Below are 57,671 nucleotides of genomic sequence, written 5' to 3'. Positions count from 1 at the left end.
CTAATTAAAACCAGATCAATATTTAAACTACTTACTCGTTCAGCAATATTATCCGTAGTATTGGTTACGGTTATTACTTCAAGACAATCCGCATCTTTTAGTAATTCGCTAATCGCGAAACAAACGAACTGATTACTATCAACGATCAATGTACGAATAACTTGTTGTTTCATTTATAACATCCTCGATTAAATACTATTCTTCCACTCGAGCATTTCATCATTAGATGATAATGAAATATCCCGATTTATATTGTATATAAGAACAACACCCTATAGTTCGTAAATATCCAGCCAAACTATACCTGACAAAATATATTGGGTATTACGTTAGGTAATGACGTTCTAAAGTACCGAAAATTGAACTCTACCTGTCCTATATTTGACACTTGAAATATCAGCCCAAACATGTTGCAAAAATAATAACTCGATAAAACACTCATTGACTACGATTTCACTGTCCTATTTTGGACATCCCTTGAATACGGCTTCTGAGCGGTGATCTCGGATAGTCGTGCTGATATAAAAGTCAATTGCTCAATATTGGATACTTGACTCATAACCACAGAGGCGTTGCAAAGAATAATAGTGCTTAATGTCCCCTGCCTGATATCAGTTCACTATCCAATATTGGACCTCGCGCTACGAAGAATACTATGCATCTCAGATAATGAAAAAACTGTTGATATAATAGCGATATAGTAACCGACACTAATATAATCAAAAAAACCAGTAGATGATGCTAGCCATACAGTTTTAACTGGTTCATTACCATGAACTTCAAGACACTGATCACATTATTCATCCAATCGATGCACCACATTTGTTAAATCTGTATAGTACACATCATTTTTTTGTACTCGACGCGTTTATTGTGCTGCTATTTTATGTGTCTCATCTTGGAGAAAAATATGATGGATGTTCCATATACGGTAAACCTACTGATTGGCGCGATTGTCGCCATTGCGGTGGGTTACTACATTATCAAGGGGTATTCTGCTACCGGAGTACTACTGATCGGCGGTCTGTTACTGCTATTAATTAGCATTTCGTTGGGTCGTCCGATTCTGGCAGAAAAGGCATCCACCGGATTCCTGCTAACTGACGTTTTTGAATTTATGAAAACGTTGTTAAGTAACCGGGCAGCCGATCTGGGCATGATGATTATGATTCTGTGTGGATTTGCTGCCTATATGACGCATATTGGCGCAAATGATATGGTGGTCAAGCTGGCCTCCCATCCACTCAAGTATATTAACTCCCCATATATATTGATGATCGCCGCCTATTTCGTCGCTTGTTTGATGTCTCTGGCGGTATCATCTGCTACCGGACTGGGCGTATTATTAATGGCCACCCTGTTTCCACTAATGGTGAATGTGGGAATCAGTCGGGGTGCAGCAACCGCAATTTGTGCATCTCCTGCTGCGATTATCTTATCTCCAACTTCCGGTGATGTGATTGTGGCGGCTGAAGCCTCCAAAATGGGTGGTGATAAGCTAATTGAATTTGCTTTCCATACTACGTTGCCTATTTCCATCATTGCTATTATTGCTATCGCCATTACTCATTTCTTTTGGCAGCGCTATCTGGATAAAAAAGAGAATGTCGTCAGCGAAAGGCTGGATGTCTCACAAATTAAAACCCATGCGCCAGTGGCTTACGCTATTTTGCCATTTCTGCCGATTATCGGTGTATTAATCTTCTCAGGCAAAATCAGCCTGCCGTTCACTAATGAACAAGGTGTTGCCCACGTAATTCCTAACCTGAACATCATTACCATCATTATTATCTGCATGGTGTTAACGGCAATTATTGAGTTTTTACGCACCTTCAGTGCCAAGAAGATGTTTGCCGGTTTAGACTCCGCCTATCAGGCGATGGGCGATGCCTTTGTTACTGTGGTTATGCTGTTGGTTGCTGCAGGGATCTTTGCTCAGGGTTTAAGCTCTATCGGGTTTATTGCGGGTCTGATTCAGTTGGCTGAATCTTCTGGCGGCGGCGCTCTGATCATGATGCTGGTTCTGGTGGTTATCACTATGTTGGCCGCTATGGCAACGGGTTCCGGTAATGCGCCGTTTTATGCCTTCGTGGAATTTATTCCTAAGCTGGCAGATCAGATGGGCATCAACCCAGCCTATCTGGTTATTCCTATGCTACAGGCATCAAATATCGGTCGTAGTATGTCTCCGGTGTCGGGCGTGGTAGTTGCTACTTCAGGGATGGCAAAAATATCACCGTTCGAAGTGGTTAAGCGTACATCAGTACCGATGATTGTTGGTATGATCGTGGTTATTATTGCATCGCACTTAAAGGTGCCGCTAAACCTGTAGTTATTCTATTGCTATCGCCGATAATATTCGGCGATAGCTTATTTAATCCCTTCTGTTCACATCTGATGAATACCGCACATTTGGTCAAAGAATAATCTTAATGAAATAGTCAACTCAGGTTATTGATTAACCAATTATTTGATCGCCAATAAACATTAATATTTTTGTTATCACTAAGTTATAGAATTAAAACGCCTTTTTATTTCAATTTAAACGGCGTATTATCCGCGCAGTTCATTATTTGAAACGATTCACTCTATGCGATCACTCCCTGCCTCTTTAAAACAAATGACGGATATCACGTCGCTGGCTTTTCTGTTTATTGCCTTTTTAACCGGCATTGCCGGTGCATTACAGACGCCAACCCTGAGTCTGTTTTTAACCACAGAGGTACAAACTCGCCCCGTTCTGGTCGGCCTGTTTTATACCGGTAGCGCTATTATTGGCATTATTATCAGCCAGATGATCGCCAGTTACTCGGATAAGTCGGGCGACCGAAAAATGCTGATTATTCGCTGCTGTTTGTTTGGCGCATTAGGCTGCATTTTATATGCTTTTAACCGCAACTATTTTCTGCTGCTAACGGTTGGTGTGGTGTTATCCACCTTTGGCTCAACGGCAACGCCGCAGCTATTTGCTCTGGCCAGAGAACATGCGGATAAAACCGGACGTGAAGCGGTAATGTTTAGCTCCATTTTACGCGCCCAGATATCACTGGCCTGGGTGATTGGCCCACCATTAGCTTTTGCATTGGCTCTGGGATTTGGTTTTAAAACCATGTATTTCTCTGCAGCTATCGCATTTGTACTCTGTTCTGTCGTGGTTTGGTATGCCTTACCTTCTATGCCCAAGGCGAAACAGGCAAGTAATACCCCGATTCAAGCCCCACGCCAGAATCGACAATCGGTGCTGTTGCTATTTATTGTTAGTTCTCTGATGTGGACCTGTAACGGCATGTATATCATCAATATGCCACTGTATCTGATTAGTGAATTACAATTGCCTGAAAAGCTGGCCGGAGTAATGATGGGAACGGCCGCCGGTTTAGAAATCCCGGTTATGTTGATCGCAGGTTATTACGCCCAGCGATTGGGTAAACGTAAACTCATGCACTACGCCATTATTGCCGGTTTACTATTCTATATTGGGTTATTCTTCTTTACTTCCCCTGGATATTGCTGGCTCTACAGCTACTGAATGCCATTTTTATCGGTATCTTAGCGGGGATTGGCATGCTCTATTTTCAGGATCTGATGCCTGGTCAGGCTGGTGCCGCCACAACTTTGTTTACCAATACTGTGCGGGTTGGCTGGATTGTTGCCGGTTCGCTGGCTGGTACCGTAGCCGAGCTATGGAGTTTTCACACCGTATTCTATATAGCCGCCGCCATGTGTCTGGCAGCAACCCTGTGTTTGCTAAAAATTAAAGCGGCATAATGCACTAACAGTGAATCAATTGAAATCCAGCAGTATCCTGGTAAAAGATACTGCTGTGCTTATTTAATCACTAAATAATCCCGCCATTTACCCGTAGCGTCTGTCCATTGACCCAAGTCCCATCGGGACCAGCTAAAAACGATACTGCTGAAGCGATATCTTCTGGCTGCCCTAAACGCTCTAACGGCGCCAGATGAGCCAGCTTCTCAACCAACTCCGGGGATTTACCATTCAGGAATAATTCAGTTGCCGTTGGTCCCGGAGCAATGCTATTCACGGTAATGTTACGGCCACGCATCTCTTTAGCCATTACGCTGGTTAATGCCTCTACTCCCGCTTTCGTTGCCGCATACATACCATAACCCGGCTGAAGTAAGGCAACCACCGATGAGGAAAAATTGATGATTCTGCCGCCGTGTTTTAATCGCTTTGCCGCTTCCCTAGAGGTGTAAAATGTTCCTTTCAGATTAATATCCAACAGGCGATCAACATCAGCATCACTCATCTCTTCAACCGGTGACAGAGCCATCACCCCAGCGTTATTAACCAGAATGTCGATGCCACCAAAAGCCGTTTCCGCTTCATCAAATAGCCGTTTAACCGCATTAGCATCACTAATATCAGCCTGAATGGCTATGGCCTGAGCCCCTTCTAATTGCAGTTGATGAACCAGCTCATCCGCCATGACCTGATTACCTGCATAGTTGATAACCACAGAAAAACCATCAGACGCCAAACGTTCTGCGATAGCCGCACCAATTCCCCGGGATGCTCCGGTAATTAAAGCTACCTTTTTTATAGCCTGTTGTTTCATAAATTTATCCTACCTGATTGGTCTGTTTCACATTATGACTATGATTTATTTTAGTCTATCGCCAGCAGGATCTTAATGTGTAGAAAGTTAACTGTTTTTATTTCATACAGCTAGCCGATATAATCACATCATTGCCAGATGATAATAAGAATCATTTAATTTACTCTTTGATATCATTGAGTTATTTATTCTTGGCTATCCTGACAACGAGTGTTAAACTGCCTGCCGTCATTGGGGAGTAGCCGGTTTTTGTTAACACAACAAAAGCGCCTGTATCAACATACTCGCATGAACAATCTAGTTCAGCGTGGTGCAGGCAACCGTCAGGTAGGCGAGACCATAGACATATTGCGCACACTGTAGGTTGGGAGGTGCCCAATATGTATATGAGGAGCCCCGGCCGGAGAAACTAAACAGTGAACCTTTCTGCTACACTTATTCTTGCTTTTGGTATGTCTATGGATGCGTTTGCGGCTTCTGTAGGTAAAGGCGCTATTCTGCATAAACCCCGTTTCAGGGAAGCATTCCGCACAGGACTCATTTTCGGCTGTATTGAAGCAATTACACCATTAATTGGCTGGGGAATTGGGCTGGTCGCTGGCCAATATGTTGCCGAGTGGGATCACTGGGTGGCGTTTACCTTACTGTTTATATTAGGTTGCCGCATGATTGTTGAAGGTTCTAAGCAACCTGAAGCTGATGCGCCAAAATTGCGCCGCCACTCTTTCCTGATTCTTGTCACTACGGCATTTGCTACCAGTCTGGATGCCATGGCCGTTGGCGTTGGCCTTGCCCTGTTGCAGGTTAATATTATTCACACCGCAATGGCAATTGGTCTGGCAACCATGATTATGGCAACGCTGGGAATGATGGTAGGTCGCTTTATTGGCCCCATTCTCGGTAAACGAGCCGAAATTATTGGCGGAATTATCCTGATTGGTATAGGTATTAATATCCTACTTGAACATTTAGAGTGGGCAGCATAAAAGCCTATCCTGACAACTACTATCGCCCATCCACACATGGGCGATATTAACGGCTGTTGGCTTTCCTGCTGGTTAATCTTTATTAATGCTATGCCGTTGTCTATCTTTAGTTACTTTTCCTGCTCTGCATCTGCTCTGGCTTGATTCAGTATCGCTTTGGCTATCCATTGTGTTACGGCCTGAACATCATCATTTTCCAATTGCCAGATATCTTTTAATACCATGAAGACTTCCGAGCCATAGATAATCGACAAAGCGTGGTTTACTTTTTCTACCAATTCCACCGACAATTCATCATTAAGCGGTGCGGTAACCTGTTTAAGAATCTGTTTACGATGGCCTCTGACCAGCTTCTCCCGTTTAGTTGATACATCAACGGTATCATCCGTTTCTGATTTAAACTGTGATGCCCGCTCTTCTGCCCACTGCTGCAAAGACAACAACAATGCCGCTCGCAGTGCACCTTCATGTTTAAACATTTGCGGATAAGCAAAACTCAGTAATTCATTAACCCGCTCTTCAACACTGGTTTGTTCTGGCTGCCATAAAATAATGGGTTTAAGGCTTTCATCCACTACGGCAGAAATCAGATCGCTTTGAGTAGGAAAATAACGATAAGCCGTTGCCCGGGATACCTGAGCTTCTGTAGCTAATTCCGTCACGGTTGGAAAAGCGCCCTTTTCAAATAATTTCATGGCCTGTTTAATCAGAAGATTATATTTTCTTCTTTTTAAATTGGTCAGTTCACGTTCTTCAATACCAGATTCCATTTATTGCCTCTGCTTTGTATTAACAGTCTTGCTTTAAATATAGTATCAAAATATTTCAATAATAAAGATAATTTAATGAAATCAAATAAATTTAATAATTTCAACAAGTAAAATTTCATCAGGCGATAACTACAACCGCAATCTTTTTCCTCATAACGTCTATCCTTAATCACTTAATAATTGATTAAGGATTAGCTGATTAACTACAAACTACTCGCAAATTCTTAATTTTCAGAGATAGTCATTTATGAGAAAAGTTGCCCGGCTAAAGTGTAATGATATTCTATTTGTAATTTATGTCGTAAATTGTGAATATGGACTTCTACCGTATTACTACTAACGTCATCACTCCATGAATATAACTTTTCTTGTATTAACGCTTTGCTTAACACCCTATTCTGGCTGAGTAAAAACAGTTCTAACAGCTTTAATTCTCTGGAGGTGAGTACCACGGGTTCACCCGCTTTAGTCACCACATAGTTGGCAGTATCTAATACGATATCTTTATATTGAATCACTGAGCTTAGCTGCCCATGGCGACGACGGACTAACGCCTGAAGGCGGGCTGCAACCTCTTCCAGAGCAAACGGTTTACACAAATAGTCGTCCGCACCGAACTGTAATCCACTCACCCGCTCTTTTATTGCATCACGGGCAGTTAAAATCAGTACCGGTGTATCTATTTTTTTCTGACGCCAATATTTGAGAATGTCCAACCCATCAATATGGGGCAGGCTCAAATCAAGGATTACTGCATCATAAGGCGCAGCATGAATAGCATTTTGCCCCTGTAAACCATCATTAAACCAGTCAATAGTGAAACCAAACTCAGTCAGACCAACCTGAATTCCATCACCGATTAACTCATCATCTTCAACCAGCAGAATCCTCATGCCGGAGCTCCTGTTTAATTAATTGTTACGCCAATAAAATAATATAAATTAACCGGTTAATGCCAGCTAATTACCACCTTAAATCCACCCTGCTCACGATTACTGAATTTGACGTCTAATCCATGCAAATGTGCAATACGCTGCACTATAGACAACCCTAACCCGCTACCGGTTTTTTCCTGACCAGGCGGTCGAAAGAAGCGTTCACCAATACGTTGCAAATATTCATCACTAACGCCGGGACCTTGATCCTCCACGCTAACGCTATGTTGGTCTAACGTCACCATGATGGTGCTACCTTGCCGACCGTAACGAATGGCATTATCCAACAAATTACGCAACAGAACGGATAACAACAGCAGTTGCCCCTTAATGGGTGCGGGCTCCTGATGAATATCTAAACGGATATCCATATTTTCCGCCTGCGCTTTAGGGTAGATATCAGCAATAGCGCTCTGTAGCAACTTCGGCCACTCAACTTGCTGCACATCATCTAACTGTGAAAATGAATCCAGTCGTGAAAGCATCAGTAACTGATCCACCACTCGTGTAGATCTATCAATGCCATCCGTTAGGTTCGCCAGTGCATGCTGACGCATCCCTTCATCATCACCGGATATTTGCACCACTTCGGTCTGCACTCTGAGAGCGGCTAAAGGACTACGCAGTTCATGGGCAGCATCAGAGGTAAAACGACGCTCCCGCACCAGCATTGTACCGATACGGGTAAATAGTCTATTGAGCGCCTCAACGATTGGCTGAATTTCACCGGGAAGCCGGGTAGTGATGAGCGGCGATTCATCATCGGGCTGACGTCGATTAAGCTGGTTAGCGATATGACGTAACGGTTTTAATTCCCGCGTAATTAGCCAGACCATCAATAATGCCATCAATGGTAGCGCTATTAACCAGGGTTTGAGCTGTGAAATTAGCAGATCTTCCAGCATGTCATCGCGATAATCCAACTCCTGACCGACGGCGACAATATAGCGATTATCCGCCGTTTTTAACCAGACAATCCGCCACAGATCGTCATCCTCATTAATGGCGCTATTTGCAAAGCCATCCTGATGATAGTTGAAGATAAAATTACTGCCATTATCACCATCATGTAGCACCATTTTCCCATCGGGAGTAAATATGGCAAAAGCTAAAGCATCATCATCCTGAGCGCCTCGATTATGGCGTAATAGCTTTTTAGTTTTAGGTAACTGCTGCGAAATATTACCAATGGTTTCGGGTTGCAATACGGAAAGTCGCTTGGCAAAGATCATTTGCTGAGTATCAAATATTTCATCGATATTTTTGCTGGTTTGTCGCCACGTCAGAAAGCTGGCTATCGACCAGGTCACTACCACCAGCAGAATAAACAGAAGGATCAGACGCAGTCGCAAACTCAGTGTTTTCACTTATTGTCCCCCAGTGTATATCCCACCCCATGTACCGTACGGATAAAGTCGTTACCCAGTTTACGTCGCAAATGGTGAATATGGACTTCAACCGCATTGCTGGAGACCTCTTCATCCCAGTTATACAGTTTTTCTTCAATCAGTGAACGTGGCAGAACCCGGCCGATGTTATGTAAAAACAGCTCCAGAATTGCCAACTCTCTGGGTTTCAGGATCACCGGCTCTCCGTGGCTGGTTACGCTCATGGTTGCGGGCTCATACACCACATGTCCGTAAGAGAGCGTTGGCGTAAGCTGTCCATGACGCCGACGAATCAAAGCCTGCAATCGTGCCGCTACTTCCGTCAGGGCAAAAGGCTTGCACAAATAGTCATCAGCTCCCTGTTGCAGCCCATCAATACGCTGCTCTAATGCATCACGGGCCGTTAAAATGAGTACCGGTACATCATGACCGCTTTTACGCCAGTCACGCAAAATATCCATACCGTCAATACCCGGCAAAGAGAGATCGAGAACAACGGCATCATAAGGTGCGGCATCAATTGCACGTTGACCGCTTTTCCCTTCAGAAAACCAGTCCACGCTGAATCCGAGTTTAGTAAGTCCGGATTTGACTCCGTCACCAATCAGCCTATCATCTTCAATTAGCAAGATGCGCATAATGTCCTCCCGTTGATTAACGGCCCATTTTTACAGGATAAACTCCGGCATGGCTATTGCCGAAATCCGGTTCTGCAAAAATATTTTTTATTTTCATTCTATTAAGATCCTGTTAAGAACTTAGTGATTTAATCATCGATGAAAAGAGTAGATCACCTGTCATTGAGGGAATAAAACATGAAAAAATTAACGATGTTAGCTTTGGTTGCCACATTAGCCAGTGCGCCTGTCTTTGCTCAAAATAGCGCTTCAAATGGTGGATTCAGCGGGCCCGGAGCAACGACTACCGCACCCGCTCAGCAAGGTGGCGGATTTTCAGGCCCGAATGCAGGCACCATGACGGTTGAGAAAGCCTTAACCATGAGTGATGATACCTGGGTTACCCTGCAGGGAAATATCGAGCAGCAAATTGGTAAAGAGTTGTATGTTTTCCGTGATAAAACCGGCACCATTAATGTTGATATTGACCATAAACGCTGGAATGGTCTGACTATCTCTCCTGCGGATACTGTAGAACTACAGGGAGAGATTGATAAAGACTGGAACTCCATTGAGCTTGATGTGAAGCAAATTAAAAAGATTAACTAATTAATACATAAGGGGAACAACGACTATTTGTTCCCCTGTATCGTCTTTATTTGTATGCTACAGGGCAAATAAACCGGTTCTCTATATAACTATCTCAAATCAAATATTTTTATTTCAGATCTACGACTTGATAGTTAAGACCTGCACTCTTTTTCTGATCGGGTATTTGATATGTTTCAGGAAAACGAAACAGGCGATTATGCCGTGCATCCAATATAATATTCTCCCCGGATAATTTCTCCATTGACTGCCACTTGATACTGTTATTGCTGGAAAATGTTATATATTCGCGATCCCTCTGATTCCTCTCAAGGATAAATGTCCGCTCGCCAACATAAAGCTTCCCTAAACGCTCCGTCCCCGTTTCCAGAATAGGATCGTATATTAAATTATTATTCAATCGATTTAGTGAATAGAGCGACCGTGTATTTTGTCGGGTATCTTCTATCATCACAAAATAGATTTCACGATCAGGAGACGGCTGTATATCCATGATTGTCATGCCGCCATCCCAGAGAGTCTGATTTTCTTGTCCATTCAGAATATTGATACTGATAAATAATATTCTTTTAAGGCTTGAATCCTCTTTGTCCGTCACTCGTAACCACGTAATTATTTGATCCTGTTGATTCACTAACCACTGACGACGTTCATAATTTGGCGAGACTTCATAATTTTGAGAGGTTCTGTTATTCAGAATAACCTGGTATTTTGATGCTAATTCCCAGCTATCGGCGACCTGTGACCAGCTTTTTCCCAGATCCTGAGTCTGGTATACCCGTCCGCCCCATGACAATAAATAGTGACTACCACTGTAGAACTTAATAAATTCCATACCTGATATTCGCTCACGCTTTGGCAATTGCCATAGCTTTAACCATTGCCAGTCATGTCCACCATTGCCAGTCATGTCCACCATTATCAGAGTAGTAAACAATCGGATTATCTTTATACATCACATCGGTAATAATGTAGCAATGACCTGAAGCATCGCAGCCCTGAGCAGTAACGCCACCGGCAAAACGGGCACTAAAATAGAGTTTATCGTTCTTCTCCGCCATAACATGGGTTATTGGAAATAAATCACTTTTATTATTTTTCCTGTAATCATAAGGTTCCAAAGGTAGATTGAGGCGGTAGTTCAGCACGTCTTGTATTTTTTGTGCTCGTTCGGGAATCAGTGCATCCAGTAATGGAGGAGAGCCATTTGCGAACAGGTCAATTTGTAAAATATTAGCTACATAGCTAGTGCCCTGATAATAACGTTTACTCTCTTTACTAAGAACACTACCCCTGGCAGTAATAAGAACGCCATCAGAATAACTGCTTATTTGATAATCAGCCATATCCTGAGAGGTTTCCCCATCCAGATGATGTGATTGCCATTGCCATTTAGCAGCAAAACCGGTGAATTCTATGCCATAGGTTAGCAATAGCGTTGCTGATAACAGCATCACCAGAGTCGCTATTCGTATTTTTACCGACGAAAACATTCAATATGTTCCTGTATGACTTTAGATCTTCCCTGACGTTGTCGTAATAAATAGAGCATGCTTCGTGTAATTTGCGTGTTACGCCCCTGACTGGAACGACGATAAAAAATCAAATTGGTTATCTCAAGAATCAGCATCAATACACAAAAAAAGGATATTGAGAATAATCCAAAAAAAGTCATTACTTCTATATACTCAATCCAGTCCCAGCGGTCTGGTAATGCGTCTGCCCCCCACCATTCAAATATGTTAATACTACTGACAATAAACAACATAAAAAGGAAAATAAAAAACAAAAAGTAATAGGCTCCTTTAAAGTCTTTAGGTGACATATACATTCGATTTTTATTCAGATAAGCAGAACCATCAATTTCATTGAAAAGGCCACATACCTTATTGTTTTCCCTATTATATATCAGGGTGACGCTATCATTTTTGGTTAAAAATACCGGATGCTCATGAGTATTAAATTTAGGCCCTAAAAGAGGATCTGTAATGTAATAGGACATATTATAGTTTTGATTCTGACACTGAAAAGTAGCCTCATTAATATGCATGTAACCATATTTTATCTTCAACATATGATGATGACGGGTAACAGAATTGACCTTTTCCCTAATCAGTACCAAAGAATTATTATATGTTTCGTTCAGGTCATCTATCCTATCAGCCTCTTCCTGTGGTCGTGGCGGTATTAAACTGTCGTCCGACAAACACGATGACCGGTCTCCCTGCATAACAGCATTGAGACCTTTCTGGAGTTCTTGATTAAACTTATCTTCTGCAATAAGGCTATTACTGGCATATTTAATAAAAAAATATCCCGCCACTAATACAGGAACCAGAACCAGCAATAATGCCCAGAAATAAAACGCAGTCAGAGTCACCAATGTCCCAAGAGCTGCTATCAGGCCCAACTTTTTTATCAAAGATACTGGTGATGGAGTGACAGAGTCATATTGATGTTTTTTAGGCTCCATTACCCCCTTATCTGCAGAATACAACCAGTGAAGATAGTAGCTACCATCACTCAATTGACTGGCACCAATACAAACCTCATCTCCCTGCTCTAATTTTGTTAATAACTCGCCGTGGCGAAAAGCTCGGTTTTCCCCATAAAAAACCTGATTGCCCGCCAATATACGAAATTCCTGATTTATTCCGAGAGCATTTTGGTCGTATTGTTTAAACGTTACAGTAAAAAAATAGCTCTTTTTCATCTTTGAATATTATTTCTATCTGGAGGGCGAACTGTTTAATGCTGAGCATTATTTATATCGCATTAAATCAAATAATTAATTTAAGTATACTGGTGATGTGCAAATTGTTAAATGACAAAATGCGTTGATAACGATGTTGTAACTATGAAGATCCACGCGCTTTATGAACGTGCTTAACGATGTATTAATGACTAAATATTCAAACATAGCCATTAACTACTTTGTATTTTTATTAAGCTCTGACATTATCAGGGCATAACACCTGTAATCATGGATATATACTGGAGTTTTAATGCTGGAAACCTCTCTTTTTGTTGCCACTATCGCGACTCTCGGCATGCTCTCGCCGGGACCCGATTTTTTTCTGGTGATTAAGAATGCTGCCCGTTATCGCCGTTCGGTTGCGATGGTAACGGCACTCGGGGTTATTCTTGGTGTCGCCACCCATATGTCGTATTGTGTCGCGGGTTTAGCCGTTGTCATTACCGCAACGCCATGGCTGTTTAACCTGTTAAAGTATGCTGGTGCACTTTATCTCATCTGGATTGGTATTCAGGCACTGCTATCTCGTGGCGGCAGTAAAATGGATATCACTAACCTGAGTCACCAACAAACCAGCTATAAAAATGCTTTTATTCAGGGATATCTGTGTAATTTGCTCAATCCTAAAGCCACGCTGTTCTTCCTTTCAGTTTTTACCCAGGTATTAAGCCTTGATTCCAGCACCGGTGAAAAATTGTGGTACGCCTTTATTATCTGGATTTTGGCAGCTATCTGGTGGCCACTGTTGGTGGTTCTGATTCAAAGTGCCCCGGTTCGTCGCGGGCTGGCGAAAGTTCAAAGTGTGGTAGATAAAGTACTTGGCGTAGTGTTGATTGGTTTAGGTATTAAAGTCGCTTTAGGTTAAACCCGTTTACTAAGCCGCCATCAGGCGGCTTACTGTTTCTCCGTTTTTAATAAATAACCACCAATAATGTGACAGTGTCACTATAAACTTCCTTTTACAAACCCACTTCTCTTGGTTATGACTAATTTCAAAAATCAATTTCTTTTCTTATACACATCATCATTAATAATAATTATTATCATTAGTATTATCATGTAGTAGCATATGCAACGCCTTTTGCCTGGCATTTAAAACCAATATTAAAGATTCGGCATCCGGTCTCGGAGCACAGTCTTTTGTTTTTATTATCATACTCAGGGATACACAATGAAAACCAGATCGTTAAATACACTCTGTCTGGCTATTATCAGTAGCTTTACTCTTCCCGCTATGGCGGCCGAAAGTGAAGAAACCATGGTTGTCACCGCATCAGGGTTTCAACAGGTACTGCGCAATGCACCAGCCAGTATCAGCGTAGTTACACGCGAACAGCTGGAGAAAAAGCCCTTTCATAATCTGGCTGATGCGGTAAAAGATGTTGAAGGCGTCAGCATAACCGGCAGTGGCACCAATAGTCAGGATATCTCTATCCGAGGCTTACCCGGTGACTACACCCTAATTCTGGTTGACGGTAAACGCCAAAATAGCCGTGAGTCACGTCCTAATGGTAACGGCGGCTTTGAATCAGGCTTTATTCCACCCATGGAAGCCATTGAGCGTATTGAGGTAATTCGCGGCCCGATGTCTGCGCTGTATGGTTCTGATGCTATGGGGGGAGTCATCAACATTATCACTCGCAAAGCCGGCAGCGACTGGAACGGTGCCGTAAGTATGGATGCCACCCTACAGGAAAACTCCGACTCTGGTAATATTTATGCGGGGAACTTCTACCTGTCTGGTCCGTTAATTGAGAATCGTGTTGGATTCCAGCTATATGGCTACGGTAACTACCGGCCAGAAGATGATATTATTGAAGGATACAACGAAAACGATAATAAGGGCGTTACTGCCAAGCTGAGCTTTACTCCTACTGATAGCCAACAAATCATTTTAGAAGGTGGACGTGCGATACAAAAACGCGAGTCAACGCCAGGGAAATCCATTGAAGCCTATACCGTTCGCGGCTCACTTAAACAACCCAATCCTAAAACCAATATCAATAATGAGCGTAATCACTGGGCATTGACCCATACCGGACAATGGGATTTTGGGTTTTCTGACATTAGCGTTTATCAGGAAAAAACTAAACGCAGTACCGAAACCCATACGTTGAACAGTACAACCGGCGCCTAGAGCGGCGGCTATAGCGACAGAAAGCCTGAAATCACCAATACTGTGGTAGATGCTAAATTGACCCTTCCACTGCCATCGAATATGGTCACCATTGGCGGTCAATATCAGTATTCTGAGTTAAACGATGACTCAACCACCGGCAGAACAACCGCCGAGAAAACCAATGTTACCGCCTGGCAGAAATCGGTATTTATTGAAGATGAGATCGCCCTGCTTGATGATTTAACCTTTACCGGCGGCGTGCGTTTAGACGACCATGAAACCTACGGTGATTACTGGAACCCTCGCGGTTATCTGGTCTATCACCTGACGGATGAAATTACGTTAAAAGGTGGTGTGGCAAAAGCTTTCCGCGCGCCAACCTTACGTGAAATCAGCCCCGGATATGGTACCGCAACTCAAGGTGGCGCCGGCATTATGTACGGTAATCCTGACCTTAAGCCAGAAACCAGCGTAAACCAGGAGATCGGTATTGCTTACGATCATGAGTCTGGCTTCAATGCAGCCCTAACGCTGTTTAATACCGATTTTAAAAATAAGCTCACCAGTTACAGTACGGGTGGCAAAGACCCGATTACCGGTTTAAACCTGTACACTTATGACAACGTTGGTAAAGCGAATATTAAGGGCGTCGAGGCCGCGACCACTATCCCGCTGGTGACCGACTGGACTCTGGGTTTGAACTATACCTATCTGGACTCCAAACGTAAAAGTGACGATGAATTCTTCACCTCTGGTGAATCACTGAAAGGACAACCGCTGGCGCAAACCCCTAAACACAGCGCTAATGCTAAGTTAACCTGGACGGTTAATGACGATTTGGAAACCTATATCCGCGTAACCTATACCGGTAAACAAGTATGGGCGGCACAGCGTAACAGCTATACCGGTCCTCGCTATCGTGATGGTTTCACCACCGTTGATGTGGGGGGTAGTTATCAAATCAATAAAAATACTCAGTTGAATCTGGCGGTGCTGAACATTACTGATGAAACCGGTGATGATATCAACACTAACGGCGGGAACTGGGTGGTTGAAGATGGCCGCCGCTATTGGGCCGGTATTAACGTAAAATTCTGATGTTACAACGGCGGGGTCAGTATTCTGGCCCCGTCCGGTAATGCATAAGCGATGGTATCTCCATGTCTAAAATAATTACGCTGTTCTCCATGCTGCTGTTTTCCGCCTGCCTTAGTGCTAAACCGCAACAGGCGATTCCCCCCATCGATAATGCTGCCTATCAGCATTTCCAAATTCAGCAATATGATATGAATGCCGATGATCAACGCAGCTATCGAATCTATATTGCCGTCCCCAATACGCCACCACCGGCTTCCGGTTATCCGGTGTTATATATGCTGGATGGCAACGGTCAGTTTCCACTGGCGGTAAACAGTTACCATCCTGACAATGGTCCGGCCCCATTAATTATTGCTATTGGTTACCCTACCGATGTCAGTTATAACACCATACCGCGCACCCGTGACTATACGCCACCGGCTGAAGGGGAAGAGTTTGCTCAGGGAGGACACGCTGAAACATTCAACCAGTTTATTAGCCAACAATTAAAGCCCTGGGTGAATCAACACTATGCGGTTAATCAACAGAAACAGACATTAGTCGGTCATTCATTTGGTGGGTTATTTACGCTCTACACGCTGTTTAATCACCCTCAGCAATTTCAGCACTATGTTGCAGCCAGCCCTTCGCTCTGGTGGGGAAATGGGGTCGTGATTCCTGCACGTTCTCCATTGCTAATCCAATGGCCGGAATCCATCACGGTTACTGTTGGTGAGTATGAGGAGAAACCTAATCCGGCAGAGGCGAATAAACCTCAGAATGCAGAACGTGCGAAAAGACAGGCCAAACGCCAACAAGTCACTAAAGCACGCGCACTGGCGACAGAGATGAAGCAACAGGGAGGCAATGTAAGCTTTATTATGTTCCCCGGAAAAAATCACGGTAGCGTAATCCCTGATGCCGTAAAAACGGCGGTGATGACAGCGGGAAAAGCGTAAGTCGAAATCTGATAATGGCCCTTTCCGTTAACGCCCTTAATCGGGCGTTTAGCGGAAAAATTTTTATTAATTATTCGTCTTCTTTTTTACTGTTATCGGTATAGGCCGCAGCAATCTCCGGTGGTAGGTTTTGTACCACTAAACTCTGAGGACTGGAAAGCTTAACGTTTGCCGCCCGTAACCGCTTCAGAATATCAAATAACAGATCGCTTTTGGTTCGACTGACAACGCGTGGGCTACTGACATAACCCGTCACGCTTAGCGTAATACCATCCGGCGTTAACTGGCTAAAAGAGACAGAAGGCGCCGGTGTATCCTGAATAGCTTCATGTGCGACATATGCTTCCAGCAAAATTCCCCGAACCTGTTCAGGATCGATATCCAGTGGAAAAATCAATGGAATGGTTGCCACACCCTGAGCATTGCCCATGGTTACGTTACGCACGTTTTGAGAGATCAGCTGGGAGTTAGGTACAATCACCGTTGATTTATCACTAAGCTGAATTTCAGTGGCCCTGACGTTAATACGACGAATATCTCCCTCAACCCCACTAATACTGACTAAATCCCCTACTTTTACCGGACGTTCCGTCAGCAAAATTAAGCCTGAGATAAAGTTCTTAACGATCTCTTGCAGACCAAAACCGATCCCCACCGACAGCGCACTGACGATCCAGGCCAGTTTATTCCATTCAATTCCCAGTAATGACAAGGTAATCAGTATCAGCAGCACATAGCCAATATTGCTAAACAGCGTGACTAACGACATGCGCATCCCGGTGTCCATCGCTGTTTTCGGCAGGAATTTTGTGCCGAGCCAGCGGCGAGCGGTACGCAGAATGTACAAGCCGACCACTGCGCTGATCAGTGCGCTCATGACGTTTGCCGGAACGATATTGATTTTACCGAAGCTATCGCTTCCCAAAATATCGATGGCTTTATCAACAATGGTCATTGGCGTGGTGGCGCCATAAGTACCATTAAATAGCGCGATCGCCGCCAACATAACCAGAATGGTATTTCCTATGGCGGAAAACAGAATGGTTGCCTGCTCCAGATAACGATTATCCAGGTTTAGCGCCTGTTTAATCCATTTACCACTGGCGTGATTAACTGAGAACAGGCTTTCACACAGGTCCCCCATTAACTTGGTGGTTAGATAAAGGCAGGAGAAAACAATGCCAACCCACACCAGTTCATAGGTTAAAAAACGCGCCAGTGGAATATAACCAATCAGTAATGCCAGTACGATAGAGACAGAAACGGCGCTAACGACTAAATGAATCAAACTACCCAACGACGTTCGAGGTTCCAGCGGTTCACCTAACGCCACCATCTCCCGGCGAATACGATTAGTCCGACGCGTTGCACGCCATACCAGTAACGCAATTAACAACGCGGCAATACCGTTACTAAAGATAGCGGCCGATACGCTGCTACCAATAGTATTATTGAATTGTTCCAGAGTGCCAAAGAACATCAGCAACATAGCAATCCCGGTGGGATAAGGCTTAAGGGCCACAGCAATCATATCCGGCATCGGTATCAGCCGCCATGATGGTCGTTGAATAGACAGCAACGCCCTGCCCAATCCGGCAATTATCCCGGAGAAAATGGTTAATCCTAATAGTCCATTGGCGAAGTTATCTACCAGTGGAGGTAGCGCGTTATTACGGGCAAAGACCATATAGAGCAAATTGGCGCCACCATAAAGCGTAATAACCGTCACGATAACCGTAGCAAAGGCTAAAAAGGTGCGGCGCAAGCGCCCATCAGGAAAGCCCCAAATGCTTAACCATACCAGCGCTTTTTCCAGATATTTACGGGCATAAAGCCAAACCCCAATAGCCAGAGCCATAAAAACGATCGAACCAAACAGTCTGTCTGGTTGCTAGGCTTGTGCGATATTGTCAGACAACTGCTGGCTAAAGCTGGCAATTTTAGTTCGGTCATCGGGCTGTGGATTAAAGACTGGTGCCCAAAAACGCGGCCCTAAAATACTTCCTGAATTTAATGCCAATTGCGTTTTCAGCGCGTTTCGTCGTAACTCTATGATTTGCTTTGACAGGTTGCTGGCATTGGTTTTTAAGGTTTGAGAGTGTTCTAACTTTTTCTCAGTTGCGGCTTTATCCGCATTTAACGCGGCGCGTTGTTTAGTTACTTCAGGCGTTTCATCCAGGGCACCGGGAGCCGGTGCCGGACCAATAACGTCCAGTTGCGCCAGTATTTGGGTTAATACCGGTGTCAGAATACTGATGTATTCATCCGCTTTATGAGAAACTTCCAACGCCTGAGTATTCAGTAAGCTGAACTCTTTATCCTTGGTAACGGCAGAAACCTGTTGCTTAATATCACTAAGCCGCTGCTGTAAACTTTCAAGTTCTGCTGTACTGACGTCTTTCTTCTCTTCCTGTTCTGAATCCTGGTCCTGTGGCTTATTTGCCGGTGTTTGATCTTGCGGTTTATTTGCCGAAGGTTTGGTATTACTGCTCGCAGCAGGTAGGGATTTAGGTGCTGCATATACTGAAGGTACCGTTATGCCGATCACAGCCAGTGAACAAATTAAAAGCAATATTTTTGAAAATCGATACATACAGCAATACTCCAAACGTCACGACATGTCAGTTAGAGATAATAGTTAATGTTACAGCTTTGGCTTGATGGTCTTTTTTAGTTCATCGACAGAAATAGAAGCCAAAATGCTCCCTGCCAATGGTGCTTTTAAAACATGCGGTTTAATCTTGCCCCATACCCGCATTTCGCATGGCTTACAGTCAAAGGTTAACGTCAGCACTTCATCATTGTGTACCAGTTGCATTGGCGTTGCCCGCCCCTTAACACCCTGCACACCTTTGGCCTGTTTAGGACATAAATTAAAGGCAAAACGCAGACAGTGTTTGGTAATCATTACCGGCACGTCTGACTTTTCCTGATGGGCTTCATAAGCGGCATCAATAAGTTCGACACCAAATTGTTGATAAAACTCCCTGGCTTTATGGTTATAAACATTAGCAAGGAAGCTTAAATGAGTTTCAGGATAGACTGGCGCAGGATCAGAGACCGGTAAGCGCTCAGCACGCTGATAATTTTGCAGTCGGGCTTCCGTTAGTGCATCAATCACATCCCGCCGCAGCTGATTTAGCTGAGCACTGGGAATAAAATACACCACCGGTAAATCAACAGTGACGGAGATTGCGCGATAGATAGTTTGCCCCAGTTTGGATAATCCATCCTTCAAACTTTGTAACGACTTCTCCGCCTGATTAGCAGCTTCAAAATCACCAGAGAGTGACGTTGTAACGCAAATACCCTCTTCACTGGTCGCTATCAACATTAATTCAGAACCCGACTGAGTTAAGTGTAGTTCAACGTTCACCTTACGTTCACTGGATGACTTCAGTAACGACTGCTGCCATAGATGATCAAGATTACGGTTTAGAGGATGATTTGGCCTTAACTTACTAAATTCTGGCAGCATTTCATTTGGATAAACCCGATAGCGAAGTTCTGCCGTTTTCTCTACTTTACTGGCGCGAAAACCGACAATTTCTCGCTTAATGAGTACGTTCAGGCCATCACCATTGGTCAGCGGTTCAGTCACGCTCACATCCAGATAGCTCCCACCAACTTTAAGCACTTCACCAATCGGTAAACCGATATATTTTGGCGAATCAAATGCGCCAATATCCATCTGCCGCTGATTCACAAAGTAGTCGGTGCTTCCCCGATGGAATGTCTTTTCCGGATTAGGAATAAAGTGATGCTCGGTTCTACCGCTGGAGGCCGCTGACAGGTCTGGTCGTTGAAGCAGGATCTGATCAAGCTGTTGGCGATAATAGGCTGTGATATTTTTCACATATCCCATATCTTTATAACGCCCTTCTATTTTAAACGAGCGCACACCGGCATCGATTAATGCAGACAAATTTGCAGACTGATTGTTGTCTTTCATTGAGAGCAAGTGTTTGTCATAAGCCACAACGCCGCCCTTATCGTCCTTTAAGGTATAGGGCAAGCGGCAGGCTTGTGAACAATCGCCCCGATTAGCACTACGACCGGTTTGAGCATGGGAAATGTAGCACTGACCTGAAAAAGCGACGCATAATGCACCATGAATAAAAAACTCAATCGCTGCACTAACGTTATGTTTAATTTGCCGAATCTGCTCCAGATTCAGCTCTCTTGCCAGCACCAGTTGGGATAAACCCACATCCGACAGGAACTTCGCTTTTTCAAGGGTTCTGATATCGGTTTGAGTACTGGCATGCAGATCGATAGGTGGAATATCTAACTGCAAAATGCCCATATCCTGAACGATTAACGCATCAACCCCGACATCATATAGTTGATAAATCAGCTGCCTTGCTGGCTCCAACTCATCATCATGTAAGATAGTATTTAGGGTAACAAATACTTTGGCATAATATCGATGAGCAAAAACAACCAGCTCAGCAATATCTTTCAGACTGTTTCCGGCATTATGACGAGCGCCAAAGCTGGGGCCGCCAATATAAATGGCATCAGCGCCATGCAAAATAGCTTCACGGGCAATTTCAACATCTCTTGCCGGACTGAGTAGTTCTATTTGATTGTCTGAAAGTCTCATATATCACTGAATTATATAGTGGTTAATCGTATCTAACAGGTAGCAAACATGGCGGTATTGATAGCCGTCGCTACAGCGTGCGGCATTGTACATTAGATTTGAATTTCCGCGCATGGGGATCTTAGTTATTGCGGAGAGTTTATCTGCTATTAAGTTTAGATGATGATCCCGCCATCAGACGGGATCATCCAAAACAGGAAGATGTTGGTAGGAATAATTAACGACTATTATTTTCTATTGAGATTAAATATAAGTAGCGATCGAGCACCATCGCGGTAATACCCAGACTTCGGCAAATCTCCATCTGGCTTTTCCCCTTTTCGTTCAGTGCTTCAATCTGGCGTAGAATATTCCCTTCATTGCCCTGATAAATATAGCTACTTTGAAATGTTCGCCCACATCCGGAGCAGTAGTAACGCTGTAATCCTGAACGTGCTTTGCCATGTCGGCGAACACAATTTCGTCTACCACAGTGATGGCACATAATGGCTGCGACTTTCATTTTGATACCTCCCTATATCCAAACTCCCTGCATTAATTCAAGGTACTGCTCTTTATGGTTGATACATTTAGCTGCCCCAGACTGGAAGCCAGCGAAAGCCGGGCTAAATGCCAGTCCACCATGGTATTTACGTTATTAATCTGCGCTTCCGATAAGTCATTTTGCGTATTTAACAGTTCCAAAATACTGCCAACACCGGACTGATAACGACCACGAGCAATTTCATAAGCTCGACTGGAAGACGCCACCAGATCGCGCATATTTTTCAAATTATTTTGAGCCGTAGATAAGCGCTGATAGGTTTGCCATACCTGTAAGGCAATATTTTGCTTAGTTTGAATAAACTGGTTTTGCGTTTGTTCCAGTCGATTTTGTGCCGAACGCACGGCGTTATATTGGCTGAATCCACTGAACAAAGGCACTTTGACATTAACCCCCATATACAACTCATCACTGTCATAACCAGGGCCATATTTAGGACGATCGTTACCCCAACGAGAGGTTAAATACACTGATGGTAAAAAACCTCTTTGGGCTACGCTCAGCTCTTTTTCCGATACGGTGATTTGCTCTTTAGCCGCCAGAAGTTGTGGATGTTGGTTTAAGGCTTTCTCAATTAACTGATTGATATTATTTAATGAGTTTTGAGAAGGTACCGATAATCCCTTCTGAAAGCTAATATCTTTAGTTATATCTTTACCCAACACAGAGGCCAGAGCCCCCATACTATTGCGCACTTCACCTTCAGCCTTAATTCGGTAATTCGTGGCGGATAAGGCGGCGTTTTTGGCCTGAAGCTCATCCGCTAATTCACCAACACCCGCTTCTCTTTTGCCCTGAGTAACCTGTAAGCTTTTATAAGCGATAACTTCAATATCTCTGGCTGCTTCCAGATAGGCTTCGGAGGCGATAACCGCAAAGTATTTTTGGGCGGCATCCAGCACGACATCCTGCAGGTCAGACATAGATAAAAACTCAACCGCCATTAGCTCACTTTTGGCTTTATCAACAGTCGCTTCTCGCTGGCCGAAATCAAACAACAGCCAGCTAAGTTCCAGCGTATTCGACCAGGACTCGGTTTTTGTTTTGTAGTCTTTCTTATCAACCGTTTGAGTTAACTCCCGATGACCAAAGCTGCTATTTAAATCTACCGTTGGCATATAGCCCGAATAGCTACTGTCTTTGGCTATCTGATAGTGTTGCAGATTTAACCATGTTGCCTTCGCTTTAGGGTCATTACACATCGCCATGACCACAACGTCGTAAAAACTTAAATTTCCCTTCCCCTGACCAGTCCCCAGGCAAGCGTTGTCATTCAAGGTCTTTTTACTGGATATATCGGCAATCACAGGTGCATCAACCGACTGGGCAGTTATCTTTTGAGGCTCTGGCTGTGTCGTTACCGGAGCTACTGGTTCCATCGATACCGGAACGGGTGCGACGGTCGCCGGTTGTAACGATGCAGAAGATGAGGACGATGAGGTTCCCCTCACCAGATACTCATCAATGCCGGGTAACGAGCCAGGTATTGAACTGGTAGAGGCGGGTGCAGCAGAGCTTACTGCACCTTTCATCGGCATGTTTTTTGCCGGAGCGTATCCCACCGTTCTGGAAACGTTGGTCGTTTTCACCGGTGTAGAGCCTGTGGAACTGGAAACCGCAACAGGTTTTGTTACCACGGGTTGAGCTGCGATTGGCGACGTCGCTGCTGTTGATACCGATTTAACCGGCAACGGCCCTTTTGTACTGACCTGTGGTGCTACTTTTACCGACGATGAGCTACTTTTTTGCTGTCCGGACGTACTTAGTTCATCAATAAGATTCATAACATCATCGCGGCTTGCCGCAAATGAAGCCGATGGAAAGATGGCTGAATAAACCAGACTGGCAAGAATAATCTTCTTCATTTTAGCTTCCTTGTTGCGCAGCAGACTCAGTTGACGCTTCTGCCGACCCGAAAAGCTGTGCCGGTGTCAAATCATGTCCTACTGTTCCATTTTCAATAACGATAATGCGGTCAACCATCGCCAATGTTTGAGGTCGATGAGCGATCACCAGACGTGTAATCGCCAATTGACTAACGGCAGTGTTTACATGCTGTTCTAACTGCACATCTAAATGGCTGGTTGCCTCATCCAATATCAATAATTGCGGCTGTTTATACAGCGCTCTGGCTAACAGAATCCGCTGTTTTTGCCCGCCCGAAAGCGCAACCCCCATATCACCGACCAGGGTGTTATATTGCATTGGCATTTGTTCAATATCGTGGTGAATAGCCGCCATCATGGCGCACTTAATTGCTCTCTCATGGCTAACGTTGTGGTCAAAGAAAGTGATGTTATCCATGATGGAGCCGGCAAACAGCACGTCATCTTGCAGTACAGTTGCGCTGAAGCGGCGCAGGTTGGCGACCGTCAGTTGCTTCAGGCTAACACCATCGATCAGAATATCACCGGCTACCGGAACTAAGCTGCCACACAACAACTGACTTAACGTCGTCTTACCACAACCGGAACCCCCTGCCAGCGCCACACACTCGCCCGGCTCAATAACGAAAGAGATATCCTTAATCACATAAGGCTCGTGTTCTGAATAGCGGAAACTCACATTATCGAACTCAATACGCGGTGGTTGAGTTTGTTGGGCATACTGTTTCTGCTCTATTGCATCTTCCGGTTCAGTCAGCACAATATCGGCCAAACGTTCGGTTTGAATACTCAACATTTTTAATTCAAAGAACTTATCTACCAGGCTGCTTATACGGCTACTAAACTGCCCCTTATAAGAGGTAAATGCCATCAGAACCCCCACGGTGAAAGTCTGATCCATCACCATGGTTGCACCTATTCCTAATACCAACAGGTTCTCAATACCAAACAATAAGCCATTGAGTTGCTGATAATAGATTTGCAGTTTCTGTACTCTGACGCCTGAGTTAATTTGGCTAATCAACAGCGCCATCCAGTCTGACATCCGCTCATTCTGGCGTTGAAACAACTTAATGGTTCTTACGCCACGAATGGTTTCCAGGAAATGGCTCTGTTGTTTTGCACCATGGATGATTTGCTCTTCTGTTGCCATGCGTAATGGACGGTACCAAAGGATCCGACCAATAACGTATAACAACATGGTGATAAGACAGATGGTCGCCAGATAAGGACTGTAGATATACATCATGATCAATGTGACGATAGTCATCATGCCGTCAAGAATGGCAACAAAGAATGATGACGAGAGCGTTGACTGAATGGAATCCACTGCGCCAAAACGGGAGACAATATCCCCCAAGTGACGTTTCTCAAAGTAGCTGATAGGTAACCGTAAAAGATGGCGGAACACACTATCACGCCACTGTACGCTGATCGATGTAGAGATATACATCATCACCCATGCCCGTACGGCAGAGGTAAGCTGTTGAACCAGCATCATAACGCCAAAACCAACAATCAATGTGACTAACAGATTTCGATCGTTAGACACAATGACATAGTCAATTGTCCATTGAGTGAATAGCGGTGAGATAATACTGAACAACTCTATTCCTAGGGCCAACAACAACACTTGAATAAAGCTGCTTTTAAGACCGGTGATTTTGCCAATCAGATCGCGAAAACGAACCTTACGTCTGACTTCCTGTGGCTTAAACCCGTCATCTGGCCAAAGCTCAACGGCAACACCCGTAAATGACTTAGAAACTTCTGAAAATGCCAGTTGGCGTACACCAAAAGCGGGGTCGTGAATAATACACTTATTCCCTTTAATCGCTTTGAGTACTACAAAGTGAGAAAATTCCCAGTGCAATATGCAGGGTAATTTAAGCTTTGGTAAATCTTCCATTTCTAACCGCAAAGAGCGGCTGTTCAAATTCATCTGCTTTGAAATATTCAGCAGTTGACTGAGATTAGCCCCCTTTTGAGAAATACTGTATTTACCGCGTAACGTCGCCAGGTCAATATTGTAATTATAATAGCCTGCGATCATGGCTAAACAGGCAAGGCCACACTCTGCCGATTCCGTCTGGATCAGTACGGGTAAGCGCTGGCTGATTAGTCCAAAATTAATTTTTTTAACGAAACTCATCCCTATTATTCCCTTGTTGCCTTAACCCTTAGTCAGTCGCTTTCTTGGTGATACTCAACAAGGGTTCCAATACCCATTCGTAGAGCCTTCTTTTATCCAGTGTGATATCCGCTTCCAGTTCCATACCCGGCTGTAGCGCTTTATCTTTTCCATAAACGCTAATCAATTGCTTATCCGGCTTAACGACGATTTGGTATAACGAGGCTTCATTGCCAACGTTCGTCGTGCTTTGTAATTCATGCTGCAGTAAAGCTGCCTTAGAAATGGACACCACTTCACCGCGATACTGACCAAATTTTTGATATGGATATGATTGGTAACGTAACCAAACTTCAGCACCTTCCTGAATAAAACCCACGGCGTTACTTGGTGCATAAAGATGAACCATTAAAAGTGAGTTCTCCGGAACAATGCTGACCATTGGCTTACTGTTGTCCACAAATTGCCCGGTTTGAGCAACGGCCGCGGTTATGGTACCGGCCTGTGGTGCCTGAATAGTGATTTCACGTTTGGCTTCACTTTCAGCTAATTCTTGTCGGGTGGTTGAAATATTCCGATCGATCTGTGCCTGCTGTTTATCAAACTTCAGCAGTAATCCATCTAACTCAGATTGTCTTCCCGCCAGCTCTTTTTGAGCATTAATCTTCTCACGCTCATAGCTGCTCAGAGCGCTTTGCTGCTGCAATAGCTCTTCTTTCACCCGCTCGAATTGCTCCAGAGAGATATATTCTTTCTTATAAATCTCCTGATATTGCTGCTGACGGCGTTGCACCAACTGCATAATTTTGCGCTGATTAACAATCTGCTTGTCTAAGGCATTAACCTGATCGTTTAACTGCCGAATATAATTCTGCAGTAAAGATTTCTCTGCGGTAAATTGGGTTTGGTTCTTAGCTAAATCTTCATTCAGCGAGTCCAGTCTGGACTGAATCTGAGTACTGATCACCTGCTGAGTACCGCTGCTGTTTTGCGATTCTCTTTCACTGGAAATCACATAGAGCACATCACCCTTTTTGACCAGCTCCCCTTCTTTCACTTTTTTGTCTGTTACCACGCCGTATTGCGGGCTATAAACTTTGATCACTCCACGATCGGGTACTAATTGTCCCGTTACGGTCTGCTTTCGCGTATAAGAAAACAAAATGCAAAAAAGCACGATAAATACAGTAATGGCGCAAACAAAAGCAGTAAAAAATCTCAATGTTAAAGGAGTACTTAACATAACGCTGCCAAGCCACTTTTGCTTTTCTGCCTGAAGCGCCTCCTGGCGAAATAGCCCCATAAGCCATTTTATCCTTAATAATTATTACGTTAACTAAATTCACTAACGATAGATTCTTAATTAATCTGACATGATTAGATTGACGAATTTGCTTATCGCCTCGTCAATTTACACATCAGTAATTGGTGTTAGTCTTAATAAAATAAGTCATTCCCAAAATTTAATAGACCTTCGCTATAAATATATTGAATATTTCACTTAAAAATCTTAAGCCACCGTTTAAAGCACATTATATAAAACAAGAATATATTCAGGGGCAATAAACAAACCACCCATAAGACTAGGATTCATTCTCAAATTTGATAATAATAATGGCTTTTAGGTGTTACCGAGACAAGAATATAACAATATTCCTATCCAATGCAATATACGCTAAGTTTAAAAATAAATGACACTCATCACTTAAAGCATACTAAGCTTAAATTCTCATATAAAATTTGATCTCAATACCCATTGAGCTCAATAACGTTAAGATAATACAGTTCAAACCAAGGTAATTTAGAATAGCAACGCATTATTAAACAAACGCTCACCTCAAGATAATGACATAACATCATGAATACAATGATATTTATAAAAACGCAAGCAATGGAACAATAACTTAAATAAATTTCAGATATATTATAAATACATTTGCAATTAAAATTTATAAAAAACCCTAACTAAATAAGTAATATCTAATTAAGTATAAATAAAGACTTATTTTATAGTAAAAACACTATTTTATCTTTTCTTATAATTTGCATTACAAGATTTTTTTGATAAATTTACCCGGCGTCTAATAGGCACCTAAGTCTAAATTGGGAGGGTAAGTTTTTCTGAATTGAAAGACCTCTTAATTACGCACTTAAAGAATTATAGTTAATTACGATTTAATGGAAAAAAATTAGCTTTTTTTGTAGCCGATATCTTTTTTATTTTTAAACGCTAATTTTTACACCTCAAATATAGGTTATGGATATGAAACTATACGTACAAAAAGCAGGTCAAGCCGTTGAAGAAGTCTCTCTGACTGGTTCAACACAAATCAGTGCAACACCGGGTACTCGCCTTTTCGTGGAAGCCAATGATGGCGCTATCACCCACATGTCACGTTCTGGTTCACAGTTAGTTGTGAACACTGCTGATGGTAAAGTGATCAATGTAGATAACTTCTTCGGTTCAGCCGATCAGGGTATGAGCTCATTAACCATTGATAATACAGCTGAATCAGGTTTACCTGAAAAGCAAATCGTTCTTGGTGATGACAGACTCTACGCAGATGGCAGCGAAGTTATTGCTTATACTCCTGAGCAGTTAAAAGAAGTTATCTCTGGTTGGGATTATTATGAAATGCGTGGCGAAGAAGCTGCCGCTGCAGGTGATGATGACAACACCGGTCTGTTTGTTGCGCTGGGCTTAGGTGCTGCCGGTATCGCTGGTTTGATAGCCCTGGCAAACGATGACGATAATGGACATAGCTCTAGCGGTGTCAATCCAAATCCTACGCCAGATCCTAACCCAAGTGAAGTGACTGACCCAACGCTGATCACGCTGAACCGTTCTAATGGTTCAAGCCTGACCGGTACCAGTGATGCTAAAAACGCAACCGTCTATATTGATATCAATAACGATGGTACTTACGACTATACAGCAACCACTGATGCTGATGGCAACTGGTCTTTCCCTACCCCAACATCTATTCCTGATGGCGCAACCGTTAGCGTTTGGGTATTAGATAGCAAAGGTGAAAAGATTGCGGTTAGCACTGTTATTGATGCAACTGCACCTGACTTTATCTCAATGACTGTTTCTCAGGATTTAGCGGTTATCACCGGTAAAACTGAAGCAGGCGCTGTCGTTAAACTGGATCTGGATGGTGACGGTACTGCTGAATACACCGTCAAAGCAGACGACAACGGCAACTACAAATTTACCCTGGAGAACGGCGCAACTCTCGTTCCGGGTACCAGCGTAATCAGCCTGGCTGATGATTTAAATAACGTTTCTCAAATCACTATTCCAGTAGCAACCAAAGCGACTGTATTAGGTATGAGCGATGGTACCAATGCAATGGATCTGTCTACGACGACAGAAATCACCTCTCCTACTCTGCACGGTCTGGGTACCCCAGGCGCAGTGGTTCAGGTTATGGATGGTGATACCATTATCGGTACAACTACTGTTGGTACCGATGGTAACTGGAGCATTAAAGCAACTGATTTACCTGTTGGTAGTCATTCTTTTGGCGTTGAAACCGTTATCAATACTCCGGTAAGTGGCCCAAGCAAAGAAAATACTGCCAATATCACTTTTGAACAAAAACCTTATGACATGTCAGTTATTGTTGCTGATATCCGTGAGATTGAAGTTGATGACAGTATTGATGCGCCAATTTCAATTACCCGTGCTCTGCCAAACGGTGGCTATCTGGTAGCTTACCCACAAGCTGAAGCAGCTGGTTCTAAATTCTATGACATTAAAGTCAAGATTTTTGATGCCAGTGGCAGCATGGTGTCTGAACTGACTCTGGGCGAGAAGAATGTCGCTGATGGTTACAGCCGCGACAGCGCTAAAGCTTACTTAAGTAACTTTGACGTTGCAGTTTCTCCGGTTGATGGTGCGATTACCGTTCTGTATTCCAGAAACGAAAATCCTTCAAGCTATACCGGTAATGATGTTGTATTCCAACGTTTCTCTGCTGATGGCGCAGAAATTACTTCAGGTCCACAAGTTGTTGCCGCTTCTGGTGATATTGGTGGCATGAATGGTCTGCTGGCTGGTTTACTGCCAGACGGTTTAGCCAATCTGATCACCAATACCCTGTCAGGTATTGTGAATCCGATTGCCGACTTCATGACCAATGCGCTGAAGACCATCGATTTCCTGAACATCCTGCCAGATACCGATTTTAAAGCGTTAGTTGATCTGTTTGTAAACGGTCTGACCGATCGTATCTACTCTGTGCTGTTTGGTCAGGGCCTGTTGAGCTCATCTATTGTTCAAATGGAAGACGGTAGCATTGTATTTACCGGTACCCGTTTCATTGAGCCATTAGATCTGGAAAACATGGTTGAGAACGCTGACGTTTCTGGTTTTGTCAAAGAGTTCATGGACGCATTAGGATTAAAAGGTATTCCTATTGTTGGTTCAGTTATCGACTGGATCGTTGAAGGCGTTCTGAATCTGGCCGTTCAACCAATTGAAGGTTTCGTTGACACCATTCTGACCTGGTTCGACCTGAATGCTTTCGAAGCTGGTGCAAACCTGTACAGCGTTCGTTACGCGCAAGATGCCAATGGCAATCTGGTTAAAGTCAGTGAAAATGCTGAAGCTCCACATGATTTCTCTCTGGGTGGCTTCTTCACTGAAAACGGCTATATCACTACCAGCAATGGTATTTTCGATAAAGCCGTTAACTGGATCTTTGGTAATGATCCTACCAGCGACAGCGAAGGTTTAGTTGGTGCCGATCTGGGCGGCGGTCAATATGCCGTAATCTGGCAGCAAGCTTGCAAAGACTGGTCTATCGATCAATTACTGAAAAACCCGGTTGACCTGAAAATCTCTGTTGTAGATTTCAACACTGGCAAAATCTTACTTGATGGTGCAACGCTGAATACTGATGCTCCAAGAGGTTCTGCTGACGTTTCACCTAAGATCATCACCTTACCTGATGGCACCTTCGCGGTATCCTGGGTTCGTGTAACCGGCAGTGATATGGGTGACGTATTAGTTCAACGTTTCCAACTGCTGGGTGGCAAACTGGTTGCTGTTGATGCACACCCAACCGTAGTTAACACTACGACTGATGGTGCTCAAGGCGTACTTGCTGGATCCTTAACGGGTGCAAACGACATTACCGTTCTGGAAAATGGTAACTACGTTGTTAGCTGGGCGTCTGTGACAACTCAGGGTGAATCTCACGTTGTATCTCGTGTGTTCGATATGAGTGGTCATGCTGTTACCGACGAAATCATCGTTGATAAAGGCGTTGACGATCCGGGTATCTGTTCTCTGCCTTCTGTTGTTGCTCTGGCGGGTGGTGGCTTCGCTGTTACCTGGTCTGAAGTTTCTGAGACTGGCGGCAACCTGTACAGCCGTACTTATAACGATGACGGTTCAGTACGTGGTGTGGGTGATACCGGTGGTGATGTTTCCAACCCAGGTCACTACATCAAAGGTACTTTAGAATCTGCCGTTGGTACTAATGGTGATGACGTTATTGATGGCCGTAATGGCGTTACTAACGTTGTTGCTAACGACGGTGATGACCGCATTCTGGTCATGTCTAATGGCTTTAAATCTATCGACGGCGGCAATGGTTTTGACACTGTTGTGTTTGAAGATAAATCAGCCACTACCATTGATTCAACAACGCTGAGCAAACTGCACAACATCGATCAAATCGATCTGAACAATACTTCTGCACTGACCTTAGATGTTAAGTATGAAGATCTGATTAAGCTGAACGATGACAAGCACCTGTTTGTTAAAGGTGATGCAAACGACAAAGTTGATCTGGATTTAACCAGCTGGACTAACGTTGCAACCGCTAACAAGTCTGGTGTGCAATATAACCTGTATGTCTACGATAAAGACGAAGACGCTCAGGTTTGGGTACAAAATACTATCTCTGTAATTTAATACCTCTCTCAGGGGCGAGTTCTTTCGCCCCTTATTAATTAATTATTATTAGTTAATAGTAATTAATTAATAAGTTAGCCGTTATATGAATATTAATTCAAAGGATTGGTTATGGATTTCTCTCCATGGAATGAATGCGTGACAATTGTTGCCAAAGAGTTAGGCATTAATGTCAGCACAAATAATTTAAAACACATCGTTCAGAATGGTGGTGAACGTGATGAGGTAATGCATAACCTGATAAATTACATTGGGTTACAGTGCAAAGAAGTTAATGAAAAATTAGAGAAAATTCCTGCACTATTGTTTCCGGTATTAGTGCCATTACAAAATAACCAGGCCGTTGTGGTATATGATATTAATGAAACTCATGCCACATTATCATTCCCTATCTCTCCAGATGTGAAAACTCAGGTTAATTTAGAGCAGCTGGAATTAATGAGAGAAGGCGCACTTTGGTTAATTTATCCAAAAGAAAGAATAGAAGACAAACGTGTTGATGAATTCCTTAAGCCTTATAAAGGAAATTGGTTATTTCAATTAATCGCTAAAGACACCAAGTTTTATGGACAAATTGCTCTGGGTGCTTTATTTGGTAACATTCTTGCCCTCTCCAGCGCCCTGTTTTCCATGCAGATTTATGACCGGGTTATTCCCGCACAGTCCTATTCAACATTATGGGTTCTGTTTATTGGGGTAATGGTTGCTCTGCTGATGGACATGGGTTTACGTCTTGCCCGAAGCCATTTGGCCGATGCTATCGGTAAGAAAACCGACCTGTTTATGTCCGGCATGTTTTTCTCCCGGGCATTGAGAATGAAAAATGATGCCCGACCAAACTCCACCGGTGCCTTTGTTGCTCAACTGCGAGAAATCGAACATATCCGTGAATTGCTGACGTCAACAACGGTCGTCGCTATGGTGGATATGCCATTTATTCTGATCTTTATTGCTGTGATTGCATTTATTGGCGGTCCTCTGGCATTTGCACCATTGCTGGCAATTCCATTGGTCGTTATTCCTGGTTTGATTGCTCAGTGGCCACTGTCCCGTTTATCCCAGAAAGGTATTCGTGAAAGTGCTATCCGTAACGCCATGCTGGTGGAAACGGTTGAAGGTCTGGAAGACATTAAAATCATGCAGGCTGAAGATCGTTTCCTGCGCACCTGGAATGAATGTAACACCACCACGGCTCAAATCTCTTTAGAACAGAGACACTGGTCAAGCCTGATTACTAACTGGTGCCAGTTTATCCAACAGTTAGTGTATATCAGCGTAATCGCGCTGGGTGTTTATCTGGTAATTAATAACGATATCACAACGGGTACTTTGATTGCCTGCTCCATTTTATCCAGCAGAACTGTGGCACCGTTAGGACAGCTGGCATCAGTATTAACTCGTTGGCAACACGCCAAAATGGCAAAAACGGGTTTAGATGAGTTCCTGAAAAAGCCACTGGATCAAAAGCCATTTAGTGAAACGCTGCATACCGATGAAATCAAAGGCAACTTCAGTTTAAAAAACGTCAAATATCGCTTTAGCGCAGATGCTCCAATGGTATTGGATGTTGACAGACTGGAGATTAAACCGGGAGAAAAAGTCGCCATTCTGGGTTCTATCGGCGCCGGAAAATCATCCCTGCTACGCCTTATTTCAGGTATCGCTGAAGCGACAGAAGGTGAATTGCTGCTTGATGGCCTGGTAATGAAGGATATCTCTAATAACGATATTCGCCGCGACATCGCCTATTTACCTCAGGGTGCCCAGCTGTTTCACGGCACCATCAGAGACAATTTAATTATGGGTAAGCCTCAAACCTCCATAGAACAAATTGTTGATGTCTTGAATATTGCCGGTGCTGCCAGCCTGTTAAAAACCGGGAAAGGACTGGATTTATCCATTGCCGAAGGCGGTCGGGGCTTATCGGGTGGTCAAAAGCAAACGTTATTGCTGGCCAGAACCCTGCTGCGTAACTCCCCTGTCCTGTTCCTTGATGAACCAACAGCCAATATGGATGAGAAGTTGGAAAACCATGTGGTTGCTTCACTACGAGATCATATTAAAGACAAAACTTTTGTGGTGGTTACCCACCGCCAGGCTCCTTTAAGACTGGTTGACCGAGTTATTGTCATGAATCAGGGGAATATCATCCTTGATGGACCAAGAGATCAAGTATTGCAAAAGCTGCAAGCAACTAATTAGTCAGGATGATGAAAATGAGTTTGTTTAGTAAGAAGAAAAAAACCATCAGCATGCATGGCGATCCGGTGCAAAAGCACACCTATATCATCTGGATGATTTTATTAACCTGCTTTGCCCTACTTTTATGGGCCAACTATGCAGAACTGGATGAAGTTACCAGTGGTCAGGGAACGGTTATTACCTGGAACCGTTCACAGATAATTCAAGCCAGAGATGGCGGTGTTATTCGCGAATTAATGGTGCGTGAAGGCGATTTAGTAAATGCAGGTCAACAATTAGCCGTTCTGGACGCCACTCGCTTTCAGGCGGGATATGACGAAATTGGTGCGAAAGTTAAAGGATTGGCGGTGAGCATCGCTCGTTTAACCACAGAAATAAAAGATGACAACAGCAAACCAGACTTCTTGTTGTTACTACGCGAGTTCAGCGGTGGTATCGCCTATAAGGATATGTCAGATGAAGAGCTGTTAGCAGATAACAAAGTATTAATTGACCATGAAATGTCCCTGCTCATCACCCGTCGTAGAGGTTTGGATGAAAACATATCTGGCCTGCAGCGCAGCTTAAAACTGACGGTTAATGAGCTGAACCTGATTCGTCCGCTAGTGGTAAAGGGAGCCGTAAGTCAGGTTGAAGAACTGCGCTTAAGAAGAGAAGAAAACGAGCTGAAAAATAAAATCACTGAAGCTCGCAATCATTACTTTGAACAGGCTAAAGAAGAACTGGTTAAAAAGAAAAATGAACTGGACTCCATCTACTTTCAACTGCTGCAAAGAAAAGATCAGTTAACCAGTACGGTGATCAATTCACCGGTGAAAGGCATCGTTAAAGACGTACAGGTGACGACCGTTGGTGGCGTACTGGAACCAGGCGGAAAACTGATGGAAGTGGTTCCATCTGAAGACCAACTGGTTATCGAAGTAAAAATAAATCCAAGGGATATTGCATTCATTCACCCGAATCAAAAGGCCATTGTCAAAGTTAGTGCCTATGAATCATCAATATACGGAACCATGGATGCAACAGTAGAACGAATCTCTCCGGATACCATTCAGGATCAGGTACGCCGTGAGCAGTACTACTACAAAGTTTTTGTTCGTACTGAACGTTCTGCACTGGAAACGCCTGACGGCAAGACTCATGAAATTGTCCCGGGAATGTTGGCTACGGTTGATATCAAAACAGGGAAAAAATCAGTGCTCGATTATCTGATTAAACCATTGAATAAAGCCAAAGAAGCGCTGAGGGAAAGATAAGTGATTCGATATAACAAAATCATGATCGCGCTGGTTGTCAGCTACTTCTCCACGCTGTCAGCAGAAACAAGCGCCGAAACATTAAATGAAACGCTGCAAATGGCAGTCAATCGTTCACCAACGATCAAATACCATACGGGAAAAATTGCCTCCGCAGACAGCACCATTGGCGAAGCCCGAAGCGGATGGTTGCCTAACGTCTCCCTTAATGTGGGTAATGAGGTTATGCGCAGCAACAAAAGAGACAGTGATGGCAGCAATACCTATTCGGTTAAAGTTGATCAAACCCTGTTCGACTTTGGCCGGGTTGGCGATCAGGTTGACTATGCTGAACATAATAAATCTTCAGAGGTATACACCGCTCATGATGAAGCCGAAGTGCTGTCATCAAAAGTTTCTGAGACCTACTTGAATATTCTGAAATATGAACAGCTAATTGACATCAATAAAAAGAATACTATTGAGCACCGCAACATTCTTGGTCTGGCAGAGGCCAGAGCCAGTGGTGGTGTGGATAGCCGCGGTGATGTTGAACAGGTTGAAGTACGGATCAAGGGATTAGATGCGGAGCTGGCTAACTATGAAGCTCAGCTAAAAGCCGCACAGGAAGATTACTATATTCTGGTGGGTAAACGCCCTTCCGGACTGAGTATTCCAGACGTTAGCGCATTAAAAGCTAAACTTGCCGTAAAAATGAAAGAACGTATTTCTGCTTCGCCGCGAGTTGAGGCTATCAGAGCTAACCGAGATGCGGCGGCTGCAGAGTATGCTTACACCAGTAAAAGCTGGCTCCCTGCCCTGAGCGTTTCGGTTTCTCAAGGAAAGTTAAGCACTTCCGGAGAAAATGATACGGTAGTGATGTTAAACGTAAACAGCAATATTTTCGATGGCGGTGGCGCACTCTATCGCAGCAAGGGTGCTGCTCAACGGGTAGAAAGTGCCCGCTGGAATATTGAAAAATCCATCGAGGATTTATCGACTAAAGTCTCACAGATGTATCAGGAAGCGCTTAGTCAGGAAAATCAGTCCAACATTTATGCTCAACGTATTCTCCATTCACAGGAGGTGAAAGAGCTTTACCATGAACAATACAAAGTAAACCGTCGTTCTGTTTTAGATTTATTAAACTCAGAACAAGAACTTTTCCAGACCATGAGCAATAAAGTGAACGCGGATTTCAACTTCCGGGTTTTGCTTATTCGGGTATTTTCTGAATTAGGTGAGATAAATAAAGCGTTTAATATCAAAGTTAAATTTGAAGAAGAAGACAGCGGTAATTTGGTTTCTAACCTGTTTGGCGGCAATAAACAGTCTCAGAAAGCGGCTGAGCCTCAAATAACAGAAGAAATAATACCAGAACCAATGGTGATCCCGGTTACATCGACAGTAAGTAGCAGACCAGAAATCGTCTATTCACCAAACGTTCAAAGCACGGTTACCAATAAACCGGAAATGGCTACACCACAAAATATTCAAACCACTGAGATTAGCAGACCTGTGGTAACTGAGTCGCGAAGTGTCCCAACCATTGTGGTTAACAGACCAGAAATTGCACCATCAAATAATGTTCAAACAACTGTGATTAACAGGCCAGAAATAGCTGCGTCACAGAATGCACGAACCACTGTGGTTAACCAACCGACAATTGCACCATCACAAGCGATCCAGACCCGAACTATTGAGCGTCCGCAAGTTTCTATGCCGACATCAAATATTAACAGTAATAACAGTGATGGTTATATCACAAAGCCATATAAATACTCTGAATCGCAACCAGTCCAAACGCCGGCTCCGACAATTCAGGAAAACATCAGAAAAGAACAAATTGCTAAACCTGCTATTCGTTCTACACCGAAAGGGATTGATGACCCATTACTTTTAATTGGGGTCAGAAAGAAATAGCTCCAAAGAATTATATTCAATCGTTCTTAACGAGTTGGTCGGTTATTTATTTTAATGAATAGTGATTTTTAGAATTTTATGTTAAAAATGAGCGAAGCTTCTAAAGAAGCCATTATATATGAGGGATTTATATAATTAGTGCAGCGGGAAATTATTGCAACTGGAACATAAGTGATTATACCAATATAAAGGGATTTTATCAGAGCACTATGCAGATCTAAAAATCCCTGATGATTTTATTTATTTAGTAATACAAATACCTCTATTAATAGTTCACAACTCTGGTTAATGAATCTATTTTCCGTGATCTGTTTCTGGTATAGAGGTCGTTGCATTCAACACATTAAATACGGATGCGAGTATTAAACAACGATAGGCGCTTAAAAATGGACAAAGGCAAAATAAAGACATTAATTGTCGATAATAATCAATTCGTGTGTTTCGCTATCAGTGAAATCTTAAAGAATACTGATTTTCTGGATATCGTAGGGGCTATTCACTCAACAACGGGCGTTGTTGATATGATTAAAAATCAAGATATACAGTTAGTCCTTATCAATATTGATCTGATCAATAATGATAAAGATAAGCTGGTAAAAGAAATACATGGTGAAAATTCATCAACTAAAATTATTGGACTGACTTCTGAAAATTCCAACTCCAATATTATCAATTCATTAGATGTCTCCATCGATGGAATCATCGATAAAACTAATGATATCGAGTCACTTACCTTAGTCTCTAAGCTAGTGATGAATGGCTTTCAGTGCATTCCAAAGAATAAGCTGTGTAATGATAAAGTCAATAAAACAGCAATGTTAACCAATCGTGAACGCGAAATATTACAGTTCATTACCCAGGGAATGTCAAATAAAGACATCGCAGAAAAGCTAAATATCAGCAGTAAAACCGTTAGTGTTCATCGCTATAATATTATGTTTAAACTGGAGATAAAAAATTCTCTCGATCTGTTTAAACTAGGTAGTTTTTCTATCTAAACCACTATTAATGTAATGACCTGGGGCATAAAGGAGGGAATAAAACCTATTCCCTGCTTTTCTTTTTTTACAATAAAGGTACATTTTCATTACCTCTTCTTTTTAAATTCAACTTTTCTTCATTCTTTTCTTGATAAATAACCACCAATTTGATTGTTTAATAAACAGTGGTAAATCTAAATTCAACTTATTACCTCAACATAATTAATTGCAGGTATTGAATTATATCAATATCGATTAGATAGTTTTAAAAACTCAAAACAAAGCAACAAATATATTTATTAGTCACCTATCGATCAAAGTAGTCATCATAATTATCAGTTTCTGAACCATCTTTTAAAATGGCAAACAAACCTATAGCACAAAAAATATAAAGTATAATAAATGCACATAAAGAGAATATGATCATAAAATTTGATGACCATTCGACTATTGCTTGTAAAATAACTTGTATTAGACCAACCATAAACAATACCTCCTCATTAGTAACCTGTTACTGTGTTACATGCTAAAAGTAATGTTATTGCTAACCAATAGCTTTTTTATACTCATCAGTAACGGTAGCTAATTTAACGCTGATTAAGCAGAGACGTTATCCATAAAGCGAAATGGCAACAGAAGCGTGTCAGTAGATTGGTTTCATACAGAATATCAAGGTATTAATTTGATTTAAAAAGGAAATTTATAAAATTTAGCGGAAATTTTATAAAAAATGATGAAGTGATATGTGTTGTTGAAAGGTAAGAAAGGTCAAAACCAGAAATAAAATCTCCACCCGATGCGTTAAGTGGAGATTTACTTGGTTTCTTTACTGGTTACTACCAGACTCAAAAACTAGGGCATGCTGATAATAAAAAGCGTTGAATAGAATATCAGCAAAATGGTACCCGTTACGGTTAATAATACTCTCATAGTGAACTCCTCGCTGATCTACTCTGAACACAGGTTAACTGGTTAGTATCAAAACGTTTATCTTTAAGCTTTTGATACTGCTTACTATAAAGACTAGTTCATTGTTTTAATTTTGCCATGCTCATGTAAATAAAATGTTATTATTCATTTTGTTCATATAATTTATAACAGATAAAACACCAATTTTCATCAGAAAAATCAATACATTTTTTCGTTAAAATGAGTGTTTATGATTACTACGACATTAATCACTGGGATATTAGTAATTAAAGGTTTTGATTATCAATGTAATAGGTAAAATCTTTCTGGTTATGATCAACCTGGTTTAGCGGTTCAGGAGCGATATCAGATTCGTAAGCAAAAAAAAACGCCGCAGTTATTTGCGGCGTTTTGTATAACAAAGAAAAACTTACTCTCTGTAGCGCTGAATATCCGATGCCATATCGGTAACGATTTTCTTCAGATCTTCTGCCGTTACTTTTTGAGAATCATTGCTCAGTTGCTTACCAAAGCCTTTACGTACGACTTCAAATACAGTTTTACCCGTGCTGGCATCAATTAATTGGCCTTCAAACAGCAACGTGGTGTCCTGATCCCGCTCTCCTGTTGCTGCCATTGTGCCAGCAATTACTAAAGCTACAGGAATAACTTCATAAAACTGTAAACCCTCGGTAGAGGCTGCAACACCGGTAATGGCACCGCGGAAAATCAGTGTGTTTGGTGTTTTTGGTGAGTTGACCAGATTCAGACGTTGACCAAAAGCAGATTTAATATTTTGGTTAGTATAATTTAATACCTGATCCAGGGTTTGTTGCGTAACTTGTGCGTTAGGCTTTGGAGCCGGGTAATAAACAATTGGTTCATAATAAAGGTTCTGATAATTTTGAGCTTTAAACGATGGATCCATCCAGCGTAATACTTCCTGCCCTGACGCACTTTCAGCTTTATGCAATTTTGAATAATCTGGTAAAAAACCAGAGTAATCTTTAGTGTCTGCTACCTTCGAGGTACAACCACCTAATAAAAGGCTACCAATTACTACTGCTGCGGAGATATGCTTCATCGCCAACATACTTGACCCCTAATATGTAATCGTCAAATCAATTGTTTTGTTAAACAGAGCACTATTTCTACATAAAAGAGAAGATTGCTGGAACCTGTGAGTTGCTTTCCTATTCTTTTATAAAGCTATCTTGCCCTAGCCAATGGTCTTAAATACCTTCTTTGCCGGAACACTCAGTATAGATGCTATTAATGAGGCCACCGTGAAAATAATTATTCTTGATATATCAATAAAAAAGCTCAATTGACTTCACAATATATAATAAAAATTAAAATAATTTCAATTGATTATTTTCATCTAAAAATAATCAGCAAAAGGTACTAATTTAGCGATTAAAGGGTGAGTACAATGCTTTACTTTTATTTAATTAGCTGGTTGTATTTTCTCATCCGATAGCTATTCCAATGTAAAGCTTCATTTATTACGTTCACGTACCCTACTTAATGTTTTACTGGGTAATTCACCAAACATATCGCGGTATTGTGCAGAAAAACGGGCTAAATGTTGGAATCCCCACCGGGTAGCCACATCCGATACAGTAGTGTTCGGTTTAGCCTCCATTAGATCACGCAATGCGCCATTCATTCGCATATTTACAAACCAGTTTTTAGGCGACATTCCCACCGAATTTTTAAAAATAAACTCTAAAGCTCTCAGGGTATAGCCGGTTGCTTTAGCCAGATCGCTTAATTTGAGATTGTTTTCCTGTCCTGACAACATCAGCTGTTCAGTTGCCATTATTAATTGCCCGTGCAATAGAGTTAAACTGTTGGGTTTTATTGGGTCAGCCTGACCTTCAGAAGCAAAAATAGCGTTAATAAAGCCGTTCAGCAGCGCTATTGACAGCATTCGTGATACTTCTTCACTTAATGCTGTCTCACCAGGCTTGTAAGCCATCTGTTTTATATCCAGAAACAGGGTCTTTAACTGTTCGTAGTTTTCAGTTTTCAGCGGAAAGGTCATAATCTGATGAGGTATCAGTTTAATTTTTCCACGATCATATTCATCTAATGCTTCCTGTAATTTCTCTCTGGAAATTGCGTAAGTAAACCATTCAGCCTCTCCCATCGACTGATAAAGAATTTCTGCTCCTTCAGGATAAATACGCAAATTGCCGATACCGGTAGGTATACCGTTATATCGAGTATATTCACCACCTTTAATGGTAAGCCCCAGATAGACATATTCTGAGGATGCCTTACCTCTGCCAATAAGCGCGCCCAAATGATGCCCGGACTCCAGACGGGTTTCGCCTAATGAAAGTTGAAAGTTTCGCGCTTCATTATTATCTTCAATACTTATGATCCTACGTTCAAAGTAGCCGCCCTCCACTACTTCAAATTTGTTTACCATATCCAATCCATGGCTAGTTTCTTCATGATACTTTGACTTTGACAAGGATGTCATAAGCACTTAACCACCTGATTAATTTAATGAATTCATAACAAAAGATATCAAAAACTGCCGTTTACATAACCAACGAACGTTTTAAGGTATAGTAATACCTGCAAAGGGTCTCATTATTAAGCCCCCATATAACGCTTTTCATATTCAGTATAAGGTAGATTTATGATCTCAGTATTCGGCCATCTAAACCCGGACAGTGACTCAATATGCTGCGCTATTGTTGTCAGCGACTGGCTAAACTTTAGCGGACAATCCGCAACGGCTTATCGCCTGGGAGAACTAAACCCAGAAACTGAGTTTATCCTGTCACAAGCAGAATACCTTTCACCGTCATTACTTGAGCATAACATCGCAGACCAACCAGTCTGGCTGGTTGATTTCAGCGATTTAGAACAAGGCCCGGAGAATCTGAATAAAAGCCAGGTGATCGGTTTAATTGACCATCATCGTCTGGGATCATTAATCACCACGGAACCTCTTGATGCATGGATAAGAAGAGTGGGCTGTTGTGCTACTCTGGTTTTCGATATTGTTACCCATACCCCAGGTTATCAATTAAGCCAGTCACATGCATTACTACTGCTCGGCGCTATACTTAGCGATACCGTTGCCTTTCAATCACCGACGACTACCGAGCAAGACAAACAAACGGCCCATAAACTAAGCCAGATAGCTAAAGTCAATTTGGACAGTTTTATCATTAAACTGCTGGATGCCAAAACTGATATAAGCGGACTTAGTGTCGAACGTTTGCTGCAAAAAGATGAGAAAAACTACCTTATTGGCGAATATAAGCTCATTCTTGGTCAAATCGAGGTCAGTGATTTCCACGCCATTGAGAGTCAGGTACCCGCACTACAACAGGAGATGGAAAAGCGCGCACAGAGTGAAGGACTAGATTTTTATGTTTTGATGATAACCTCGCTATTTAGCTCACAAAGCTGCCTCTACTTTTCCCAAAACAATCCCATAAGTCAGTCACCGATTACCATTGAAAATATGTTAAGTCGCAAAAAACAGTTAGTACCTTGGTTAACCCAAAAACTGAATGCAGACAAATAATTAAGTATGGCAACATACCCACTATCTAATTTTCACGTTACACTGAACAATATCTGCCATCGGGAAGGAGTAATAATGAAGAAGTTAACCTTAAAAGATTTAACTGAAAGCCAGTTACAGCAGATCAAAATGAAACAGGCACAATTAAAAAGGGAATTAGGCCGCTCTTTAACCAATAGTGAACTCAACAAAGCAAAAGAAGACGTTATTGCTCAAATAATGAAAGAGTTGGAAAAAGAAGAGAAGAAAGCCCGGGCAGAAAAGAAGAAAGATAAATATGTTCCCAGCGATGAAACCTTTAGTTGGAGCAAGAAAAATCATTCCCGGGGTGTTCGGTAATCGTTAACCTATATAAAGAAAGCAAACGTCGGGCTAAGCCCGACGCGTACAAAGGTGATTTCACAACAATATCCGCAGATTACTTCATCGTCGGGATAAACTTTGCCAGGTTTTTAATATCCTCATCCGTCAGACGTTTTTTCACCTGATTTCCAGCCCCCTTCACATCGCCATTTCGCCGCTCTGTTAATGCTTCAATAATCTGCTGCTCCGTCAGGCTGATTAATGGACGAGCTTTGTTCAGAGCCGTTTTTTCGCCCTTCTTACCATGGCAGGAAGCACAGTTCATGTTATAAAATTTTTGTTCTGATTGTGCTGTTATTGCCGGACATATCCAGCCAGACAACAGCAACATTAGCCCCAAATAACCGGTTTTCATCAACGGTATTATCCCTTAGCTTTCTGGAAAATCGCCTTTAGCTGAGGCTCATGCATCATCCCTACATATTGGCCCTGTAAGGTTCCCTGTGGGTCAATTAAGAATGATGTTGGGGTGCCTATCACCTGATAACGTTCCTGAGTAATTGCCAGTTGATCGCGCACGTTAGGGAATGAAACCTTCATATCTGTTAATAGCGCCTGAATATTGGCATCTTCTTTATCAGTATTAATACCAACCACCACGATGTTATCCCGATATTCCTGACTTAATTTCTCCAGCGTTGGCATTTCTGCCAGACAACCACCGCAGTTGGAAGCCCAAAAATTCAGATAAATATATTTACCCTTCCACTGCTCCAGAGAGGCTTTATTTCCAGATAAGTCATAAGCCGCCAGCGTAGGCGCAGCTGTACCAATCTTCGCTTTTTCTTCTTTGCACCCTGACAGCAATAATGCCGCACTGATAAGCAGCAATAGGCCAGATTTACCTATGTTAAACCGCATTTTCTACCTCGCGATTATTCACTTCTTCACTCAGATATTTGCCATGTTGTAACCGAACAATACGATCGGCAAAACGCCCCAGTTCAGGGTTGTGAGTTACCATCACAATGGTTCGCCCTTGCTTATGCAAATCCGTCAGTAAACCTAAAACTAACTGTTCATTCTGTTCATCCAGATTTCCCGTTGGTTCATCGGCAAAAATCACTGGCGGTTCATTAACTAACGCCCGGGCAATACATACTCGCTGTTGTTCACCACCAGAAAGCTGGCTGGGTAAATGGTCAAAACGATGCCCTAACCCTACCTGCTCCAGCACTTTACGCGCCGCCTTCTCATCAACCACGCTATGGTAATGCTGAGCCAACATCACATTCTCCAGCGCAGTAAGAAACGGTATCAGGTGAAACTGCTGAAATACTAAACCAATTTTATCCGAGCGGAACGCCCGACGACCTTCTTCATCCAGCGCCGCAGCATCGGTACCATCAAGCAGTACCTGACCTTCACTGGCGGTATCCAGGCAGGTCAAAATATTCATCAGCGTGGTTTTGCCCGAACCTGATGCACCCATAATGGCGATAAACTCCCCGCGTTTAATCTGCAGGTTAATATCATCCAGAGCAACAACCTGGCCAAACCGCTTATACAAATGGCGGGTTTCAATCACCCAGGGTGAGGAGTTCTGACTAACTGATTGCGTCACCGTTATTCTCCTTTTAGAACTTTAGCCGGTTCAATCTTCACGGCGCGATAAGTCGGTAAAACGGCTGCAATCAAAGCAACCAATAATGACAGGATAAAGGTTAATGGAATAACCTGAGCCCGCAGGTCGATGGAGGCAGAGAACACCGCTTGCCCCAGAATCTGCGCCAGAATATAGCCAATCACAACGCCAGCAATAATCGCAAACAGGGCGATAATCATGGTTTCTGCCATAATCTGACGCACAATATCCCGCCCTTTAGCCCCCAGCGCTTTTTGCAGCGCAAACTCTTTCGAGCGTTCGCTGACGATCGCCATTAGCGTGGTGTTTACACACAGGGTCGACAATACCAAAATTACCAGAGAGACTAGCCCCATTAATCCCTTAATCTTATCCAGTACCTGACCTTCACTGGCCGATACCTTACGAATAGGTCGAATCTCCAAATCCGGATAATGCTGCTGCAACTGTTGAGCAAAGGCGTCAACCTGACCCGCTTCGTTACTGACGCTCAATAAACCATGACTGATCACCCCTGGTTGTTTCAACCAACTTTGGGCTAAAGGCAGATTGATAATCAGCACGTTATCCGTCGCATCGCCGGATTCAACAATTCCTCTGATTTGCAGTGATTTTTTTTGGTCACCATCAACCAACACCAGAGAATCACCGACTTTCAGCTCAAGGCGATTCGCCAGCTTATAGCCAATCATCGCTTTGCGATCGTCAAAGCTAACGCTAAGCCAGCTACCGGTAACCTGCCAGTAAGGAACAATTTGTTTAAGTGATTCAAATCTGACGCCCATTACCACCACTTTTTCCAGCTCGGTACGCACCATACCATACAGATAAGGGCTTTCAGCGCCAATTAGTCCCTTGGGAGCCTGTTCGATAATTTGCTGATAATCGTTTAACGGTAAGGTATTTCCATGACCGGGGCCAATATAGAAATTAGCGCCAAAAGTGCGTAATTCCTGGCTCATTTTGGTATTAATATCGAAATAAACCGCAGACATTGCTGTCACGATCGCAGCCCCAACCGCCAGAGCAGCAAAAATCACAACTACCCGCTGCATTCTTAGCTTCAGTGCACGTAATACCAGACGCCAGAACATATTTTGAGAATGATTAGCGCCCATACAGTACCTCCACCGGATACAGATGAGCGATACGGCGCGCCGGGAACCAGGTACCCGCCAGCGCAATCAGTACTGACAGTACCAGAACACAAGGCACAACAATCCAGGCAAAGCTTAATGGCGCATCAAACAGCATCAGACCAATACCTTTCGCCAGTCCCCATCCGGCGATACACCCCAGCAGCCCACCAATCACACCGCTCATGGCCGCCTCCAGATAGAACAGCATCATGATTTGCCACTGTCTTGCGCCCAGCGCCTTCATTAACCCAATCTCTTTGGTACGTTCCATAATGTTACTGGTCATCAGAGAAGCGATCCCCATTGCTGATGCCAGTAATGCAGCCAGAGTCACAACCGCCAGCAACAGTTGAATCTTTTCAATCACAATCCCTTCGGAAGCAGCAACCTGCCAGATGGGCCGCACGCCGGAACCAGAAATGGCCTCTTCCAACTGATGCGCAATCGAAGAGACATAGGCGGTGCAATACCACAGGTCATACTCTTCCGCATCCAGCGATTCCAAATCGGCTCTGGCTTTTCGTGACAGCTCATTTTCAGGCACCGTCAAAGCCGATACCCGAATGGCCTGTACTTTCCCCTGAAGTCCTGAGAGCGCCTGAACCTGAGCCAGCGGTAATACCAGTTGCTGTTCCTCATCGCCACCGCTGGCCAGAATGCCACTAATGGTCACATCCAGTGTAGTTTTTGCACCCTTTAACGTGACAATGTCACCAACCTTCCAGCCGGTTTGTTGTGCTAACTGCTGGCCTAACAGAGCTTCTTGTTTTTTACCGCTCTCATCTGGCCACTGGCCTGAAACCTGCCAATAAGTACTGATAATCTTCTGACCGGTGTGATAATTCTCTTCATCAGGCACATCGACTTTTTGCTCAAAGAAAGTTCCTAAAACAGGAATCGTCTTCCCCTGAACCTCCACTTCACTACTCAACAGTGGCGCAAAACCCATAATATTATTGCGCCAGAAGATATCTTTAATATTAGGCAGCTCGGCCTGATCGAGAAAATCCTGCCCGGCCAGTGGGTTACTCTTTTCACCAAACAGAGACGGTAAAGTCGCCTGTCCTGCCGGTTCAATCAGAATATTGGCGCCGTAGGATTTCATCTCCCGCGCCATTTTGTCACCAATATCTATCGAGACTGCCAGCAAGGCCGACACCAGCCCCGCCGCCAGAAAAATCGTCATCACCGCCAATAACTTTTTACGGATATTTCGCGACCATGACTGTCGTAACATAAGCCACAGCATGGTTATTGGTCCTCCTTCACGAACTTCTCAGGGTTGTCCCTGAAGGCTTCATAATTTGCCGCCGTAGAGAAGAAGTAGGTTTTTCCGGCAAAGGTATAACGATGTTCTGCTTTAGTATTGGTTAGTTTGCTGCCATCAACCGGATCGGTCACTTCCAGCGTCACGATGGTCGAGAAGTAATTCAGCCCACTTTCCAGCGATTTTTTACTGATGGTCAATTCCGTGTCGGTCATCTCCCATTCATCAATCGGCACCGGATTACAGCCACCGGGTTTACCAATTGATGGGATAAAGATACGTACATCACAGGCAACACAAATAACCTGATTACCTTCCATTACGTATCCCTGATCGCCACACAGCAAGCAGGCATCAAATACGACTCCCAAGCGTAACTTATCCGGATAGCGATTTATGACAAAGAAGCGCACTGCTTTACCATCTTCAGCTACCCAGACAAAACGATGCAGCTTGCCGTCCCTTACCTGTTCAACGGGAATATGCACTAAACCATCACTGGCCAGGGTTACCGGTAGCGCTTCAGAAAGTCTTGGTGGCTGAGAGGCAACTTTATCCCAATACAGTTGCGCTCCCGCGGTCAATAACGCCAATAGTATTGTGATAACAAAAATGCGGCGAGAATCCTGATAATGAGCCACCGCTTTACGATGCTCAATAGGGCGTGGTTCTGCCCGGGCGATAGAACGAGGCCGTACCACATTGATTAAATAAACAACACCGCTTAGCAACAACACACCGGCACATACATAACTGTTCAGATTATTAGCATTAGTGACTTTTGCTACGTAGCTGAGTAAGGATTTGGTTAACTCAACCACCTGCAACTTCATCAAAACCAGCATCAGTTCGCCAGACAGCGGCGCTAACAGCAATAATGACAGAACAATCAGCAGCGGCCAGCGTAAATGACGCAGTTGACGCATACAAAACGTCATCAATGCACCAGAAAATGCCACCAGGATTAATCCCGCTACCACCGCACTGATATTCAACAACAAATCCGTGTTGATAACATTCGTGGCCGTAATCGCACTAAGGTTTGGCGTCTGTCCCCAACGTAGTGCTGCAACAAACAACAAAACTAACTGCCAGAAATAGCCCACTTTTGACGACGATATCAGCTGGCTCAGCAAAAACAACAATATTAGCGTCAGTTGTAATGCAGTAAAAAACAGTACCCACTGCTGAGATGTTGGAAGATTAATACCGGTTGCCGTTCCGGCAAAAAATCCCAGCAGGCTTAACCAGATTAATGGACGAACTCGAGGCGTTTTGCGTAAAGACCAGCTAAGCCCCAATAGCAAGGCGGTTGGTAGAAATGATTGTAATACCGAAACCAGAAAATAACTCATCATCGACTTGTACCCCGCTCACTGTCAGAACCGGAGCGGCAATGTAATCAGAATTTATTATTAGTTTTATGAGCTATCACCGTCCCATAAAACCAACAACACAGAAATATTAAAACAACCGCCGGGTAAGCTAATTCACTCACCCGGCGAGGCTGGACTTAGTTCAAACCGACATATTTAAAGTCGAAGCTAACATCAAACGGTTTCCACCAACGACCAACACCCGTTTCACTATCGGTATGGCGGTGTAAACCCGCTTTTGATGGTGGTTCAATGTGGTAAGTCACTTTATAGTTACCTACACCCATCATTTTAATGTTGGCACCGTAATGAGGGCCATCGCCAGCAACCATTGGCATGAAGGTACCTTCCTGTTTTTCACCGGTATCGGTGTTAACCAGGGTATAAGCGATGGTCAGGTATGGCATCCACTCTCCGGCACCAAAACCATTCTTATTACCTTCAACTGAATGGATATCCGCTTCCAGATGAATATCGGCTTTAGCTGCTGGGATACCCATACCGCGAGGCTCCATGTCGATCGGCTGTAAATAAACCGCAGCAATCTCCATTTCATTCATTTTGACAGGTTCACCGGCTGGATACTCTTTAAAAGCAAATGCGGCAGGCGCAGTAAACAGACTCGCAACCAGCGCACCAGTAACTAATGTTTTATTCATTGCCATCTTTTTTTCCATCCTCTTTATTATCAATATTGATATTGCCGCTTCACCGCGACATTAAGAACATACGCAAAGCAACGATCAAAGCTTCCTGTTATGCATTCGCCGCTGTCGCAGACGAATTTTTTTTCATCACCCAAAGCGCAATCAGAGCGGCTACAATTAATACCGCCTGTGGAGCCAGGGTTTCGATATAGGGGTAAATCCCCAGCCAGGATATTTCAGGCATACCTGACAACAACGTAGGCTCAAACAGTTTTCCTTCGATCAACTCCAGAACACCTTTGCCCGCGAAAACAAATGCCATCAGATACATAAAGCTACCGGTAAACATGAAGAACGGTTTTAGCGGTAACTTCACTACAGTAAAACGCATGATCAGATAGGCAATCAGTAAAATGACACAGCCAATAACAAAGCCGGCCAGAATAGAAAGATGACCGCTGACAGAGGTGGAGTCCCCCATCAGGGCAAAATAGAACAGAACAGTTTCAGCTCCTTCGCGGTATACCGCCAGGAAACAGGTCAACCAAAGGCCCACTACCGAACCGGTACTTAATGATTGGGAAAGCTTACCTTCCAGGTAGGCTTTCCAGTGACGAGCTTCCACTTTAGACAGTAACCAATAACTCATGGAGAACAACATCACTACCGCGATCAGCATAGTTATCCCTTCCAGTAACTCGCGGCTGGCACCGGAGTTAGAGAATAACCACTGGAACAGCACCGCCGTTATTACACTGGCAACCAGCGCGACATAAACTGACTGGCGAATTAACGGTAGCTTGTCGTGGTGATTATTCTTCACCAGATAGGCCACAATCGCGGCGACAATCAGCAGCGCTTCCAAACCTTCACGTACAATGATCAACAGGCTGTAAACCAACAGACTCCAGCTGGTTTGACCGCCGGTACCCAACATTTCTACTGCGGTCTTTAAATCCTGCTGTAATGCCTGAGACTGTTGCTGTATCGCCTCAACAGGTTGTCCTGCTTTAATCTGGCTCACCATGCGAGTGAAGTAACCTTCGATTTTGGTTTTAAACGCAGAATCGCGGGAGCCGATTTTATTCTCCATTCCGCTGGCTTCAAACAGGTCAAAGTAGGCGTCCTGGATAGCCATCATCGCCCCTTTGCCATCACCCGTTCGATATTGTTCCAGCGCAGCATTAACCGCCTTATCAATATCCGTCACCACTTTCTGCCAGTCGGCATCCGGAGTTGCATCTTCAGTAACACCGTTGGTGGTAGCTACAGCCTGCTGTGTATCACGCGTCGTTGGTAGTCCGGGAAGAAGGTCTTCAAGATCCTGTAATAAAGCAGTGATGCGATAGCTGACTTCATTCATTTGATCGGCTTCACCACTGATTTTAATCAGCTCGTTAAACTGGCGATTAATTTCACCGGCCTGTTGCGAAGAGCGATTTTGGCGAACAGACATCTCCATCTCAGAGTTTTTAAACCCATCATATTGGGCTTTTTGAACTCGAAGACGTGCTTCTGCATAATTATTTTGTTGATACAGCGTGATAGCTTCTGCCAGCAAATCATCGATGGTTTTAAAACTCTGCTGCCAGTAAGGGGCTATTTGATCATTATCATAAGTACCGTGCTGCTGTTCCGCCGTCAGTTGATGACCATCCGCCAGAACGGGCAGTACGCTATCCAACTCCCCTTTCAGCCAGTTAATTCTTTCATCAACTTCGCTTTGCGGTTTACCGTCGCCAATCATCTTTCTGATTTCGCCAAAAGCGGCTTCCATCTGATAACTTTTTTGTGCAGAGATATTGATGCGAATTGGCCCTTCCAGATTTTCAAATACTTCAAAGTAAGCCATCTGGACTTCGGTACGTGCATCAGCAATTTGCTGCTGTTGGTAGAGTTGAGAAGTTTTATCTAAGCGCTGGCGAATATCATCCGTCAACTGCTTATAATCGGTATCCGCGACAACAACAGCGCTGAGCGCCAGCCATCCAATGCAGAGCAACAAAGCTTTCTGAATAATACGCATAATTATGATATACATTCTCACAATGATATTTATTCTCATTATACGTAGTTAATTAATATAATAAACCTGATCTCTATCAAACTATGGCAAAAGCAGAGACAGATATCTCTGATTATCAAAAAACCATTAGAACGACCCGATACATCAATGTTTGGTCAAAAACAGACTGGGTGTTACCGCCTGTAACGGTATAAATAGAAAGATGGGTGATTTAGCTTTACCTCAGCGGGTAACTAAATTGGCCTAAAAAATACCTGTCAATTATACTAGGCTTATAGTTGTACGAGTGATAATCAGAAAAAACAGTCAAAAAATGACCAAAATGTTAAATAATCATCAATTATTATCGAATTAAACATCCTGATTTAGTGTTTATCTTCGTGTTAAGGTGATAAATCAGGTCAAATATCCGTATATTTCTTTTTTTTAACCAAATTTTTAGGTTTGAGATTAAAAAAGCATCAAATCGATATATCCATAATAGTAAAGTGGTTATTAATAGAGTGAAAACAAAAATTAATCACCATTAGAATCATGATGTTATTGGTTTTTTGTTGTAACGCTCACAACTCTTGTACCGACTTTTGTTCAAGCCTTACCTATTAGGCGAAAAACTGTTAAAATTGACACATATCAAATAAAGTAGAGTTAAATTTTATGATTCCGGAAAAGCGAACAATTCGGCGCATACAATCAGGCGGATGTGCAATCCACTGTCAGGATTGCTGTATCAGCCCGTTATGCATTCCTTTTACGCTGAATGAGCATGAACTGAATCAGCTCGACAATATTATTGAGCGTAAAAAGCCGATTCAGAAAGGTCAGGCACTGTTTAAAGCAGGCGATGATCTTAAGTCTCTGTATGCTATTCGCTCCGGTACCATAAAAAGCTATACCATCACTGAACAAGGTGATGAACAAATCACCGGTTTCCATCTGGCGGGTGACTTAGTGGGTTTTGATGCCATTGGTAATCATATGCACCCAAGCTTTGCTCAGGCTCTCGAAACTTCGATGGTATGTGAAATTCCTTATGAAGTGTTGGATGACCTGTCTGGCAAAATGCCAAGCTTGCGTCAGCAAATCATGCGTTTAATGAGCGGTGAGATTAAAGGCGATCAGGACATGATCCTGTTGCTGTCGAAGAAAAATGCTGAAGAACGTCTGGCTGCTTTCATCTATAACCTCTCCCGTCGTTTTGCACAACGCGGCTTCTCTCCAAGAGAGTTTCGCCTGACCATGACCCGTGGTGATATTGGTAACTATTTAGGCCTGACGGTCGAAACTATCAGTCGTTTATTGGGTCGATTCCAAAAAAGCGAAATCCTGAGCGTTAAAGGTAAATATATTACTATTCAGGATATCGACACCCTGGCCGAGCTGGCTGGTCAAAATCAAAGCGAATAATCATCGTCGGATCAAGATTTTACCTAAATCTTGATCCGAGTCCCGTTCCTCTTCTGTTCTGTTCCCGTTATATGGTTTATCTTTAACTATACTTTAGGTATTTAACGGGAGGCGCTTATGGCACATTATCAAAATCTTCTTGTCGCAATCGATCCGGATGAAGAGGATCAAGCAGCTCTACGGCGCGCCGTCTATCTTGTTCGCCGTAACGGCGGGAAAATTAAGGCATTTCTGCCTATTTTTGATTTCTCTTATGAAGTAACCAGCCTGCTTTCTCAGGATGAGCGTATGGCGATGCGTCAAAGCGCTATCGATCAGCGCGTCGCCTGGATACGCCAGTTAAGCCACTACTATCTGGAATCGGGTGTTAACATCGAAATTAAGGTGGTCTGGCATAAACGCTATCATGAAGCGGTCATTGAAGAAATTATTGAGCACGACCATGACCTGCTGCTTAAAGCGGCTCATCAGCACGATATGCTGGAATCGGTGATCTTCACCCCGCTGGACTGGCACCTGTTACGTAAAGCCCCTTGTGCCGTTTGGATGGTAAAAGATCAGCCGTGGCCGGAACATGGTAGAGCGCTGGTTTCCGTCAACCTTTCCAGTGAAGAAGACTTCCACGATGAGTTAAACCGTAAACTGGTAAGAGAATCTTTAGAACTGGCAGCCTTTGCTGACAGCACCGAAGTGCATCTGGTCAGTGCGTACCCTTCTACCTCAATCAATATTGCTATTGAGTTACCGGAGTTTGATCCTACGGTTTACAACAATGCGATTCGCGGTCAGTTTTTGGTGGCCATGAAAGCACTGCGCCAGGAGTTTGGTATACCGGAAGAGCTGACTCACGTAGAGAAAGGCATGCCGGAAGACGTTATCCCTGCCGTGGCAGAACAAATTCATGCCGGTATTGTGGTGCTGGGTACCGTCGGCAGAACCGGACTGTCCGCAGCCTTTATTGGTAATACTGCAGAACGTGTGATCGGACATCTGAAATGCGACCTTCTGGCTGTGAAGCCAGACGATACTTCAGAGCACGACGATCATGATGATGAAGATTAGTTGAGCTTGAGTTATTAAAAAGGGCCGCGATTGCGGCCCTTTGTTTTGCTTATTTTAATGAATCTTATAAAGCACGCAGGATTTTATCTACGCTCTCTTTAGCATCACCAAACAGCATTTGGGTATTTTCTTTGAAGAACAGAGGGTTCTGAACGCCAGCATAACCAGTATTCATAGAACGTTTAAATACGATAACGTTCTGCGCTTTCCACACTTCAAGTACTGGCATACCTGCGATTGGACTACGAGGGTCTTCCATCGCTGCAGGGTTAACCGTGTCGTTTGCACCAATGACTAATACGGTATCGGTATCCGGGAAATCTTCGTTGATTTCATCCATCTCCAGCACGATGTCATAAGGTACTTTTGCTTCTGCCAGTAACACGTTCATATGGCCTGGTAAACGACCCGCAACTGGGTGAATACCAAAGCGAACTTTGATGCCACGCTCGCGCAGCTTAGCGGTAATATCCGCAACCGGATATTGCGCCTGTGCTACCGCCATACCGTACCCTGGGGTGATAATGACAGAGCTGGAGTTCTTCAGCAGTTCTGCCACTTCTTCCGCCGTGGTTTCACGGTGTTCGCCCACTTCTTCATCTTCACCAGTTGAAGAACCATCAGTACCAAACCCACCGGCAATAACACTGATAAATGAGCGGTTCATCGCCTTACACATAATGTAAGACAGAATCGCACCGGAAGAACCAACCAGCGCACCGGTTACGATCAACAGATCGTTGCTTAACATAAAGCCCGCTGCCGCTGCTGCCCAACCTGAGTAGGAGTTCAGCATTGAAACCACCACCGGCATATCTGCACCGCCAATAGATGCCACCAGATGCCAGCCAAATGCCAGTGCAATCAGTGTCATTATCAGTAATGCAAACACCTGAAATCCGGTGCTATCGCTGTTAACGAACAGAATCATCAGTACAAATGAAACCAATACCGCTGCCAGATTCAGCTTATGGCGGTGAGGCAACATCATTGGTTTTGATGAAATAGTGCCGCGAAGTTTACCAAACGCTACTACCGAACCAGTAAAGGTGACCGCACCGATGAAGATCCCAAGGAATACTTCAACATTGTGAATGTTTAACACCACTTGCAGTTCGTGTGCAGGTACGCCTTCCATATGTGGGCCAACGATATAGCTGTTAAAACCAACTAATACCGCTGCCAGACCAACGAAGCTGTGCAGAATAGCAACCAGCTCCGGCATTTCGGTCATCTCCACTTTTCTGGCGAGATAAATACCAATAGCGCCACCAATGATCATCGCCATGATAATCCAGCCCACATTACTTGAGTAAGGCCCGAAAATCGTTGCGATTAAAGCAATCGCCATCCCCAGTACGCCAAAGGTGTTACCCATTTTTGACGTTTCATGCTTGGATAAACCAGCAAGACTGAAAATAAATAGAACCGCGGCAACAATATATGCGGCAGTAACTAATCCTCCAGACATATTTGTTACTCCTTAGTTCTTCCGGAACATTTTCAGCATGCGCTGGGTGACGGTGAATCCACCAAAGATATTAATACTGGCAATCAGTACCGCGATAAATGAGAAGAATGTGACCCATCCACCGTGACCGATCTGCAACAGTGCCCCGACCACAATAATGCCCGATATCGCATTAGTTACGGACATCAACGGGGTATGCAGCGCATGACTTACGTTCCACACCACGTAATAACCGACCACACATGCCAGTGCGAAAACGGTAAAGTGGGAAAGGAAAGAGGCCGGTGCAACGCTGGCCAACCAACCAAACAGGATGATAGCCAACGCCAGTAAGGCATATTTTTTCACTGGCGAAGAAGGTGCCGCTTCCGCTTTGGCTGCCATCACATCGGCAACTTTTGGCTTCTGTGGTTGAGCTGAAACTTTGATTGGTGGCGCAGGCCAGGTGATTTCGCCGGTTTTTACTACCGTAACACCGCGAATCACATCATCTTCAAAGTTAATGTCCAGCTCACCGTTCTTCTCTTTGCACAGCAGCTTTAACAGGTTAACCAGGTTGGTACCATAAAGCTGAGAAGACTGGGTTGGTAAACGGCTTGGCAGATCGGTGTAACCGATGATTTTCACGCCGTTTGGTGTTTCAGTGATCTGATCTGCTACGGTCAGATCGCAGTTACCACCGTTTTGTGCCGCCAGGTCAACGATTACGCTGCCGGGCTTCATGGATTCAACCATGGCGGTAGTAATCAGTTTTGGTGCTGGTTTGCCAGGAATCAATGCGGTAGTAACAATAATATCCACATCTTTCGCCTGAGCGGCAAACAGCTCCATTTCGGCTTTGATAAAGGCTTCAGACATGACTTTGGCATAACCATCACCACTGCCCGCTTCTTCCTCGAAATCTAACTCAAGGAATTCAGCCCCCATACTCTGAACCTGTTCTTTTACTTCAGGACGGGTATCAAACGCACGGACAATCGCTCCCAGACTGCCAGCGGCGCCGATAGCTGCCAGACCGGCAACGCCTGCCCCTATCACCATCACTTTTGCCGGAGGCACTTTACCTGCGGCAGTAATTTGTCCGGTAAAGAAACGACCAAACTCGTGTGCAGCTTCAACAATCGCACGATAACCGGCGATGTTAGCCATTGAGCTTAGCGCATCCATTGACTGGGCACGTGAAATGCGAGGTACCGAATCCATTGCCAGTACGGTAACTTTTTTGTCGGCCAGTTTCTGCATCAATTCCGGATTTTGCGCAGGCCAAATAAAGCTGACCAGCGTAGTGCCTTCACGAAGCAATTCGATTTCAAACTCTTCTGGCGCATTAACTTTCAAAATAATATCTGACTGCCAGACATCATCTGTTGAGACAATCGTTGCCGCGGCAGCTTCATAAGCTGAGTCCTCAAAGCTGGCAAGTTTACCTGCTCCTTGTTCTATGGCCACAGTGAAGCCTAACTTGATTAACTGCTCAACCGTTTTCGGTGTTGCAGCAACCCGGGCTTCATTGGCCAACCGCTCTCTTGGTACACCAATTCGCATAATATTCCCTTTCATCGGTCGTGGATGATAAGTGTATTGTTAAACCTTACTTATTTATTACATTATTGAGCCGAGAACACTGGATTGGGGTAATCATCATAAAACGATAATTACCCCGGTTAATTCAGCTGCCTATAACCTACTGAAAATATACTCGGCGATCCACCGTTCTCTCTCTTTATCCGCAAGTTTTTTATCTGATTGTTATCAAAGTAGTGTAAATCAGCCTGATTTCTGGCTAACCTAGTGATAACGGAATGATGAAAAATGCTAAAGCATCCCCTGTAATTCCATGACATAATCGCTTACCCTTGTCGGTACTGATTTATGCATACGTTAACAAATGTTAATAATTAAGGCGTAAAGGATCCTTTTATGAAGCTGAAGACAACGCTAATTACTACAGCCCTGCTTTCCGGAATGGCTTTCTCTGTGTTTGCTGCCGAAGAACTCACCCCTGAGAAGGCTGATTCATTAGCACCTTTTGACAGAATCACTTTTTCTGGTCGTTACGATAGTATCTACGACGCCAACAAAGCAGCATCAAAACAAGCGGATAAGCGTGGTGCATCAGCGTTCTTTGTTCGTGATATTAGTGAAGTTAATAACGGCAGTAATTCACGGGTTACCGTTGATCTGTACCATACCGACGCTAAACCAGCCGTTGAAGAAGTGAAGTACCGTGTGTATAGCGGCGTGCGTGAATTACCTCGCGACGAGGCCAGCAAGCTTGAACCTTTTGATACCGTTTCTATTCGCGGTAACTTCCCTATTCAGGATGATATCAACAGCACTATTGGTAAGTTGGCCAGTGAGAAAGGAGCTTACTCTTTCTTTATCGTCAGACAAATCGATGCAAACCGTGGTGCTAACCAATACGTAACGGCATTTATCTATAAGAAAGATGCTCCGGAACGTAAAATTCAAATAAAAGATGACCCAATTCCGGCTGATTCAGATGCAGGTAAAGCTGCACTGGCTGCAGGTGGTGCAGCGGCGGCCGAAGTTGAAATTCCAAACGTAGCATCTTCCACCTCTTTCAGTGGTGATGTAGGTCGTTTCTTTGAAACTCAGACCAGCTCAGAAGG

At 43.5% G+C, this 57,671-nt stretch carries 43 protein-coding genes, 2 pseudogenes and 1 riboswitch (2 of these 46 only partly in view); of the genes and pseudogenes, 17 read left to right on the top strand and 28 right to left on the bottom strand.

Annotation, left to right across the window (positions count from 1 at the left end; translation table 11 throughout):
- Positions 1-173, bottom strand: the beginning of a protein-coding gene (locus tag EKN56_RS07715) for a response regulator transcription factor (protein WP_130591240.1). It extends 439 nt beyond the left edge of the window; only the first 173 of its 612 coding nucleotides appear in the window; it begins with the start codon at positions 171-173; its stop codon lies off the left edge, out of view.
- Positions 174-913: 740 nt separating this feature from the next.
- On the opposite strand from EKN56_RS07715, the gene dcuC reads away from it, so the two are divergent.
- Both dcuC and EKN56_RS07705 read left to right on the top strand, forming a co-directional pair.
- Positions 914-2,332 carry an anaerobic C4-dicarboxylate transporter DcuC gene (dcuC, locus tag EKN56_RS07710; protein WP_130593638.1) on the top strand — a complete coding sequence of 473 codons (1,419 nt, stop codon included), beginning with the start codon at positions 914-916 and terminating at the stop codon, positions 2,330-2,332.
- 258 nt (positions 2,333-2,590) lie between these two features.
- Positions 2,591-3,768 (top strand): annotated as a pseudogene (locus EKN56_RS07705) (sugar efflux transporter).
- Between the two features lie 70 nt (positions 3,769-3,838).
- Here the strand turns inward: EKN56_RS07705 and EKN56_RS07700 are convergent.
- On the bottom strand, positions 3,839-4,582 hold the full coding sequence (locus EKN56_RS07700) for an SDR family oxidoreductase (RefSeq protein WP_130591239.1): 744 nt from the start codon (positions 4,580-4,582) through the stop codon (positions 3,839-3,841).
- Between the two features lie 221 nt (positions 4,583-4,803).
- Positions 4,804-4,989, top strand: a riboswitch (yybP-ykoY riboswitch).
- A 9-nt stretch (positions 4,990-4,998) separates the two neighbouring features.
- Here EKN56_RS07700 and mntP point away from each other — a divergent pair.
- Positions 4,999-5,568 (top strand): manganese efflux pump MntP, encoded by a 570-nt coding sequence (gene mntP / locus EKN56_RS07695; RefSeq protein ID WP_130591238.1) that lies wholly within the window; start codon positions 4,999-5,001, stop codon positions 5,566-5,568.
- A 110-nt stretch (positions 5,569-5,678) separates the two neighbouring features.
- Here mntP and EKN56_RS07690 read toward each other — a convergent pair whose 3' ends face one another.
- The 4 genes from EKN56_RS07690 to qseB form a co-directional block, all read right to left on the bottom strand.
- Positions 5,679-6,338, bottom strand: a complete 660-nt coding sequence (locus EKN56_RS07690; RefSeq protein WP_130591237.1) for a TetR/AcrR family transcriptional regulator — start codon at positions 6,336-6,338, stop codon at positions 5,679-5,681.
- 245 nt (positions 6,339-6,583) lie between these two features.
- Positions 6,584-7,231: a response regulator gene (locus tag EKN56_RS07685; protein WP_130591236.1), complete on the bottom strand. Its 648-nt coding sequence runs from the start codon at positions 7,229-7,231 to the stop codon at positions 6,584-6,586.
- Positions 7,232-7,287: 56 nt separating this feature from the next.
- Complete coding sequence (gene qseC, locus EKN56_RS07680) at positions 7,288-8,640, bottom strand: quorum sensing histidine kinase QseC (protein WP_130591235.1); 1,353 nt, start codon at positions 8,638-8,640, stop codon at positions 7,288-7,290.
- A complete protein-coding gene (gene qseB / locus EKN56_RS07675) occupies positions 8,637-9,299 on the bottom strand; it encodes a quorum sensing response regulator transcription factor QseB (RefSeq protein ID WP_130591234.1) in 663 nt (220 codons plus the stop codon). The genes qseC and qseB overlap by 4 nt, the downstream gene beginning before the upstream one ends.
- Positions 9,300-9,476: 177 nt before the next feature.
- On the opposite strand from qseB, the gene EKN56_RS07670 reads away from it, so the two are divergent.
- Positions 9,477-9,887, top strand: coding sequence for a YgiW/YdeI family stress tolerance OB fold protein (locus EKN56_RS07670; protein WP_130591233.1), 411 nt, complete (start codon positions 9,477-9,479; stop codon positions 9,885-9,887).
- Between the two features lie 109 nt (positions 9,888-9,996).
- Here the strand turns inward: EKN56_RS07670 and EKN56_RS07665 are convergent, their stop codons facing one another.
- The 3 genes from EKN56_RS07665 to EKN56_RS07655 are packed head-to-tail and all read right to left on the bottom strand — an operon-like array spanning position 9,997 to position 12,600.
- Positions 9,997-10,797: a hypothetical protein gene (locus tag EKN56_RS07665; RefSeq protein WP_130591232.1), complete on the bottom strand. Its 801-nt coding sequence runs from the start codon at positions 10,795-10,797 to the stop codon at positions 9,997-9,999.
- A complete protein-coding gene (locus EKN56_RS07660) occupies positions 10,775-11,380 on the bottom strand; it encodes a hypothetical protein (protein ID WP_130591231.1) in 606 nt (201 codons plus the stop codon). Before EKN56_RS07660 ends, EKN56_RS07665 begins: the two co-directional genes overlap by 23 nt.
- Positions 11,365-12,600: a hypothetical protein gene (locus EKN56_RS07655; RefSeq protein ID WP_130591230.1), complete on the bottom strand. Its 1,236-nt coding sequence runs from the start codon at positions 12,598-12,600 to the stop codon at positions 11,365-11,367. The genes EKN56_RS07660 and EKN56_RS07655 overlap by 16 nt, the downstream gene beginning before the upstream one ends.
- Positions 12,601-12,892: 292 nt before the next feature.
- Between EKN56_RS07655 and EKN56_RS07650 the strand changes: the two genes are divergently transcribed.
- The 3 genes and pseudogenes from EKN56_RS07650 to EKN56_RS07640 all read left to right on the top strand — a co-directional run bounded on the left by EKN56_RS07650 (position 12,893) and on the right by EKN56_RS07640 (position 16,797).
- Positions 12,893-13,507 carry a LysE family translocator gene (locus EKN56_RS07650; RefSeq protein WP_130591229.1) on the top strand — a complete coding sequence of 205 codons (615 nt, stop codon included), beginning with the start codon at positions 12,893-12,895 and terminating at the stop codon, positions 13,505-13,507.
- Between the two features lie 306 nt (positions 13,508-13,813).
- Positions 13,814-15,859, top strand: a pseudogene (locus EKN56_RS07645) (TonB-dependent receptor domain-containing protein).
- Positions 15,860-15,921: 62 nt separating this feature from the next.
- Positions 15,922-16,797 carry an alpha/beta hydrolase gene (locus EKN56_RS07640; RefSeq protein ID WP_210405339.1) on the top strand — a complete coding sequence of 292 codons (876 nt, stop codon included), beginning with the start codon at positions 15,922-15,924 and terminating at the stop codon, positions 16,795-16,797.
- A 70-nt stretch (positions 16,798-16,867) separates the two neighbouring features.
- Here EKN56_RS07640 and EKN56_RS07635 read toward each other — a convergent pair whose 3' ends face one another.
- The 7 genes from EKN56_RS07635 to EKN56_RS07610 form a co-directional block, all read right to left on the bottom strand.
- Positions 16,868-18,655 (bottom strand): mechanosensitive ion channel family protein, encoded by a 1,788-nt coding sequence (locus EKN56_RS07635; RefSeq protein WP_246020003.1) that lies wholly within the window; start codon positions 18,653-18,655, stop codon positions 16,868-16,870.
- Positions 18,656-18,688: 33 nt separating this feature from the next.
- Positions 18,689-19,390: a DUF3772 domain-containing protein gene (locus EKN56_RS21165; protein ID WP_246020001.1), complete on the bottom strand. Its 702-nt coding sequence runs from the start codon at positions 19,388-19,390 to the stop codon at positions 18,689-18,691.
- 51 nt (positions 19,391-19,441) lie between these two features.
- On the bottom strand, positions 19,442-21,403 hold the full coding sequence (locus EKN56_RS07630; protein ID WP_130591228.1) for a peptidase U32 family protein: 1,962 nt from the start codon (positions 21,401-21,403) through the stop codon (positions 19,442-19,444).
- 217 nt (positions 21,404-21,620) lie between these two features.
- A complete protein-coding gene (locus tag EKN56_RS07625) occupies positions 21,621-21,905 on the bottom strand; it encodes an IS1 family transposase (protein ID WP_130591227.1) in 285 nt (94 codons plus the stop codon).
- A gap of 32 nt (positions 21,906-21,937) precedes the next feature.
- On the bottom strand, positions 21,938-23,812 hold the full coding sequence (locus EKN56_RS07620) for a TolC family protein (RefSeq protein WP_130591226.1): 1,875 nt from the start codon (positions 23,810-23,812) through the stop codon (positions 21,938-21,940).
- A 1-nt stretch (position 23,813) separates the two neighbouring features.
- Entirely contained in the window at positions 23,814-25,985 is a 2,172-nt protein-coding gene (locus EKN56_RS07615; RefSeq protein WP_130591225.1) for a peptidase domain-containing ABC transporter, read from the bottom strand.
- Positions 25,986-26,013: 28 nt separating this feature from the next.
- Entirely contained in the window at positions 26,014-27,267 is a 1,254-nt protein-coding gene (locus EKN56_RS07610; RefSeq protein ID WP_130591224.1) for an HlyD family secretion protein, read from the bottom strand.
- Between the two features lie 960 nt (positions 27,268-28,227).
- Between EKN56_RS07610 and EKN56_RS07605 the strand changes: the two genes are divergently transcribed.
- The 5 genes from EKN56_RS07605 to EKN56_RS07585 all read left to right on the top strand — a co-directional run bounded on the left by EKN56_RS07605 (position 28,228) and on the right by EKN56_RS07585 (position 38,251).
- Positions 28,228-31,893 carry an Ig-like domain-containing protein gene (locus tag EKN56_RS07605; protein WP_168189627.1) on the top strand — a complete coding sequence of 1,222 codons (3,666 nt, stop codon included), beginning with the start codon at positions 28,228-28,230 and terminating at the stop codon, positions 31,891-31,893.
- Between the two features lie 111 nt (positions 31,894-32,004).
- Positions 32,005-34,095 carry a type I secretion system permease/ATPase gene (locus tag EKN56_RS07600; protein ID WP_130591222.1) on the top strand — a complete coding sequence of 697 codons (2,091 nt, stop codon included), beginning with the start codon at positions 32,005-32,007 and terminating at the stop codon, positions 34,093-34,095.
- A gap of 14 nt (positions 34,096-34,109) precedes the next feature.
- Entirely contained in the window at positions 34,110-35,351 is a 1,242-nt protein-coding gene (locus tag EKN56_RS07595; RefSeq protein ID WP_246019999.1) for an HlyD family type I secretion periplasmic adaptor subunit, read from the top strand.
- Positions 35,352-37,253: a TolC family protein gene (locus tag EKN56_RS07590; protein WP_130591221.1), complete on the top strand. Its 1,902-nt coding sequence runs from the start codon at positions 35,352-35,354 to the stop codon at positions 37,251-37,253.
- A gap of 386 nt (positions 37,254-37,639) precedes the next feature.
- Positions 37,640-38,251, top strand: a complete 612-nt coding sequence (locus EKN56_RS07585) for a response regulator transcription factor (RefSeq protein WP_168189626.1) — start codon at positions 37,640-37,642, stop codon at positions 38,249-38,251.
- Positions 38,252-39,572: 1,321 nt separating this feature from the next.
- On the opposite strand, the gene EKN56_RS07580 is transcribed toward EKN56_RS07585, so the two are convergent.
- Entirely contained in the window at positions 39,573-40,235 is a 663-nt protein-coding gene (locus EKN56_RS07580; RefSeq protein ID WP_130591219.1) for a DUF3313 domain-containing protein, read from the bottom strand.
- A 405-nt stretch (positions 40,236-40,640) separates the two neighbouring features.
- Positions 40,641-41,579 (bottom strand): helix-turn-helix domain-containing protein, encoded by a 939-nt coding sequence (locus EKN56_RS07575; protein ID WP_168189625.1) that lies wholly within the window; start codon positions 41,577-41,579, stop codon positions 40,641-40,643.
- 216 nt (positions 41,580-41,795) lie between these two features.
- Between EKN56_RS07575 and EKN56_RS07570 the strand changes: the two genes are divergently transcribed.
- Both EKN56_RS07570 and yjbD read left to right on the top strand, forming a co-directional pair.
- Positions 41,796-42,695 (top strand): manganese-dependent inorganic pyrophosphatase, encoded by a 900-nt coding sequence (locus EKN56_RS07570; RefSeq protein WP_130591217.1) that lies wholly within the window; start codon positions 41,796-41,798, stop codon positions 42,693-42,695.
- 75 nt (positions 42,696-42,770) lie between these two features.
- Positions 42,771-43,034 (top strand): DUF3811 domain-containing protein, encoded by a 264-nt coding sequence (yjbD, locus tag EKN56_RS07565; RefSeq protein WP_130591216.1) that lies wholly within the window; start codon positions 42,771-42,773, stop codon positions 43,032-43,034.
- Between the two features lie 79 nt (positions 43,035-43,113).
- Here yjbD and EKN56_RS07560 read toward each other — a convergent pair whose 3' ends face one another.
- The 8 genes from EKN56_RS07560 to EKN56_RS07525 all read right to left on the bottom strand — a co-directional run bounded on the left by EKN56_RS07560 (position 43,114) and on the right by EKN56_RS07525 (position 51,098).
- A complete protein-coding gene (locus tag EKN56_RS07560; protein ID WP_130591215.1) occupies positions 43,114-43,413 on the bottom strand; it encodes a c-type cytochrome in 300 nt (99 codons plus the stop codon).
- A gap of 8 nt (positions 43,414-43,421) precedes the next feature.
- Positions 43,422-43,919, bottom strand: coding sequence for a TlpA family protein disulfide reductase (locus EKN56_RS07555; protein ID WP_130591214.1), 498 nt, complete (start codon positions 43,917-43,919; stop codon positions 43,422-43,424).
- Positions 43,909-44,622, bottom strand: coding sequence for an ABC transporter ATP-binding protein (locus EKN56_RS07550; RefSeq protein ID WP_246019997.1), 714 nt, complete (start codon positions 44,620-44,622; stop codon positions 43,909-43,911). Before EKN56_RS07550 ends, EKN56_RS07555 begins: the two co-directional genes overlap by 11 nt.
- A gap of 2 nt (positions 44,623-44,624) precedes the next feature.
- Complete coding sequence (locus EKN56_RS07545) at positions 44,625-45,737, bottom strand: ABC transporter permease (protein ID WP_130593635.1); 1,113 nt, start codon at positions 45,735-45,737, stop codon at positions 44,625-44,627.
- A 13-nt stretch (positions 45,738-45,750) separates the two neighbouring features.
- Positions 45,751-47,031 carry an ABC transporter permease gene (locus tag EKN56_RS07540; RefSeq protein ID WP_130591212.1) on the bottom strand — a complete coding sequence of 427 codons (1,281 nt, stop codon included), beginning with the start codon at positions 47,029-47,031 and terminating at the stop codon, positions 45,751-45,753.
- A 2-nt stretch (positions 47,032-47,033) separates the two neighbouring features.
- Positions 47,034-48,404: a Fe-S-containing protein gene (locus EKN56_RS07535; protein WP_130593634.1), complete on the bottom strand. Its 1,371-nt coding sequence runs from the start codon at positions 48,402-48,404 to the stop codon at positions 47,034-47,036.
- Positions 48,405-48,562: 158 nt separating this feature from the next.
- Positions 48,563-49,090, bottom strand: coding sequence for an iron transporter (locus EKN56_RS07530; protein ID WP_130591211.1), 528 nt, complete (start codon positions 49,088-49,090; stop codon positions 48,563-48,565).
- A 91-nt stretch (positions 49,091-49,181) separates the two neighbouring features.
- The gene (locus EKN56_RS07525; protein ID WP_130591210.1) at positions 49,182-51,098 is read right to left on the bottom strand and encodes an FTR1 family iron permease; all 1,917 of its coding nucleotides are present in this window, start codon (positions 51,096-51,098) and stop codon (positions 49,182-49,184) included.
- A gap of 657 nt (positions 51,099-51,755) precedes the next feature.
- Here EKN56_RS07525 and EKN56_RS07520 point away from each other — a divergent pair.
- Positions 51,756-52,505: an FNR family transcription factor gene (locus tag EKN56_RS07520; protein ID WP_130591209.1), complete on the top strand. Its 750-nt coding sequence runs from the start codon at positions 51,756-51,758 to the stop codon at positions 52,503-52,505.
- Between the two features lie 117 nt (positions 52,506-52,622).
- Positions 52,623-53,567, top strand: a complete 945-nt coding sequence (gene uspE, locus EKN56_RS07515; RefSeq protein WP_130591208.1) for a universal stress protein UspE — start codon at positions 52,623-52,625, stop codon at positions 53,565-53,567.
- Positions 53,568-53,631: 64 nt separating this feature from the next.
- Here the strand turns inward: uspE and pntB are convergent, their stop codons facing one another.
- Both pntB and pntA read right to left on the bottom strand, forming a co-directional pair.
- Positions 53,632-55,038: a Re/Si-specific NAD(P)(+) transhydrogenase subunit beta gene (gene pntB / locus EKN56_RS07510; RefSeq protein ID WP_130591207.1), complete on the bottom strand. Its 1,407-nt coding sequence runs from the start codon at positions 55,036-55,038 to the stop codon at positions 53,632-53,634.
- A 12-nt stretch (positions 55,039-55,050) separates the two neighbouring features.
- Positions 55,051-56,583: a Re/Si-specific NAD(P)(+) transhydrogenase subunit alpha gene (gene pntA, locus EKN56_RS07505; RefSeq protein WP_130591206.1), complete on the bottom strand. Its 1,533-nt coding sequence runs from the start codon at positions 56,581-56,583 to the stop codon at positions 55,051-55,053.
- Between the two features lie 375 nt (positions 56,584-56,958).
- Between pntA and ydgH the strand changes: the two genes are divergently transcribed.
- Positions 56,959-57,671 carry the 5' portion of a DUF1471 family protein YdgH gene (gene ydgH / locus EKN56_RS07500; RefSeq protein ID WP_130591205.1) on the top strand. 241 nt of this gene lie beyond the right edge of the window, so 713 of the gene's 954 nt are visible here — the first part of the coding sequence; the start codon lies at positions 56,959-56,961; its stop codon lies off the right edge, out of view.

Origin of the sequence: Limnobaculum zhutongyuii (assembly GCF_004295645.1) — a bacterium.
In the GTDB taxonomy this organism is placed as follows: domain Bacteria; phylum Pseudomonadota; class Gammaproteobacteria; order Enterobacterales; family Enterobacteriaceae; genus Limnobaculum; species Limnobaculum zhutongyuii.
This window is presented reverse-complemented; position numbering and strand designations above follow the sequence as displayed.

Bases quoted from the DNA above. Each gene is read 5' to 3' on its own strand.
- EKN56_RS07555 (WP_130591214.1), bottom strand. From the start codon at position 43,919: ATGCGGTTTAACATAGGTAAATCTGGCCTATTGCTGCTTATCAGTGCG.
- EKN56_RS07690 (WP_130591237.1), bottom strand. From the start codon at position 6,338: ATGGAATCTGGTATTGAAGAACGTGAACTGACCAATTTAAAAAGAAGA.
- EKN56_RS07530 (WP_130591211.1), bottom strand. From the start codon at position 49,090: ATGGCAATGAATAAAACATTAGTTACTGGTGCGCTGGTTGCGAGTCTG.
- EKN56_RS07655 (WP_130591230.1), bottom strand. From the start codon at position 12,600: ATGAAAAAGAGCTATTTTTTTACTGTAACGTTTAAACAATACGACCAA.
- pntA (WP_130591206.1), bottom strand. From the start codon at position 56,583: ATGCGAATTGGTGTACCAAGAGAGCGGTTGGCCAATGAAGCCCGGGTT.
- EKN56_RS07575 (WP_168189625.1), bottom strand. From the start codon at position 41,579: ATGGTAAACAAATTTGAAGTAGTGGAGGGCGGCTACTTTGAACGTAGG.
- EKN56_RS07610 (WP_130591224.1), bottom strand. From the start codon at position 27,267: ATGGGGCTATTTCGCCAGGAGGCGCTTCAGGCAGAAAAGCAAAAGTGG.
- EKN56_RS07700 (WP_130591239.1), bottom strand. From the start codon at position 4,582: ATGAAACAACAGGCTATAAAAAAGGTAGCTTTAATTACCGGAGCATCC.
- EKN56_RS07660 (WP_130591231.1), bottom strand. From the start codon at position 11,380: ATGTTTTCGTCGGTAAAAATACGAATAGCGACTCTGGTGATGCTGTTA.
- EKN56_RS07585 (WP_168189626.1), top strand. From the start codon at position 37,640: ATGGACAAAGGCAAAATAAAGACATTAATTGTCGATAATAATCAATTC.
- EKN56_RS21165 (WP_246020001.1), bottom strand. From the start codon at position 19,390: ATGTATCGATTTTCAAAAATATTGCTTTTAATTTGTTCACTGGCTGTG.
- EKN56_RS07520 (WP_130591209.1), top strand. From the start codon at position 51,756: ATGATTCCGGAAAAGCGAACAATTCGGCGCATACAATCAGGCGGATGT.
- EKN56_RS07635 (WP_246020003.1), bottom strand. From the start codon at position 18,655: ATGGCTCTGGCTATTGGGGTTTGGCTTTATGCCCGTAAATATCTGGAA.
- EKN56_RS07665 (WP_130591232.1), bottom strand. From the start codon at position 10,797: ATGACTGGCAATGGTGGACATGACTGGCAATGGTTAAAGCTATGGCAA.
- EKN56_RS07670 (WP_130591233.1), top strand. From the start codon at position 9,477: ATGAAAAAATTAACGATGTTAGCTTTGGTTGCCACATTAGCCAGTGCG.
- EKN56_RS07560 (WP_130591215.1), bottom strand. From the start codon at position 43,413: ATGAAAACCGGTTATTTGGGGCTAATGTTGCTGTTGTCTGGCTGGATA.
- EKN56_RS07625 (WP_130591227.1), bottom strand. From the start codon at position 21,905: ATGAAAGTCGCAGCCATTATGTGCCATCACTGTGGTAGACGAAATTGT.
- dcuC (WP_130593638.1), top strand. From the start codon at position 914: ATGGATGTTCCATATACGGTAAACCTACTGATTGGCGCGATTGTCGCC.
- EKN56_RS07580 (WP_130591219.1), bottom strand. From the start codon at position 40,235: ATGTTGGCGATGAAGCATATCTCCGCAGCAGTAGTAATTGGTAGCCTT.
- EKN56_RS07525 (WP_130591210.1), bottom strand. From the start codon at position 51,098: ATGCGTATTATTCAGAAAGCTTTGTTGCTCTGCATTGGATGGCTGGCG.
- EKN56_RS07620 (WP_130591226.1), bottom strand. From the start codon at position 23,812: ATGAAGAAGATTATTCTTGCCAGTCTGGTTTATTCAGCCATCTTTCCA.
- EKN56_RS07630 (WP_130591228.1), bottom strand. From the start codon at position 21,403: ATGAGACTTTCAGACAATCAAATAGAACTACTCAGTCCGGCAAGAGAT.
- yjbD (WP_130591216.1), top strand. From the start codon at position 42,771: ATGAAGAAGTTAACCTTAAAAGATTTAACTGAAAGCCAGTTACAGCAG.
- EKN56_RS07570 (WP_130591217.1), top strand. From the start codon at position 41,796: ATGATCTCAGTATTCGGCCATCTAAACCCGGACAGTGACTCAATATGC.
- EKN56_RS07540 (WP_130591212.1), bottom strand. From the start codon at position 47,031: ATGCTGTGGCTTATGTTACGACAGTCATGGTCGCGAAATATCCGTAAA.
- EKN56_RS07595 (WP_246019999.1), top strand. From the start codon at position 34,110: ATGAGTTTGTTTAGTAAGAAGAAAAAAACCATCAGCATGCATGGCGAT.
- EKN56_RS07600 (WP_130591222.1), top strand. From the start codon at position 32,005: ATGGATTTCTCTCCATGGAATGAATGCGTGACAATTGTTGCCAAAGAG.
- uspE (WP_130591208.1), top strand. From the start codon at position 52,623: ATGGCACATTATCAAAATCTTCTTGTCGCAATCGATCCGGATGAAGAG.
- EKN56_RS07685 (WP_130591236.1), bottom strand. From the start codon at position 7,231: ATGAGGATTCTGCTGGTTGAAGATGATGAGTTAATCGGTGATGGAATT.
- EKN56_RS07605 (WP_168189627.1), top strand. From the start codon at position 28,228: ATGAAACTATACGTACAAAAAGCAGGTCAAGCCGTTGAAGAAGTCTCT.
- EKN56_RS07545 (WP_130593635.1), bottom strand. From the start codon at position 45,737: ATGTTCTGGCGTCTGGTATTACGTGCACTGAAGCTAAGAATGCAGCGG.
- qseB (WP_130591234.1), bottom strand. From the start codon at position 9,299: ATGCGCATCTTGCTAATTGAAGATGATAGGCTGATTGGTGACGGAGTC.
- EKN56_RS07650 (WP_130591229.1), top strand. From the start codon at position 12,893: ATGCTGGAAACCTCTCTTTTTGTTGCCACTATCGCGACTCTCGGCATG.
- EKN56_RS07535 (WP_130593634.1), bottom strand. From the start codon at position 48,404: ATGAGTTATTTTCTGGTTTCGGTATTACAATCATTTCTACCAACCGCC.
- pntB (WP_130591207.1), bottom strand. From the start codon at position 55,038: ATGTCTGGAGGATTAGTTACTGCCGCATATATTGTTGCCGCGGTTCTA.
- EKN56_RS07640 (WP_210405339.1), top strand. From the start codon at position 15,922: ATGTCTAAAATAATTACGCTGTTCTCCATGCTGCTGTTTTCCGCCTGC.
- EKN56_RS07615 (WP_130591225.1), bottom strand. From the start codon at position 25,985: ATGAGTTTCGTTAAAAAAATTAATTTTGGACTAATCAGCCAGCGCTTA.